Origin of the sequence: Nonomuraea sp. NPDC004580, from assembly GCF_040609855.1 — a bacterium.
In the GTDB taxonomy this organism is placed as follows: Bacteria; Actinomycetota; Actinomycetes; order Streptosporangiales; family Streptosporangiaceae; genus Nonomuraea; species Nonomuraea salmonea.
In genome coordinates, this window is sequence record NZ_JBEXLH010000053.1 from 1 (window position 1) to 50,630 (window position 50,630).

Genomic DNA, 50,630 nt, shown 5'->3' on the forward strand with positions numbered 1-50,630 from the left:
CCAACACGGCCTCCGCCACGGAGGGCGCCGCGGCGGGGCCGCCGAAGGCGTCCAGCGCCAGCGCGCAGCTCGCCGTGGCGTAGTAGGGCGAGGCGTGCCACCGGTCGGTCCAGCTCCCGTTCGGCTCCCTGCGTTCGGCGATCCAGGCCGACAGGTCGGCGATCGTCTCGGCGTAGCGGGGCGCGGCGTCGGGGCGCCGGGCGACGTACTGGCCGAAGGCGTCGAGAACGTGAGCGTTCACACTGACGGACGTGCCCTGCTCACCCGGCCAGGTGGCGAAGTGCGTGCCGGAGCGGAAGCGCCACAGGCAGTCCGGCTCGTACGGCACCCCCGCCAGCGCCAGCGTGTAGAGCGCCACCGAGGTGGTGTCGGCGTCGGGCGGCAGGCCGTACCCGGCGGGCGTTCCCTCGGGCCCGATGGCGGCCCTGATGTCGGCCAGCATCTCGGGCGGCACCTCGACGGGCACCCCGGCGCGTACCAGCCAGCTCAGCACCCAGCTCCGCTCGAACACGGTGATCGGCAGCCCCACGGGCACCGGGCCGCCGTGCAGCCGGACGACGTCCTCCAGGTGCCGTCTGGCGGACTCGCCGTCCGCGCCGGTCCCGGAGCGGCCCAGCCAGGCGGCCGTGGCGGCGGGGGAGGCGCCGACCGTGCCGATCACCGTCGGGCGGATGCCGGGCGCGCCCGCCGCCTCCGCGCCGGCGATCTCCAGCGCGTGCAGCAGCTTCTCCGGCACCTCCGCCCCCGACCTGACCCACTCCCTGACGAGCGTGAGCGTGTCGTAGGTCATGCCCTCGGGCAGCGGCAGCGGAGCGTGACCCGCGCCGAGCGCGCCGAGGTGCTGGTTGATGAGCGCCACCAGCGACGGCACGATGTGCTCGATCGCCGGCATGTCGGGCAGGTCGAGCCGGCCCGCCAACCAGCCGCCGAGCACCGACAGGCCGCGCTCGGCCGTCTCCAGCAGGAGGGCCCGGTCGGTGCCGGGGTCACTCCGGGTGAGCGCGGCCAGGACGCCCTCGGTGGCGCTGAGCGTCGGCACCAGGCCGTAGCCGTCGGGCGCGCCCCAGGAGCCGTCGGGGCGCTGCGTGCGGGCGAGGTAGCCGATGCGCTCGCCGTGGCCGGTCAGCCAGGGGGCGAGGGAGACGAGGCGGCCGGTCTCGTACACCGAGGGCGACACCTGCCCCCAGGGGCGCAGCATGAGGCTGGCGATCAGGTCGTTCGCGACCGCGGTGAGGTCTTCCGGTCCGGTGGTGAGGTCCACGGGGTTCACGCCGCCCGCCGCCGTTCGACGGGGTGCAGGCGCAGCCACAGCTTCTCCTTCGGCCGTACGGACGCGCCCGGCAGCGGGGTGAGCCGCTGCGGGTTGGTCAGCTCCGGCCGGTAGCGGCTGAGCATGTTGGCGATGACCAGCGGCGCCTCGACGTAGAACAGGTGCTGGCCGAGGCACACGTGCGGGCCCGCGCCGAACGGGATGAAGGAGTAGCGGTGCTTGACCACGGCCTTCTCGTCGGCCCACCGGTCGGGGTCGAACACCTCGGGCCGGTCCCAGAACTCCTCGAGCCGGTGCGTCGTGTACGGGCTGACCAGCACCTGCGAACCGGCCTTGATGCGCATGCCGCCGATCTCGGTGTCGTTGACCGCCTGCCGCGGGACGATCCAGGCCGCTGGATAGACCCGCAGCAGCTCCTGGAGCACCATCCGCAGGTACGGCAGCCGGCTCACGTGCTCGGGGCGTACCGGCTCGCCGCCCACGACGTCGTCGATCTCCTGGCGCAGCCGGGCGTTGACGTCGGGGTGGTCGTGCAGCGCCGACCACAGCCAGGTCAGCGACATGGCGGTGGTCTCCGACGCGGCGCCGTAGATGCTGACCAGGTCGTCGCGCACCTGCTTGATGTCGGCCTTGCCCTCCTGCTCCAGACGGGCCGCCAGCAGCTTGGAGACGACCTCCTTGCTGGCGGTGTCCCCCTCGCGCTGCGCCTGCTCGATGAGCGGGTAGACGATCTCGTCGATCTTCTGCGCCGAGCGCAGGAAGGCCCGGTCGCCGGGCACCTTGATGGAGTACGGGGCGAAGGGGAACAGCAGCCGGAACCCGATCGACGTGGCGCACGTGGCGAACTCCGGCGCCAGCCGCTCGGCGGTGTCGCGCGAGATCCGGCCGCCGAACAGCACCTTGATGACGGCCTGGTTGACGATCGTGGTCATCTGGTGCTCGCCGTCGATGGGGCGTCCCGAGGCGGCGAAGCCGTCCAGCTCGACCATGCACTCGTCGATGTTGTCGGCCATGTCGTCGGCCAGCGACGCGATGTACCGCGGGGTGAAAAGCGGCGCGAGGATCTTCCTGGCGGACGCCCACGCCTCGCCTTCGCCGAGGATGCTCTGGCCGGTCACGCGGTGCAGCGGGCGCCAGAACATGCCCTCGCGGGCGAAGTTCGTCCATTCGGTCTTGAGTACCTGCTCCACGTGCTCCGGATGGGAGACCAGATACGGCCGGAAGGGGCCCAGGTTGACCTGGACGATCCGGCCCGCGGCCCCGGTTCCCATGTTGACCAGTTCCGTCACCGGGTCTTTCACCAGCTTCGGAAGGGCCCGGTAGAAGGGGACGACGTGGGGAGTGGACACGGAGGTTTCCGTGGGGTGCGGCATGGCGGCGATCCCCGATCAGAGAGCGTTATGTAGCTAGAAGTCGGCTATGTGAGGATTTCTCACTCATTGAGTGATTATCGTACGAAAGTGCGTGTATGATCAAGCTTGGGCGAATGGTGAGATGTTGCCCATCTTGTTCATTCACGGAGGAATGATGGTGGTCGGCTCCACTCGTACTCCGGCTTCTGGCTCCCTCACCGGCGTCTTCGACCAGTCGTTTCTCCCGGGTTCGATCGGGTGCGCCACTCCGGGGCCGCCTGTGCCGGCGGTGCTCGGGACGCGGGTCAGCTCTGTGGACATCTGTCTCACATAACGGACATGTAATGACGGATGTCAAATCCACAGTGGAGTATCACATGCTTCTGCATGGATTTTCAAGATCAACCGGAGGTAGGAGCACCCGATGAACGTCAGCCGGCCGGGCGTTCTGCCGCAGGGCGCCGACTCCCTGGCGCGCTACCGGAGCCTGCTCGAACCCGCACTGCGCGAGGCCGTCGGCGCGCTGCACCCATGGGGCGCCAGCATGGCCGCGTTCACGCTGGGCTGGTCGGACGTGGACGGCAGCCCGCGGCAGGGCGGCGTCGGCAAGGGCGTCAGGCCCGCCCTGGTCATGCTCTGCGCCGAGGCGGTCGGCGGCAGCGCCGAGTCCGCGCTGCCCGGCGCCGTCGCGGTGGAGCTGGTGCACGCCTTCTCCCTGGCGCACGACGACATCATCGACCGCGACGAGCTGCGCAGGCACCGGGCCGCGCTGTGGAAGGCGTACGGCGTGGGGCCCGCGCTGCTGACCGGTGACGCGCTGCTGGCGCTGGCCGTGGGCCAGCTCGCCGGACGTCCCGAGGCGATGCCCTACCTGTCGGCGGCCCTGATGGAGCTGGTCCAGGGGCAGACCGCCGACATGGCCTTCGAGAACCGGCCGTGGCGGGGGCCCGGCGAGGTCACCGTGGACGAGTACGCCGAGATGGCGGCGGGCAAGACCGGCGGCCTGCTCGGCGCCGCCGCGGCGGCGGGCGTGGCTCTGGGCGGCGCGCCCGAGCTGGCCGGACGCATGTGGGACATGGGACGCGACCTCGGCGTGGCCTTCCAGATCGCCGACGACATCCTCGGCATCTGGGGCGACCCGCGCCTGACCGGCAAGCCCGTCCACAGCGACCTGCGGCGCGAGAAGAAGACCCTGCCCGTGCTCGCCGCGCTCGCCGGCGGTGGTCCCGCCGCCCGCGAGCTGTCCGACCTGCTCGTCTCCGGCGTGGACGGCGAGGAGGCCGCACGGCACGCCGCCCACCTGGTGGAGGCCGCCGGCGGCCGGGCCGGCGCCGAGGACCTGGCCCAGCGGTACGTCACCGCCGCGCTCGGCGTGCTGGACGAGTGCCTGCCGGACGCCGCGGAGCTGCGCGCCCTGTGCGGCTCCCTGGTGCACCGGGCCAGCTGATCGGCCAGCGGATCGGTCAGCGGATCGGCCGGCGGATCGGCCGCTGACCGGGTCGGGGGCGGGTCGTTCCGCGTGGATGCGGCCTGGCGATAATGGCGGGATGAGATCCATCGGCAATTCCGACCTGTCCGTTTTCCCGATTTCGCTCGGCACGAATGTGTTCGGCTGGACGGCGGACAAGGAGACCTCGTTCGCGGTGCTGGACGCGTACGTCGAGGGTGGCGGCAACTTCCTCGACACCGCCGACGTCTATCCGGCCTGGGAGACGGGGGAGTCCACGTCCGAGATCATCATCGGGGAGTGGCTGGCTGCGCGCGGCAACCGGGAGTCCGTCGTGCTGGCCACCAAGGTCGGCATGCTGGAGGGGCGCAAGGGCCTGGCCGAGGGCACGATCAGGGCGGCGGCCGAGGACTCGCTGCGGCGGCTGCGTACGGACTACATCGACCTCTACTGGGCGCACGTCGACGACCAGGGGACGCCGCTGGCGGAGACCCTGGGCGCCTTCGACGCGCTGGTCCGCGAGGGCAAGGTCCGTTACGTCGGGGCGTCCAACTACGCCGCTCCCCGGCTGGCCGAGGCGCTCAAGATCTCCGACGAGGAGGGCCTGGCCAGGTACGTGGCGCTGCAGCAGCCGTACAACCTGGTCGAGCGCGGCTACGAGGGCGAGCTGCGGGACGTCGTGGCCCGCGAGGGGCTGGCGAGCACCCCGTACGCGGGGCTCGCCCGCGGCTTCCTGACCGGCAAGTACGCGCCGGGGATCACCGTGGACAGCCCCCGCGCACCGAGGGCGGCCGAATATCTGGACACCCCGCGGGGCCCCAGGACGCTGGAGGCACTGACCCAGGTGGCGGAGGGCCGCGGCATGGCGCCCGCGACGATCGCGCTGGCCTGGCTGGCCGCCCAGCCGACGGTGGCGGCGCCGATCGCCAGCGCGCGCACCGTCGAGCAGTTGCAGCCTCTGCTGGCGGCGGCCGGGACGACGCTGACCGCCGAGGAGCTCACGCTCCTGGACGAGGCATCGCGTCCCTGACCGCCCGCCCGCTCAGGACAGGCCGTGCTCCCCGCACCAGGCCTCGACACCGCCGGCCTCGCCCTCGACGACCTGCTTCCAGTGCGGGTCGGCGTTGATCGCCTCGCCGACGGAGGAGTGGGAGGCGAAGACGGCGGTGAGCCCGGTGATGCGGAAGATCTTGGAGATGCGCTCGGTGGTCATCACCAGCGCCAGCGAGCCCTCCAGCGTGCGCAGCCGCTTCAGGCCGCCGACCAGCACGCCGAGGCCGGTCGAGTCGAGGAACTCCACCGTGCTCAGGTCGGCGACGATGTGCACGACGCCCTGGCCCGCGAGGTTGACCACCTGCTCCCGCAGCTTCGGAGCGGTGAACACGTCGACCTCACCGGCGATCTTGAGCACGGCACAGTCGCCGACCGGTCCTACCACCTCGATGCGGATGTCTTGCATGTCGCGCCTCACCATCGGCCGTATCAGTCGGCCTGTCATCGGCAACATTGACGGGGAACTCTGTACATTGACAGTACTGCCGCGATCGCCCCGCCGTCAACGCTTGACTGTCGGTGTCATCGTGCAGAATGACACCTCGAAGGGGTGATCACATTGCGGGTCGAAGAGGCCATCGGCCGCCAGATCGCACGCCTGCGCGCCGAGCGCGGCATGTCACTGACCGAGCTGGGCGAGGCGCTGGGCCGCTACCTCGACCGCCCCTGGAGCCGCCAGGCCGTCCACCAGGCCGAGCGCGGCCAGCGCTCCTTCACCGCCGCCGAGCTGACCGCGCTCGCGCTCGTCCTCGACACCTCCGTCCCGGTCCTGTTCCGCGCCGAGAACGACCGCATCGAGCTGCCCGGCGGCGCCGTCTCACCCGAGGACTACCGCGGCGTCCTGCTCAACCGAGAGCCCGACATGCCGCTCGACGGCGTCGAAGAGCTGATCATCGCCCTTCACGACATCGGCGAGGTCCTCTCCCGCCCCGCCCTCGCCCGCCTTGCCCGCATCGGCCGCGTAGCCGACCAGGTGGCCGCCGACCAGATGGCCGCCGACCAGGTGGCCGGCCCCGACCCCACCCCCGACGGCTCAGTGACCGGCTGACACGTCCAGGTGGCGGGGGGTGAGGAGCCAGACCGCCAGCGTGCCCGCCAGCATCAGCACGGCGCCCGCCGCGCTCGTCACCACCAGGGACGCGGTGAACGCCGCCCGCGCCTGCTCGGCCAGCGCCGCGCCCGCCGCGCCCAGTTCGCCGGCCACGCCGAGCGCCCCGCCCAGCGACTCCCTGGCCGCGGCGCCTGCCCCGCCGAGCGCAGGCGCGTCGAGCCCCGTCCGATAGACGGCCGCCGCGACGCTGCCCAGGACGGCCACCCCGAGCGCGCCGCCCACCTCGTAGCTGGTCTCCTCGATGGCCGCCGCACTGCCCGACTTCGCGGGCGGCGAGCCCGACATGATGGCCGCCGAGGCGATGGCGAGGGAGCCGTTCCCGAGACCGATCAGCACCAGTGCCACCGCGACCGGCCAGTAGCCGAGCGGGCTCGGCGCCGCGTACAGCAGCAGGAAGGCCAGTCCGGTCAGGGCCAGCCCGCCCGTCAGCACGGTACGCGCGCCCACCCGCCTCGCCAGTGAGGGCGCCAGCGGCGAGGCCACGACGGCGGCGAGCGCGGCGGGCAGCAGCCGTACGCCGGTCTCCAGCGGCCCGTACCCCTGCACGAGCTGCATCCACTGGGCGAGCAGCAGCAACACCGACGCCATCGCGATGGACGTGACGAGCGCCGTCACGACACCGGCCGAGAACGGCGCGCTGCGAAACAGCCGCAGCTCAAGCAGCGGGTCAGGCCGCCGCAGGCAGCGCAGAGCGAACCACCCGAGCGTCACCGCGGCGACCGCGCCGGCCGCCAGGGCGGCGGGAGAGGCGAGCCCGTCCTTGCCGAACGTCTTGACCGCGTACACCAGCGCCACCATGCCCGCCATCGACAGCGCCGTGGCCAGCGCGTCCCACCGGCCGGGGGCGGGGTTCACCGACTCGGGCAGCAGGAACACCCCGGCGCCGATCGCGACGGCCATGACCGGCACGTTCACCAGGAACGCGGCCTGCCAGCCGAAGTGCTCGAGCAGCAGCCCGCCGGCGATCGGGCCGAGCGCGGCGCCGGTCGCGGCCATCGCCGCCCACACGCCCAGCGCCTTCGCACGCTCGTCCGGGTCGGTGAACAGATGCCTGATCAGCGAGAGCGTGGACGGCATGATCATCGCGCCGCCGACGCCGAGCAGCGCCCGTACGGCGATCACCTCGGTCGCGCCGCCGGCGACGGTGACCGCCAGCGACGCCAGCCCGAACGCCGCGAACCCGGCCAGCAGCATGCGCTTGCGCCCCCACCGGTCGCCCAGCGCGCTCGCCGTGACGAGCAGCCCGGACAGCACCAGCGAGTACGCGTCCACCATCCACAGGAGCTGCACCGAGTCCGGCCGCAGGTCCTCGGAGATGGCGGGCAGCGCCACGTTGAGCACGGTCATGTCCATGACGACCATCAGCACGGACGCCGACAGCACGACCAGCGCGGCCCACCGCCGTCCCCGGCTCATCCCCGGCCGCCTTCCGCCCGCTCACGCTCGCCCCCGAGGCCGTCCGCGCCGGTGCCGTGCAGGAACGTGGTCTGCAGCAGGCGGTGGACGTCGCGCCGGGCCACGTCGCCGTGGCGCAGGCTCTCGCGTACGGTCACCATCAGCCCGAACACCGTGTTGCTCACCCAGCGCACCGGGAGGTCGGCGCGGAGCACCCCGGCGCGCTGGGCGGCGGCGTAGAACTCCAGCTCGCGCTCCTCCAGCTCGTCGGCGCGCCGCCGCAGCTCGGGCTCGATGACGAGGGTGTAGTCGGTGAGGCCGAAGCCGTACTCGTCGGCGATCTCGACCATGCCGGCGACCAGCGCGTCCAAAGCCTCGGCGAGCGCGCCGGGGTCCTGCGAGCCGGTCGCCGCGACCAGCCCGCAGCGCTCCTGCACGTGCTCCCACTGGTCGTGGGCGCGGTGCGCGAGCGCCAGCATCAGCTCCTCGCGGCTGCTGAAGTGGCGGTGCAGGGTCGCCCTGCTGACACCGACGGCCTCGGCGAGCTGGGCCATGGAGGCGATCGGGTTCTCATTGAGGTGATGGATGGCGGCCTTCATGATCTGGTCGCGCGTCACAGCCATGGTGAAGCACCTAGGTTTCGTATGAGACACTTTTGTCTCATACGCTACACGGCAGGTCCGCGTGCTGCGGATCGAGTGACACGCGCGACACCCCTCTCGTCCCGATGGCATGGCGAGGCACTTCCGCTCCGCATTAGGGTGCTGAGCTGTGGTGATCGGTGACGCCCGCACGCGCATCCTGGACGCGGCGGAGGAACTGTTCGCGGGCCGCGGCTACGAGGCGACCACGACCGCGGTCATAGCGAAACTTGCGAAAGTGCCCAAGCGGCTGATTGCTCAACACTTCCCCGACAAGATCGACCTGCTGGTCGCTCTCGTCAACGAACGCGCCGTCATCGAGGAGGGCCGCGAGGTCGACGCCGTGCCGGGCGACCTGGCCGGCACCCTCGCCCGGCTTGCCCGCGCCCTGCCCCTGCGGGCCTCGCCGGCCATGCGGCGGATCCTGTTCCGCGAGGCCGACACCCACCGTTCCGTCAAGGAACGGCTCGGGCGGCTCAACGGCGAGCTCGTCAGGCGGGCCAGGTTCGCGCTGGAGCTGGCCACGCCCGGGGCGCGCGGCGACGCGGCCAGGCTGGAGGTGGCGGCGGCCATGTTCGCCGCCGCCCTGCTCTACCAGGAGAACCTGTGCCAGCTAACCGGCCACCAGATCGACCCCGACGCCGTCGCGGAACTCATCGCCCACTCGCTGGTGCTGGTCTGACAGCTCGTCCAGCGCCGTGCGCAGGTGGCCGAGCAGGCCCCACACGTCGTCCACCCGCTCGGGGCAGGCGACGATGCCGAAGTCGAGCATGCCGTCGTACGAGAAGCAGGTGATGGTCAGGCCGCCGCTGACGTCGGTCAGCACCGACAGCGGGTAGTACGACAGCACGCGGCCGCCGCACAGGTACAGCGGGAACTGCGGGCCGGGCACGTTGCTGACGATCAGGTTGACCGGCGGGAAGGCCATGCCCGCCAGCCGGAAGACGGCGGGCGTGGCCAGGCTGGTGACCGGGGCGGGCAGCAGCGAGCACAGCTCGCCCGGCCACGTCGCAGGCGCCAGCGCGAACCTGCGCTTGGCCCGGCCCATCACCGCGCCCATGACCCGCAGGCGCTCCTTCGGGTCGGGGACGTTCGTCGGCACGGGCGCGACCATGGCCGAGATCTGGTTGCCGACGAGGTCCTTGCCGCCCGGCCTGCGCACCGCGACGGGCACCGCCACGACCAGCGGCTCGTCGGGCAGCGCGTCCCGCTCCCGAAGCCACGAGCGCAGCGCGGACGCGCACAGCGTCATCACCACGTCGTTGACGCTGATGGCGTTGGCCTTGGCGACCTGCTTGACGTCCTTGAGCGGCAGCGATCCGAACGACAGGTGCCGCCGCGCGCTGATCGGCCCGTTGAACGGCGTCCGCGGCACCACGAGGCTGGGCAACTCCGGCCGATGCCGCCTGTCCCCACTGACGGCCCGCGCCGCCCTGGCGATCAGTCTCGCCCCGGGCAGCCCGGCGGCCAGCGGAATCGCATCAAGGTCCGCCGCCACCCTCATCACGGACCGGGCAGCCCGCAACGGCTGCGTAGCCCCATGCAGTACGGCCGAAGCCAACATCCCCACCGGCCCCGGCTTCGTCCCGCCCCCTACCCCCGCCACAGCGGTGCCCCCCACCCCGGCCTCCGGCCCAGCGTCCGTGACGGGTACGACCTCCACGCCCGTCCCCGCCTTCGCCTTCTGGCGCCGAGCCGTTCGCGGTGTGGGAGAGGGCGAGTGGTGGCCTTGCCCGATGCCGTCCGGGGGGAGGTGGCCGTCTGGGGGGAGGTCGAGGAGGGCGGCAAGGGTTTCGGCGCCGGAGACGCCGTCGATGGCCGCGTGATGCACCTTCGTGTAGACCGCGACCCGCCCGCCCCGCAGGCCCTTGATCAGGTGCATCTCCCACAGCGGTCGCGTGCGGTCGAGCCGGCGGGCGTGGATCTCGGCCACCGCCTCGGCGAGCCGGCGGTCGTCGCCCGGCGCGGGCAGGGTCAGTTCGAAGAGGTGGTGGTCGATGTCGAAGGCGGGGTCGGCGACCCAGTAAGGGTGGTCGAGCCCCAGCGGCACCTCGGCCAGGCGCAGGCTGAGCGCGGGGGAGAGGTGCAGGCGTGCCTGCAGCAGCGCCGCCAGCGAGTCGCGGTCCACGGCCCCGTCCGCCGGGTCGAGCACCGCCAGCCCCGCCACGTGCGCGACGGTGGTGGCCGTCTCCACATGGAGGAACTGCGCGTCGAGCGCGGTCAGCTGACGCATCGGCTCTCCTTTTCCCTGGGATGCGGGCAGCATCACATGACGGGATTTCTGGAAGGTTTCCCGCCGAGTCCTCCAGATGAATTCGGCCGCGCCGGACCCGGCCTTTCCCGTAATCAAGGACGAGGCCGGGGATTGTTGCCTTTTCCTAGTCGAGAACGACGTGCACGGGATGGCGCACGACCGCGTCGAAGTGGTAGCCGAAGGGATGGCGAGGCCGGGTGAGCGGCTGCGTGGCGCCGGTCTCGTCGGTGGCGCGGGCCATCAGCAGGCGGGTCCCGGTGCGCCGGGGCGTCCACTCCACGTGCCACGGCAGCCAGGCTTTCGCCAGGTGGTGACCATGGTGCTCGGCCATGCGCCAGGTGAGCCCGCCGTCCGTGCTCACCTCGACGCGGACGATCCTGCCCTGCCCCGACCATGACCGCCCGCGCAGGATCCGCGTCCTCGACAACGGCACCCGCGCATTCCACGCCAGCTCGAAAGCACTCTTCACCGGCTGCGTGGTGACGTCCGGGTAAAAGACGGTGTTCCATGGAGTGAAGAGCGGAACGGTGGAGACTTCCAGCTCCCCGAGCCATTTGATGGACGCGATTCCCACCCATCCCGGCACCACCAGCCGCACCGGAAATCCGTGGTCGGGAGGGAGCGGCACGCCGTTCATTTCGTACGCCACGAGCACGTCGTCCATGGCCTTGTCGATGGGCAGCGGCCGGCGTACGTGGCCGTGCTCCTCGAACGGCGCGTCGAGCCCGATCGCCAGCACGTCCACCGCTTCGGGCAGCACTTCGACCTCCTTGAGCAGCTGCTTCAGCGGCACCCCGCGCCAGCGCGCCACCCCGATACCGCCGAGGCCCCACTGGGTGCCGGGTGCGCCGTCGTGCTGCTGCGTCCGGTAGAAGCGCCGCCCGTTGCCGGCGCACTCCAGCGCCACGTCGTACGTACGGGACGGCATGGCCCGCAGCTCGTCATGAGTGAACGCCCGTGGCCGCCGCACCCCCGGGCCGTGCACCTGCAGCCGCCAGGTGGTGACGTCGATGAGCGGGGTGGAGGTGTGGTTGCGGACGAAGAACCGGTCGTTCGGCGTGTGGTAGCCCAGCCCGGCCATGGCCTCCCACCGCATCTCGGCGCTGTTGCCGTGCACCCGGAACAGGTGGTCGGGCAGCGGCTTGATGATCGGCGCCGTGGCTTGCCTCATGCAGCATCACCTCGTTGTGACTATTTCCTACCTGGAAACCATTTAATCTCCTGCGGCTGACTCCGCGCGCCCTTCCTTGACGAAATCTGCCTCACCTGCTCCGGAACGTTCCACACCCGGACACCTACCCGCCCCCTCATCCCCCCACCAACCCTCACTAACAGGAACTCTCCCCTGATGCGCCGCCGATACGAAACGACTGCACCGTAAGGGGCGGCCGTGTCGCCGGCCGCAGGGTGAGGAACCCTCGTCTGATGTGCCGTTGGTGCGTGCCGGCTGGAGCGTGATGGGTGGCCGTGTTGCCGGCCGGAGGGTGAGGGGCTCTCGTTTGATGTGCCGTCGATGCGTGAGGCTGCCTGTGAAGGATGGCCGTGTCATCGAGGGGGAGGTGAGGAATTCTCGCCTGAGTTGCCGTCGATGTGCGGCGGCTGCACCGTAAGGGGGGCCGGGTCGGTGAGCGGAGGGTGTTGAGCGGGCGTGAGCGAGGCGTGCGTGGACAGGCTCCTTGGACAGGCCCCGTGGACAGGCCCCGTGGACAGGCTCCGTGGACGGGCCCCGTGGACAGGCTCCTTGGACAGGCTCCTTGGACGGGCCCCGTGGACGGGCCCCGTGGACGGGCCCCGTGGACGGCGGCAGCTCCGCCCGCTTGTCGTGCTTCGTGCCGGGCCTCGTACGGACGGGAGCCGCCCGGGCGAACCGGCCGTGCGTCACCGGCCCAGGAAGGCGAGCAGCCGATCGAGGGGCCAGGTGTTGATGACGTCGTCCGTGGTCAGCCAGGCCCGCTGTGCGATGCCGACCCCGAACCGCTGGTGGGCCAGGTGCGGGATGGCATGGGAGTCGCTGTCGATGGAGAACTTCACCCCGTGGTGCCGCGCCAGCCGCACGAGGTCGGACGGCAGGTCGGAGCGGTCGGGATAGGAGTCGATCTCCATGGCGGTGCCGGTGCGCGCGGCGGCGCGGAAGACGGCGTCCCAGTCGGCGTCGACGGCGGGCCGCTTGCCGATCTTGCGCGTGGTGGGGTGGCCGATGATGTCGACATAGGGGTTTTCGCAGGCCGCGATGAACCGCCGGGTCATCTCGTCGCGCGACATCGTGAAGTGGGAGTGCACCGAGGCCACGCACACGTCGAACTCCCGCAAAATCTCCCCGGGCCAGTCGACCGAGCCGTCGGGCGCGATGTTGAGCTCGGTGCCGTGGAGCAGCCGCATGTCCGGATAGCGCGCCTGCAGCTCGGCCACCCGCCCCCGCTGCTCCAGCGCCTTGTCCAGGGTCATGCGCTGCATCGCGAGGTCGGGCGCGTGGTCGGTGACCGCGTAGTAGGAGTAGCCGCGCACGTGACCGGCGGCCACCATGTCCTCAAGGCTCGCGATGCCGTCGGTGAGGTCGGTGTGGGTGTGCAGGTCGCCCTTGAGGTCGCCCAGCTCGACCAGCACCGGCAGCTCGCCCGCCAGCGCCGCCTTGACCTCGCCGCCGTCCTCGCGCAGCGGCGGTGGCACGTAGTGCATGCCCAGGGCGTGGTAGATGTCCTCCTCGGACTCGGCGGCGATCACCCGGTCGCCCTCGAACAGCCCGTATTCGGACAGCTTCCAGCCCTTCTTCACCGCCATCTCACGGATGGCGACGTTGTGCTCCTTGGAGCCGGTGAAGTATTGCAGCGCCGCGCCCCACGACCCGGCCGGCACCACCCGCAGGTCGACCTGGATGCCGGCGGTGGTGCGGATGGAGGTCTTCTTGTCGCCGGCGGCGATGACCTCGGCGACATAGGGCTGGGCGCGGAAGTCGTCCATGATCGACTCGGGCGCGACGGCGAGGATGTCGATGTCGCCGATGGTGTCCTTCATGCGCCGCAGCGACCCGGCGTAGGCGATGCGCTCGGCCTTGAGCGACCCCATGACCTGCTCGGCCAGGGCCATCGCGATGCCGATGTGCACCCGGCGGCCCGACTGCTCGAGCTGCTCGACGCCCTTGAGCAGGTTGGCCAGGGTCTTGGGGCCGAGGCCCTTGACGCCGTCGAGGCGGCCCGAGGTGATGGCCTCGCTCAGGGCCACCGTGGAGTCGATGCCGAAGTCCTCGTACAGCATGATCGCGGTCTTGGGGCCGAGCGAGGGCACCTTGGTCAGCCGCCGCACGCCGTCGGGGACGCGCCCGCGCAGGTCGTCGAGCTGGCGAAAGCTCCCGCGCTGCAGGAACTCCTCCATCTTCTTCGCGATCGCCTCGCCGACCCCGGGGACCGAGCGCACGTCGACGATCGAGATGTCCTCAGGGAAGCCCGCGATGGCCTTGGCCGCCTTCTGGTAACTGCGCACCCTGAAGGCGTCGCCGCCGGTGAGCGCGAACAGCTCCGCGTATTCCTGCAGCGCCGCCGCAGCCTCCTCGTTTGCCCGCATGCCCATACCTTAGGACCTCGCTCCGACAATCTTGCGCGCCCGCGAGCGAGGCCCCAGGGCAGGTGTCAGAAGCGGACCTCGCGCGGCCGGTACGGCTGCTCCAGGAAGGCCGCCTCGTCGTCCGACAGCGTCACCGAGACGGCGGCCAGCGCGTCGTCAACGTGCCGTTCCTTCGTGGCGCCGACGATGGGCGCGGTGATCTCGGAGCGCCGCAGCATGGCGGTCTCGGCCGACGAGCCCGCCCTGGCCAGCACGCCGCGCGCGCCAGCGGGCTCCACGGGATGACGCCCACGCCCTGGTCGGCGCAGAGCGGCAGCATCTCGCGCTCCTCCTCGCGGTAGAGGAGGTTATAGCTCTGCATTTCATGCATGATGTGCTCCAAGAGCCCGACAGCATCCCCCGTTCCGGTCGTCTCCTACGCTCGCATCTCAGCGGACGGCAAGGGCGACGAACACGGAGTACGCGACCACCACAAGGTCAACGGTGAGACCGCCATGAGGTACGGATGGACGGTCGTCCACGAGTTCACCGACAACGACAAGTCGGCGGCGAAGGCCGACGTCGTGCGCGACGGTTTCGAAGCCATGCTGAAGGCGCTGAAGGCGGGCAAGCTGCCTGACGGTAGGACGGTCTCAGGCGTCGTGGTGCTGGCCGACGATCGGCTGACCCGCCGTCCAGGCGATTACGAACGGTTCGTGGAGGCGTTCACATACCGGGCCGGTCGCGTGTTCGCCGACGCGCGGGGCACCAAGGACCTGTACAGCGAGGACGTGGAGAGCATGGGCCTGTTCGGGGCCGTCATCTCCAAGATGGAGGTCCGCAAGATGCAGCGCCGCATGCGCCGCTCACACCGGGCTCGAGCGGAAGAGGGCAGGCCCTCAGGCGGGCCGCGTCCGTTCGGCTGGAAGTCCGACCGGTTGACCCTCGACAAGGTGGAGGCCGATCTTCTGCGGCGGGCGGCTGCCGACTTCCTCACCGGGCGCTCTCTGCACTCGATCGTCATGGAGTGGCAGGGCATGGGCATCAAGACCTCGCTCGGGAACGACTGGAGCGTGCGGTCCTTGAAGGTGGCGTTGCTGAGCCCTCGTATCTGCGGCTGGCGCGAACTGGATGGGGAACTGGTTCGGGACGCGAGCGGCGAACCCGTGCAGGGCAAATGGGCTCCGATCATCACGGGCGACGAGTGGAACGCGATCCGAGCCGTGTTCGGCGCACGCAAGGGACACTTCATAGGGAGGGACGGGAAGATCGGGAAGCGGCATCCCACCGACTACCGGGACCCCACATACCTGCTGTCAGGCATCCTGCGCTGCGGCAACACACTGCCAGACGGCAACCTCTGCAACACGCCTCTGCGGGTCAACCGGGGCAAGGACGCGCTCCACCACGTGTACACGTGCCTGAGCAAGGCCGAAGGAGGTTGCGGGGGCGTTTCCAGGCGCGGTGATCTGGTGGACCTCTTCGTCTCCGAGGCGGTCCTGGCGAAGCTCGAAGAGGGCACGCTGGTCGATGCGTCGGACGATGGGGGGTGGGACAAGGAAGAGCTGTTGAAGGACTCGGTCAGCCGCTTGGAGGAACTGACCAGGCAGTGGCAGGCGAAGGCGATTGGCAACGAACTGTTCTTCTCGCTCGCACCCGGCTTGGAGAAGGAGATCGCCGACTACCGCGCCGAGAAGAACAAGCGCGACGCCTCTGCCAAGCTCCGGCAGTCACGAACGGTGACCGACTTCGAGAAGATCCGGAAGCGGTGGTACCTGCCCGAGGACGAGGGCGGCCTGCCGATCTCGACCAAGCGGACGTACATTCGGGAGGCGTTGCACGCAGTGATCATGTATCCGGCAGGCAAGGGAAACAAGAAGTTCGACCCCGACAAGCTCGACCCTATTTGGCGGGAAAACTGATTCGGGACGTCCGAGACGTCTTCCTGCTCAGGGGAGGGGCCGTCCCTTGCTTTTCAGGGAATGGTCCTCGGCCAGGTCTTCCAGGGCTACACCGTGGCGGAGCATCGCTGTGCCCTGGTGTCGGTGTGGGTCGGCCTCGTCGTGTGGTGCGACTGCGAACGGTTCTGGTGGCGTACGGGCTGGGACGAGGGCAGGAAGCGCGCCGTCTATGCCTGGCATCCCATTCTGGAGCCAGCCAGAGCCGCCCGCCGAGTTGCCCGCCGTTATGCCGACGTTCGCCGATCCCAGCCCTGGTCTGGAGAGATCTTCTCTGTGGCCGCCGAATCTGCTCAAAGGTCGAGCACGGCGTGACCGGGCAAAGCTTGTGGCGGCTGTCTGGATGCCGCGTCCGGATCTCCAGCATGGAGCACAGTCCGACGACGACACGAGTGTTCGGATCGCTGATGACTGGTCACAGCGGGGTGGGTGATCTCCGTCATGCGTAATAGCCGCCTTGCGTTCGTTCAGCTCGATGGGCCAGCGGGTGATCTGCCGCAGGGCATACGACGCTGGATGGTGCACTGGGATGATCTCACCGAGCTGCCTCGACAGTTCGGCATGCCTGGACTGAGGAAACGGAGCCTTGAAGGTTGATTTCGCCATCCCGGTGCGCCCTAATCCCAAAAGAGGGCGTCCCTAACAATTCTTGCACTCGCTGTACAGTAAGGTGTCTGTCTCCATGGAGATGGACCTTACTTGCCCCTTTTGGTTCCGTCGGAAAAAGGTCTGAGATGCCATTTAGCCTCGCTTCATGGTTTCCGTCCGGCGCCACTTGCGGCGTCTCAGGAGCGGCAAGATCGTTTGGGTTAGAGCCCACAAGAGACGCGGCCCCTCCGCTTCCGCTCCCGCGCCTGTGCCCAGCTCCGATGCTGGTGGGCCTGGCGCTTTCTGGTTCGTGTTGGCCGCCCTGATCGTTATCGGGCTTCTGTCGGGCGGCGTCGCGACCTATGTGAATTCGACACCGGTCGCTTCCGAGACGAACGAGGCGTCACGGTCGGCGACTCCTCGTCCGGCCAGCCTTCCGCCGGGTCCTGAAGGGAGGCTGGCCGCGCAACTTCGTGACGCGAGAAAGAACGCGGGACTGTCGCAGAAAGAGGTCAGCGTGCGGACCGGAATCGCCCAATCGACGATCAACGATTTTGAGCGCGCACTGGCCGTCCCAAGTGCTGAGAGCATGCAGGCGCTCTATTCCGTCTATGAGCCCTCGTACGACGAGTGGACTGCGCTCGTAGTCACCCGATCCGAGATTCGCTAGCAGGTCGGCCGGATGATGCGATGGGCCAGGGCTGAGGAACGAAGCCCTGGACCGTCGATCGCCCCCAGCCCCGAACGCCGATCAACCCGGCTCTGGCGATCGTGGGGAGACCTTCAGGCCTGTGTTACCAAGTCGCACATAGTCCATGAATCTCACCCTATGTCGGGCTTAGCGGGGGCATGTCTACCGGCATGAGACCTCGAGTGCGGCCGCTGCCACCCGACGAGTGGGACGACTTCACGAAGGCGAACCCGTACAACGTGTTCGCCACCCTCGCCCGCCACCCCGGCCTCTATCGCGCCTGGTTACGCTTCGGCGGCGCGCTGCTGGACGGCGCGCTCCCCGCCCGCGACCGCGAGCTGGCCATCCTGCGCACCGCCCACCACTGCCACAGCGCCTACGAGTGGGTCCAGCACGTCCGCATGGCCCGCCAGGCGGGGCTCACCGACCAGGAGATCGACTCCGTGCGCCGTCCCGACGCGCTCTGGCCGGTCGAGGACCTGCTCGTGCTGCAGGTGGCCGACGACCTGCACTACGCGGGCGACCTGACCGACGCGACCTGGGCGGCGCTGTGCGACCGCTATGACGAGCCGGCCAGGATCGAGCTGGTCATGCTGGTCGCCCACTACCGCATGCTGGCGCTGGTGCTCAGGACCTTCAGGGTGCAGATCGAGGAGTGATCATCGTGACGCCCGGCACCGAGCCCATCGAGGCCAGCGCCTTGCCGGCGTCGGCGAGCCCGATCGTGCGGGTGACGAGCTGGTCGGGGTGCAGGACGCCGGCCCTGATCATCTCCAGCATCGGCGGATAGGCGTGGGCGGCCATGCCGTGGCTGCCGAGCAGCCGCAGCTCGTGGGCGATCACCCGGCCCATGGGGATCGGCGTCGGCCCGCCGGGCAGCAGCCCGACCTGGACGTGGCGGCCGCGGCGGCGCAGGCTCTCGACGGAGGCCGCGCAGGTCTGGGGGCTGCCCAGCGCGTCGAGCGAGACGTGCGCCCCGCCCCTGGTCAGCTCCCTCACCTGGGCGGCGGCGTCGCCGTCCGAGCCGTTGACGAAGTGGGTGGCGCCGGCCAGCTCGGCCAGGTGCAGCGCGTCGGTGCTGATGTCGACCGCGACGACCCTGGCGCCGGCCGCCGTGGCGATCATGATGGCGGACAGGCCGACGCCGCCGCAGCCGTGCACCGCCACCCACTCGCCGGGCCGCACCTCGCCGACCTGGGCCACGGCGCGGAACGCGGTGGCGAACCTGCAGCCCAGCCCGGCCGCGGTGGCGTAGGCCATGTCCTCGGGTACGGCGACCAGATTGACGTCGGCGTGGTCGATGGCGACGTACTCGGCGAAGGAGCCCCAATGCGTGAAGCCCGGCTGCGTCTGCCGCTCGCAGACCTGCTGGTCGCCGGTCGCGCAGGCGGCGCAGGAGCCGCAGGCGCAGATGAACGGCACCGTGACCCGCGCCCCCTGCCGCCAGCCGCGCACGTCGGAACCGACCGCCTCGACCACGCCGGCCAGCTCGTGGCCTGGCACGTGGGGCAGGACCTTGATGTCGGGGTCGTGTCCCTGCCAGCCGTGCCAGTCGGACCGGCACAGGCCCGTCGCCTCGACTCTGATCACCGCTCCGTGCGGGGCGGGGGAAGGGTCGGGCAGCTCACGTACGTCGAGCTCACCACCGAAGATGTCAAAGGCAACCGCGCGCATCTCATGAGCTTAGAGCGCGTCGCCGCAGGTCGCGCAAGGCCCAGGGGGGGCAGAGGACGGATCCGTACAGGATCGCAGATCCTGCCCTTGACCTGGAGGTTCACCGGAAAACGTGTTAACGGCGGCCTCCTGGACAGAAGACGGCGATGGGAAAGGATCTCGACAAGGAACGATTTACCGAGGCGGAGTTCACCCGCTTCGGCGAGCGTTGCGAGCAGCAGCTCGGTGTCCTGCGCGAGCTGCTCGCCACCCCCGGCTTCGGCGAGGGCCCGATCACGATCGGGGCCGAGCTGGAGCTCTTCCTGATCGACGAGGAAGGACGGCCGCTGCCGCGCAACAGCCAGGTGCGCGACGCTCTCGACGACCCCCGCGTGGTGCTGGAGCTGGGCCGCTACAACATAGAGGTCAACCTGACCCCGACGCCGCTGGCGGGCCGGCCGTTCGAGGCCATGGGCGCGGAGGTGCAGGAGGCGATCACCAAGGTCGACGGCGCGGTGACCGGCGGCGGCGCGCTGCCCATCGGCATCCTGCCGACGCTCGACACCGAGGACTTCACGCTGGGCGCGATGAGCGACCAGAACCGCTACCGCGCCATGAGCAGGGGGCTGCGGCGGCTGCGGCTCGAGCCGTTCCTGGTCAAGATCGACGACCTGGAGCTCTCCGTCGAGGACGTGATCCTGGAGAGCGCCAACACCTCCTGGCAGGTGCACATCCGCACCCCTCCGGAGCGCTTCGCCCGGTTGTTCAACGCGGCGCAGCTCGCGATCGGGCCGGTGCTCGCGGCGTGCGGCAACTCGCCGTTCTTCCTGGGCCGCGAGCTGTGGGAGGAGACGCGGATCGCGCTCATGGAGGAGGCCGCTGACGACCGCGACGTGCAGCGGCCCGAGCGCAGGGACGGGCGGGTGACGTTCGGCTCCGACTGGGTGCGCGAGGGCGCGCACGAACTGTTCGAGCGGTACGTACGCGACTACGACCCCATCGTGCCCGACCTCACCGAGGGCGCGGACCCGCACGAGGTGCCCGAGCTGCGGCTGCACCAGGGCACGATCTGGCAGTGGAACCGCCCCGTCTACGACCCCGCCGACGGCGGTCACCTGCGCATCGAGATGCGCGCCCTGCCCGCCGGGCCCTCCTGCGCTGACATGGCCGCCAACACGGCGTTCCTGCTGGGGCTGACGCTGTCGCAGGCCGAGCGGGACCTGACCGGCTACCGCTTCGCGCAGGCGTACCAGAACTTCTACCGCGCGGCCATGGACGGGCTGGACGCCAAGCTGTCCTGGCCCGGCACGGAGGGCGAGCACGAGGCCGCGGAGCTGGTGCTGTCGCTGCTGCCCGAGGCGCGGGAGGGGCTGCTGAAGGCGGGGGTGACGCCGTCCGACGCGGATCGGTCCCTGGACGTGATCGCGCAGCGCACCCGGCTGCGGCGGACCGGGTCGGTGTGGCAGCGGGAGGCGCTCGCGCGCTTCGGCGGCGACCGGCGGCGCATGGTGCGGCGTTATCGCGAGCTGGCTCTGTCGGGGATGCCCGTGCATTTGTGGAAGTGACGGCAAACCATATTTCTCGCTCATCCGTCAAACTGGTCAAGAGACGGAAAAGGTGAGGAAGTTATGGCGGCATCGGGGATGGTATCCACCGATACAGCGCCTTATGTGCTGAATCGGGCTACGGGCGATCTGGCGGAAGGAGCGGACAAACTCGCCGGAGAAATCGGCAGCACCGCCGTGGAGGCGGTGCTCGCCAACGCCAACAGGACGGGGAGGAACAAGGGCGCGGCGGCCGCGATGGGCTCGATGAAGCCCAGGCCGGACGTCTGGTACGCCTTCGACGACAAGGACCAGGACACCGCCGACTGGTACCCCCAGGGGCTGACCGGCAGCGACGACTCGGGGAACATCGGCGTCCCGGCCTTCATGATCAGCTGGTATTTCCGGCCGACGGCCGGCGAACGGGGCATCAGGGTGTCGTTCCTCAGCCCCCAGACGCTCACATATCAGCACGCGCTGCTGGTGCTGGCCAAGCCCGACGGGTCGTACGGGCCGATCAACATCCACGCGGGCGGCGTCGCCTGCTTCGGCGACCTGCTCTATGTCGCCGACACCACGCGCGGCCTGCGCGTCTTCGACCTCAACAAGGTGCTCGACCTGCGCACGGCGCAGAAGGACCTCGGCGACGGCGACCGCATCGGGCGGCACGGCGGCAAGCTGCACGCCTTCGGCTACCGCTACGTCATCCCCCAGACCGACTTCTGGCGGGTCGCCACGGCCGGGCCGCGCTTCTCGTACGTCGCGATCGACCGCAGCGGCGACACCCCCAGGCTCGTCACCGGCGAGTACCGCGACCCCGGCACGGACGGGTGGGTCGCGCGGTGGCCGCTCGACCTGGAGGGCGGGGCGCCAGAGGACGCCTACGTCACGGGGCACGCCAAGATCCAGGGCGCGGTGTCGTACGACGGGAAGTGGTACCTCAGCCAGGCCGTCAACTCCACCACCAACGGCAGGCTGCGGGTCTTCGACGGCGACACGGCGACGACCAGGCCGTTCCCCATCGGGCCCGAGGACCTCACCGTGCAGGACGGCAAGCTGTGGAGTGTCACCGAGTTCCGGGGCAAGCGCACGGTCTTCGGCGTGCCCCTATAGCCGCAGGTGCTCCTGCAGGATCTCCCGGTAGCGGCGGTCGAAGCCGTCGTAGCGGGCCCGCAGCCCGGCGCCCGGCCAGCCGGCCGGCAGCAGCTCGTCCGGCAGCAGCGGATCGGCCAGCAGATGGCGCAGCACCGCGGCCGAGACCAGGAAGCCATCGGCCAGGTCGCCGGTGTCCAGCGCCCGGTCGAGAGCGCGCTCCAGCCGCGCCGCCTCCGCGGCCCAGCCGTCGAGGTCCCACAGCAGGGGAGTGGGGTCGTCGTGCGGGCGGCCGTCGATGAGCGTGCACTGCGCGGTGACGGTCTCGGGCCAGTCGCGCACCAGGTTCGCCGGACGCAGCCAGGTGCCCTCGCGCAGCTCCGCCAGGCGCAGCGCGGTCATCGTGTGACGGAACGCGGCCCGGTCGGCGGGCGCGCGGCGCTCGGCGGTGACCACGACCACCTCCCACGTGCCGTCCCACGGCTTGACGTGCGGGTCACGGCTCTCGTCCTGCCTGGCCTGGCGCTCGACCAGGCGCTGCGACAGCGCGTACGCGCCGCCCTCCTGCACCAGATCGCCCGCCGCGACCATGCGCGACAGGGCAACCCTGACGGTGCCCTCCGCGATGCCGAACAGCGCCCCGATGCGCACCAGGTGACGGGCCGGCAGGCGCGGCGGGTGGCTGCCGAGCAGTGCGCTCAGCACCGCCGACCGGGCGCTCAACGTTCCGTTACGCTCTTCCATCGCGTGTCGATTATATGTAACACTCGCGGGTATGGGCCGGTATCTCGTCGAGCCGTTCGACCACAGCGACCGTTACGCCACCGAGCGCTACCAGGGCGCGGAAGGCCGCAACTGGTGGCGCTGCGACCCCACGCTGCACCTGCTCATGCGCCGCCGGCTGGGTGACGGCTACGCCTGGGCCGAGCCGCACCTCGACCGGCTGGGCGCGCTGATGGGCGGGCTCGTCGCGCGCTCCGCCGAGGAGACCGATCGCAACCCGCCGCGGCTGGAGAAGTACGACAAGTGGGGCAGGGACGTCAGCCAGGTCGTCATGCCGCCGTCCTTCCACGCCGCCCGCGACGCGCTCATGGCCGACAACTTCACCTCGCCCGCGTTCGCCGAGCAGGCCAGGGTCCATGGGGCCGACCCTGCCGCGCTGGGGGCCGCGTGGACGTACCTGCTCGATCAGGCCGACATCGGGATGGGCTGCGCGCTCGGCACCGGCGGGGACATGGTGGTCTCGCTCGCCGAGAAGCACGCGCCCGCGGACGTACGCGACCGGGTCAGGGAGATCTTCGCCAACGGCTTCTACTCCGGCGAGGCCGCTCAGATGTTCACCGAGCGGACCGGCGGCTCCGACCTCGCCGCGCTGGAGAGCGCCGCCACGCCCGCCGGGGACGCGTGGCTGCTGACCGGGCTGAAGTGGTTCGCCTCCAACGCCAACGGCTCCGCCTTCGTCGTGCTCGCCCGGCTGCCCGAGGGGGCGGTGGCGCCGTTCCTGGTGCTGTGGGAGCGGCGGGACGGCAGCCGCAACGGCGTACGGATCCGGCGGCTCAAGGACAAGCTCGGCACCCGGTCGGTGGCGTCGGCCGAGGTCGAGTTCACCGGTGCGGAAGCCTTCCTCCTCGCCGGCCCCGGCCCCGGCTCCGGCTCCGGATCGGGGCTCGGCACGATGATGAAGCTCACGAACGCCTCCCGCCTCGGTGTCGCCATGATGGGCGTCGGTGTGGCCAGGCGGGCGCTCGTCGAGTCGATCTGCTACGCCGCCGCCCGCGAGGCGTTCGGCCGGCCGCTCATCGAGCAGCCCCTGATGCGCCGCAAGCTGGGCGAGCTCATCGTCGAGGTCGAGGCCGCGCAGGCCATGGTCTTCGACGGCCACACCGGGCCCCGGCTGCGGCTCGGGCCCGCCCTCATCAAGCTGCGCGCCTCCCGGCTCGGCGTCACCGCCGCCGGCGACGCGATCGAGGTGCACGGCGGCAACGGCTACATCGAGCAGTGGCCCGTCGCCCGGCTGCTGCGCGACGCCCAGGTCAACCCGATCTGGGAGGGCGGCGACAACATCCTCTGCCTCGACGTGCGCAGGGCCATGGAGAAGGAGCAGGCCCACCTGCCCTTCCTCGCCCACCTGCGGACGCTCGCCACCTCCGACCTCGTCCGCACCCGCATCGAGGACCTCGCCAAGGCGATCGAAGCCTGGTCGTCCCTCGAACGCGCCACCGCCGAGGCGAGGTTGTACCCCCTGGCTCAATTCATGGCCGACGTCTACGCCGCCGCCCTCCTGGAGGACCAGGCCACCTGGGGCCTGGACGACGACCGCAAGGCCCTGGTCGCGCGCCTCTACGCGGAGACGCACCTCACCGACCCCGGCCCCCTGCGCGGCCTCGACCGCCCCGCCGCCGACCCTTTCGACACGCTGCTGGCAGGCGCCGTCACCCTCTGAACACCTCATCGAGGACCGGAATGGCCAGCACCCGGGTCAGCCAGGCGTGGAGTTGTAGGGGATCGGTGCAGGCGGAGATGCGGGCGCGGAGATCGTCGGGGAGGTCGATGTGCCGGGCGTCCAGCGCCGTCATGAGCGCCGCCGCCAACCCCGCGGCCCTCCCCTCCGTAAGGCCCGCCGTCCTCCCTCGTGCGCGGCCTTCGGCGAAGCCGCGGTCGTAGTGTTCCTGGGCGAAATGAGCGAGTGTCGCCGTGTCAGGCGCCATGATCTCCTCCGAGTCGAGCCGACGGCTGCCCTGTCATCGTGAACAGGTCGTCGATGGTCGCGGCGGTCGGGACGCGGGTCAGCCAGGTGTGGAGTTGTGCGGGGTCGGTGCAGGCGGAGATGCGGGCGCGGAGATCGTCGGGGACGTCGATGCGACGGGCGTCCAGCGCCGTCATGAGCGCCGCCGCCAACCCCGCGGCCCTGCCCTCCTCCCTGCCTTCGGCTAGGCCGGTCGCGAAGCCTTCTGCGAATCCGCGGGCGAAATATTCTCTCGCGAAAGGACTGTAGACCGGCCAATCGGCGGACAAAAGAGAAATGTGGTCATTGGTCGTTTCGGTGGAGGTATCCCGCCCGGTCGTGTCCACGGGCGAGCCTGTGAGCTGCGGCATGGCGTCCATCCTTGCATCAAGGAAAGGCAAAGCGATGGGTTTTCGCGTTTGTTCGCCGGGGGCTGAGGGTTGCACTCTAAAGGCGTTCGTCTAAATTGCGCCGATATATGGATGCAAAGTCGTGTGGCTGGTCGGGGGCGGGGCGTCGGCGTACGCTCGGGGCGTTCTCCGAGGAGTTCGCACGCTTGCCCGAGGAGGGTCGCATGACCGTACGCGTGGAGCGCCAGGGCGCGGTCACTACCGTGGTGATCAGCCGGCCGGAGGCGCGTAACGCCGTCGATCGCAAGACCGCCGACGCGCTGGCCGAGGCGTTCAGGGACTTCGAGGCCAGTGACGCCGACGTGGCCGTGCTGTGGGGCGAGGGCGGGACGTTCTGCGCCGGAGCCGATCTCAAAGCCCTCGACAACCACGTCGGCGAGGAGGGCGACGGCCCCATGGGGCCGACCAGGATGCGGCTCGGCAAGCCGGTCATCGCGGCCGTCGCAGGGCACGCCGTCGCGGGCGGGCTGGAGCTCGCGCTCTGGTGCGACCTGCGGGTGGCCGAGGAGGACGCCGTGTTCGGGGTGTTCTGCCGCCGGTGGGGGGTGCCGCTCATCGACGGCGGCACCGTACGGCTGCCGCGCCTCATCGGCACGTCCAGGGCCATGGACCTGATACTCACCGGGCGGCGGGTCGGCGGGCGGGAGGCGTACGAGATGGGGCTGGCCAACCGGCTCGTCCCCACCGGCACCGCCAGGCGGCACGCCGAGGAGCTGGCCGCGCGCATCGCCCGCTTCCCGCAGGCGTGCTTGCGCGGCGACCGGATGTCGGTGCTGGAGCAGGACGGGCTGGACGAGGCGGACGCGATGCGCAACGAGCTGCGCCACGGCCTGGTGTCGCTCCCCGACGCCTCCGACGGCGCCGCCCGCTTCGCCTCCGGCGCCGGCCGCCACGGCGCCTTCCCGGCTTGAGCTTCGCGCCGTTCCGGCCGATAACCGGATCCGCGCCTTCCCGCTCTCCCGCGCGCCGCTCTCCCGCGCGCCGCTCTCCCGCGCGCCGCTCTCCCGCGCGCCGTCCTCCCGGGCCGTCCTCGGGCGCCGCCCTCCCAGGGCGCGGTGCTTTTCGGGTCCCGGAGGTTGTCGGTGGTGGCGCGTATCGTGATCGTATGGCTGACATCGAGGTCGCCGGGCGTGAGGTCCGCATCACCAGCCCCGACAAGGTGGTCTTTCCGCGGTCCGGGCACACCAAGCTCGACCTGGTCCGCTACTACCAGACGGTGGGTGAGGCGGCGTTGCGGGGCGTCCACGGGCGGCCGATGGTGCTCAAGCGGTTCGTGCACGGCATCGAGGAGGAGGCGTTCTTCCAGAAGCGGGCCCCGGCCAAGCGGCCCGGCTGGATCGAGGTGGCCGAGCTCAAATACCGCTCGGGGCTGAGCGCCGAGGAGGTCGTCTGCACCGACCTCGCGCAGCTCCTGTGGGTGATCAACCTGGGCTGCGTCGACCTCAACCCCCATCCCGTACGCTCCGACGACCTGTCGCGGCCCGACGAGCTGCGCATCGACCTCGACCCCGTGCCGGGCGTTCCGTGGGCAGACGTGCTGGCCACGGCGCAGGTGGCGCGGGAGGTGCTGGCCGACCACGGCCTGGTCGCCTGGCCCAAGACGTCGGGGTCGCGCGGCTTCCACGTCTATGCCCGGATCGAGCGGCGGTGGCCGTTCTCGAAGGTGCGCAAGGCTGCCGAGACGGTGGCCCGCGAGGTTGAGCGGCGCGCCCCCGACCTGGCGACCAGCCGGTGGTGGAAGGAGGAGCGCCACGGGGTGTTCGTCGACTTCAACCAGAACGCCTATGACCGTACGGTGGCCTCCGCCTACTCCGTGCGCGCGGTCGAGGACGCCCGGGTGTCCACGCCGCTGACCTGGGACGAGGTGCCTGACTGCCATCCTGAGGCGTACACGATCGAGACCGTCCCCGCGCGGCTGGCCGAGCGCGGCGACCCGTGGGAGGACATCGACCTGCATCCCGGCTCCCTCGACGGCCTGCTTGAGCTGGCCGAGGAGCTGGGCCCCGCGCCCAAGCCGCCCAAGGGCACCGGGCGCAGGCGCCAGACCAAGCCGCTGATCGAGATCGCCAGGGCCGAGCACAAGGACGAGGCGATGGCCGGGTTCGAGCGGTGGAAGGCCCGCCATCCCGAGGTCGCGGCCCGGCTCGAGCCCGCCGACGTGCTGGTCGACGGCATGCGGGGGCGCAGCAGCGTGTGGTACCGCATCCGGGTCAACCTGCAGCACGTCCCCGAGGACGAGCGGCCCCCGCAGGAGCCGCTCGAGGTCGACTACGACCCCTGGCACCCCTCAAGCTCGTCGGGCTCGTCGGACTGACGGGCTTGCGGGCTTGCGGGCCGGCGGGCCGAGGCGGTGAGGCTCGTCAGCGGCCTGAGATCAGGTTGGCGAGGTGGGCGTAGGCCGAGGTGCGGGTGCCGCGCTCGTTCTCGTGCCGGTCGGCCGCCCTGAACAACGCGTAGATGAGCTGCACGCCCACCCACCGCAGCGGCTCCGGCTCCCACTGCCGCACCTGCCGCCCCACCCACGGCAGCCCCGTCAGCGGGGTGTCGCGGCGCAGCACCAGGTCGCGCAGGGTGCGTCCGGCCAGGTTGGTGGTGGTGACGCCGCTGCCGACGTAGCCGCCGGCCCAGCCGAGCCCGCTGGCGTGGTCGAGGTGCACGGTCGAACACCAGTCGCGCGGCACGCCGAGCACACCGCACCACGCGTGCGCCACCGGCACGTCCACGGCGGCGGGGAAGAGCTTGACCAGCATCCGCCACAGCAGCGCGACGGTCTGCGCCTGGGTGGCCCCCCGCCGGTCGGTACGCGAGCCGAACCGGTACGGCACTCCCCGCCCCCCGATGGCGATGCGGTCGTCGGCGGTGCGCTGGGCGTAGATGTAGGCGTGGGCCTCGTCCTCCAGCAGCTCGCCGCCCTGCCAGCCGATGTGCTTCCACACGTCGGGCGGCAGCGGCTCTGTGACGATCATGGAGCTGTTCATCGGCAGCCACTGCCGGTGCTGCCCGGTCAGGCTGGCGGTGAAGCCTTCGGTGGCGCGGATGACGTAGTCGGCGGTGACGGTGCCGCGGGTGGTGACGGCCGCCGCCCTGCCCCCGCTGCCACCGCCCTGCCGGGGCAGGATCTCGGTGACGGTGGTGTCCTCGTAGATGTCCACGCCGAGCCGGTCCACGGTGGCGGCCAGCCCGACGGCCAGCTTGGCGGGCTGGATGCGGGCGCAGTGCGGCGAGTACGCGGCCTCCAGCGCGCCCGCCACCTGGACGCGTTCGCGCTGTTCGGCATGTTCCAGCAGCCGTATGTCACCCTCGCCGTAGCCCCATGTGCGCAGATCGGCGACCTCGGCGCGCAGCCGCCGCCGCTGGGCCGGGTTGGTGGCGACGTGGATCAGCCCGCTCTTGTGCACGTCGGCGTCGATGCCCTCGGTCCTGGCGACGTCGATGATCTCGTCGACCGAGGCGAACATGGCCCGCTGCAGCTCGATCATGGCCTGCCGGCCGCGCGCCTCGGCGTGCCGCTTGCGCGAGCCCGCGAACTCGGCCGACAACCACCCGCCGTTGCGCCCCGACGCGCCGAACCCGGCGAACTCCTTCTCCAGGATCGCGATGCGCAGGCCGGGTTCGGCCCGCTTGAGGTAGTACGCGGTCCACAGGCCGGTGTAGCCGCCGCCGACGATGGCGACGTCGTAGTCTCGGGAGCCGGGCAGCGCGGGCCGCCGCGCGGGCAGGCCGATCTGCCGGTACCAGAAGGAGACGTCGCCGTTGGCGAAGTCTCTGGTCAGCGGGATGCCTTTCATCACCGGACACATTGTCTAGTACGTCGCGCCAGACCAACAAGTCGGCGAAGTGTAACGAAACCGGACAAACCACTAGCTTCGTGTCGGACGTTCGTACCCGTCGTCGCCTCCGTATACGCGCAGGTCAGGGTCCAGTTCCGGCTGAGTCGCCGGGCTCGTGGGGGAGGCGGTGTGTTCGGTGGCGAAGTCGTCGGACAAGATCGGCTCGGGCGGCAGCAGATAGTCGTGCCAGCTGATCTCACCCTTGGGCGCGGCGTCCGTGAGCAGGTGGCCGGCGCGCTGGGCGGCGTACAGACGGCCCGGATACCGTACGGGGACGCACGACCGGCGCAGCCCCGAGGCCCGCAACCACACCCTGACCAGCTCCTCTGTGGTGATCACCTGCGGCCCGCCGAACTCGATCTCCCGCTCGGCCGGCGCCGCGCTCAGCAGCGCGGCGGCCCGTGCGGCGACCTCGCCGGTGTGCACCGGCTGCCAGGGCAGCGAGCGGTCCACGGGCAGCACCGGCAGCGAGGCCAGGTCGCTCAGCCTGCGGTGCAACCACTGGTGGAACGGGGTGAGGCGGAGGATCGTCCAGCCGAGGCCGCTCTCCATGACCAGCCGCTCGGCCTCCAGCTTGTGCCGCAGGTGCCCGTGCGCGGCCCTGTCGGCCCCGACCATCGAGGTGAACAGCACGTGCGGCACCCCCGCCGCGCGCGCCAGGATCAGCAGCGTCCTGGTGCCCGGCACGTCCACCGCGCCGCGCCCCTTGCGGCCGCTTGTGGCGAGGTGGGCGATGGCGTCCACGTCGCGTACGGCCTCCTCGACCCCGTTGCCGGAGATCAGGTCGCCCCAGATCCAGTCGACGTTGCCGCGGTCCTCCCGCTTGGTCCGGCTCAGCGCACGCACCTCGTGCCCCGCCTTGAGCAGGGCGGGCACCAGCGCCCCTCCGAGCGTGCCGGTGGCTCCCGTGACCAGAATCCGCATACCGGCCCCCTACCCGTCCACATGCAGAAATGTCCACTCGTCTGCGTGCCTGTCCGGGGCGGAGCGGGGTAGGGCGGGTCCCATGGCTCGAATAGCAGCGGAATCCTTGATCGACCGGCTCGCCGCGTGGGGCGTCGACACCGTCTTCGGGCTCCCGGGGGACGGCATCAACGGCATCATGGAGGGGCTACGCCGCCACCGCGACCGGGTGCGCTTCGTCCTCGTCCACCACGAGGAGGCCGCCGCCTTCATGGCCACCGGCTACGCCAAGGCCACCGGCCGCATCGGCGTCTGCCTCGCCACCTCAGGTCCCGGCGGCATCCACCTGCTCAACGGCCTGTACGACGCCAAACTCGACCACGTCCCCGTGCTGGCCATCACCGGCATGCAGGAGACGTCCGTGCTCGGCACCGGCTACCAGCAGGAGGTCCACCTGGACAAGCTGTTCGCCGACGTGGCCGAGTACAACATGATGATCAGCAACCCGGCGCAGCTCCCGTCCCTCGTGGACCTCGCCATCAGGACCTCCTACGCCCGGCGCGGTGTCTCCCACCTGACGCTGCCCAACGACATCCAGGTGGCGGAGGAGGGCGCGGACCCGTACAGGAAGGTCGCGCCCGCCCGAGCGCCCGAGACCGCGCCCATCTACCTGCAGCCGTCAGGCCTGCCCCGGCAGGAGGACCTGGAGTGGGCGGCCGAGGTGCTCAACCGGGCCGAGCGCCCGGCCATGCTGGTCGGGCAGGGCGCGCTGCACGCCAGGCAGGAGGTGCTCGAAGTGGCCGAGGCGCTGGGGGCGCCCGTCGTCAAGACGCTGCCCGGCAAGGCCGTCGTGCCCGACGACTCGCCGTACACGACGGGCGGGCTCGGGCTGCTCGGCACCCGGCCCAGCGAGGAGCTGATGGACGACGCCGACGTGCTGTTCATGGTCGGCACGAACTTCCCGTACTCCACCTTCCTGCCCGAGGTGCACGACACCAGGGTGGTGCAGTTCGAGGCCGACCCGACCAGGGCGGGCGCGCGCATCGCGACAGACGTGCCGGTGGTCTGCGACGCCAAGGAGGGGCTGCGCGCCCTGCTGCCGCTGCTGCGCCGCAGGGAGAGCGACGGCCACCTGGCGAAGTACCAGAAGATGATGGCGAAGTGGCGCGCCGACATGGAGTCGCTGGAGAACCCCGACCGCGACCCCATCGCCCCGCAGTACGTCGTGTCCATCGTGGACGAGCTCGCCACCGACGACGCCATCATGACCTGCGACAGCGGCACGATCGCCACCTGGGCGGCGCGCCACTGGACGATTCGGGGCGAGCGCGAGTTCTACCTGTCGGGCACGCTCGCCTCCATGGCGAACGGCCTGCCGTACGCCATCGCCATGCAGCACGCCTTCCCCGGCCGGCAGATCATCGCCTACGTCGGCGACGGGGGCTTCTCGATGCTCATGGCCGAGTTCCTCACCGCCGTGCAGCACGGGCTGCCGGTCAAAGTGATCATCAACAACAACAACTCGCTCGGCCAGATCCTGTGGGAGCAGATGGTGCTGGGCTACCCCGAGCACGGCGTGCGCTACGCCGCCCCCGAAGCCGACTTCTCGGCCTGGGCCAGGTCGTGCGGCGGGTTCGGCGCCAAGGTGACCAAGGCCGAGGACGTCGCCCACGCCGTCGGCCAGGCGCTCTCGCACGACGGCCCCGCGCTGGTGGACGTGGACGTCAACCCGAACGAGCCGCCCATGCCGGGCAAGGTCTCCTACGAGCAGGCCAAGAGCTTCGCGCAGGCGTTCCTCAAGGGGCAGCCGCACCGGGCGTCCATCGCGACCACGCTGTTCAAGGACCGCATCCAGAAGTTCTGAACGGCTCAGGCCATCGCCCTGGCGATCCCGGCGGCGGCGCCGCGCAGCGGCTCCACCAGCCGGGGCAGCTCGCGGGCCCGCCGCGAGGACAGCACGATGCCGAGTGCCGCCACCGCCCGCCCGTCCACCAGCACCGGCGCCGCCGCCGAGCACGAGCCGAGCGTCATCTCCTCGTACGTCAGCGCGTGTCCCTGGACGCGCACCGCCGCCAGCTCCCTGGCCAGCCGGCCGGGCTCGGTGACGGTGTGGGCGGTGGGGCGTTCGAGCTTGCGGGCCAGGTAGGACTTGACGAACCAGTCCGGCTCGTACGCCAGCAGCGCCTTGCCCACGCCCGTCGGATGCATCGGCAGCCTGGCCCCGATCCGCGACACGATGGGCACCGCGCGCCTGCCGTACACCTTGTCCACGTACAGGACCTCGAGCCCGTCCCTGACCGCGAGGTGCACGTTCTCGCCCGTCGAGGCGAACAGCTCCTGCAGCCACGGATGCGCCACCTCCTGCAGCCGGTTCGGGGCGAGCTGGCCCAGCTCCCACAGCCGCGGGCCCACCCGCAGCCGCCCGTCCGGCCCGCGCCCCAGCGCCTGCCACGCCTCCAGCTCGCCGACCAGCCGGTGCGCGGTGCTCAGCGGCAGCCCGCTGCGGCGCGCCACCTCCGTCAGCGTGAGCTGGGGATGGGCCGCGTCGAACGCGCCCAGGATGGCCAGCACCTTGGACGTCACCGAACGCCCCGCCTCGCGGGAGCCGCCTGACATGAGGACGATCCTGCACCAGCTTTCCACTCAGCGGAAGACCGCTCTCGGCCTGATCCGCTAGAACCACCATGCTTTCCCTCATGCGAACTCAGGTCGGGATCATCGGGGCAGGCCCCGCTGGACTGCTGCTGTCTCATCTGCTCCACCTGCGCGGCATCTCCTCCGTGGTGCTGGAGAAGCGCAGCCGCGACTACGCCGAGCGCCGGGTGCGGGCCGGCGTCCTGGAGCAGGGCACGGTGGACACGCTGGTCGAGGCCGGCGTCGGCGAGCGCATGCTGCGCGAGGGACTGCCGCATCACGGGATCGAGCTCAGGTACGGCGGCGCGGGCCACCGCATCGCCTTCGAGAAGCTGGTGCCCGGCAGGGCCATCACCGTGTACGGGCAGCAGGAGGTCGTCAAGGACCTCATCGCGGCCCGGCTCGCGGCGGGTGGCGACGTGCGGTTCGAGGTCGAGGACGTGGCCGTGCACGGGCTCGACTCGGAGCCCTATGTGACGTTCGGGGACGAGCGGCTCGACTGCGACGTCATCGCCGGCTGCGACGGCTTCCACGGCGTGTCCAGGCCGTCGATCCCCGAGGGCGTGCTGAGCGTCTTCGAGCGCGATTACCCCTTCGCCTGGCTCGGCATCCTCGCCCGCGTCGCGCCCTCGTCCGATGAGCTGATCTACACCAGGACCGAGCGCGGCTTCGCCCTGCACAGCATGCGCTCGCCCACCATCAGCCGCTTCTACCTCCAGGTGCCGCCGGACGCGCGCATGGAGGACTGGCCGGAGGAGCGCATCTGGGCCGAGCTGAAGGCCCGCCTGGAGACCGTGCCCGGCTTCTCGCTGGCCACCGGCGAGATCCTGGAGAGCGGCATCACGCCCATGCGGTCGTTCGTGGTCGAGCCGATGCAGTACGGGCGGCTCTACCTGGCCGGCGACGCCGCCCACATCGTCCCGCCCACGGGCGCCAAGGGCCTCAACCTGGCCGTGGCCGACGTGCGGGTGCTCACGGAGGCGCTCGCGGCGTACTTCAAGGACGGCACGACCGACCTGCTCGACGGGTACTCGCAGGCGTGTCTCAAGCGGGTGTGGCGCGCCCAGCACTTCTCGTACTGGATGACGACCCTGCTGCACACCTTCGAGGAGGACGACGCCTACGCCCGCCGCCTGCAACTGTCGTACCTGGACTACGTCACCTCCTCAGAAGCCGCCGCCACCACCCTCGCCGAAAACTACGTCGGCCTGCCGTTCTGACGAGACACCCGCCGACTGCCCAGCTGACCCGTGGGGTTGGCTCTCTCCAGAGGGACGGTCGCCACGAGGGTGGGGGAGGGCCGGTGTCGGGTTGGCCTACGGGGTCGGCCGTCTCTCTCCAGAGGGACGGTCGCCGCGACGGTGGGTGAGGGCCGGGGGTGAGATGCCCGGTCAGGGGGTTGACCTTGGGGAATGCTTTAAAGTGTCCAGGTGGTCTTCGAGGATGGATGGGCGGTTTCGCCCCTGCGCTGGCTGATGAACGCACTGGGCGACGCCCAGCTCTCCCGCATGGGCCGTGACCCCGCGCTGGTGGCCGCGGTGGACCAGCACGCGGCGGACCTACGCGACGCCATCCCGCTCGACCGGGAGACACTGGGCGACTACCTGCTGGGCTTCCTCGACGAGCTGCGCCACCGCGGCTGGTCCTTCACCGGCGAGCCCGACGCCCCGTCCCTGCGGCTGACGGCGGTCTGCTACCTGACCCGCGAACTGGGCCTCCTGGAAGACGGCCATCCCGCCTGAGCGGGCTCGCCCGGGTGAACCGGCGCGGGCCCCAGGCGGTTCGCCCGGGGCTCGTGCCGATCGTGCCGGTGGCGCTCGCGTGGCGGGCGCCCCCAGGTCAGCCAGGAGGCATGTCGGAGCGGGTGGCACCGCCGCCGCGCGTGCTGCGCATCGGGGCCGTCTCCTCGCTCATCGACCGGGCATCCTCCCGCCCGCGCTGATACGCCTCCGCATGCGCCCTGGCCTGCGGGGCCTCCTCCTCGATGCGGCCCAGCCAGCGCTCCCAGCGCTGCTGCATCGGCCGGATGAGCCCGCCGCCGATGCCGATCGCCGCGATCGCGCCGATGGTGGCCAGCACCGTGACCAGCACCGGCGTGGTGACGGTCGTGGCCACGCCGATCTGGTTGAGCGCCGCGATGATGCCGAGCGCCCAGATGAACACCGCCGCCGCCGTCGCGATCCAGCGACCGTACGACAGGCCGCCGAGCGCGCCGGACAGGATGTCCCTGACGGCCCTGGCCACGGCGCCCGCCACCACGATGATCACGATGGCCACGATCGCCAGCGGCAGCCAGCCCACCACCGCGGCAAGCAGCGCCGAGACCGGGTTGGGCCCGAAGACGTTGAACGCTATCTGCAGGGTGACCAGCAGGATCGCATAAAAGACGATCTTGGCGATCAGGCTGCTGGCATCGTACTTGCTGCGCGCCAGCCAGCGCCGCATCCCGCTGCGCTCGACCGCCCGGTCGAAACCGACCCGTTCGAGCACCTTGTCGACGATCTTCTCCAGGGCCTTGGCCACGATCCACCCGATGATGAGAATCACGAGGAACGCGACCAGCTTCGGAACGAACGCCGCTATTGACCGCCAGGCGTCAGCTATGCCTTGGCCGAAATTGATGTCCACGGTTTCCTCCTCTGAGGAGCCAATGCCTCGGCGCTACCCGGACAGAAACCGCCTATACACAGAGAGCCACCAAATACTTCACATTATGGCCAAAACTTCCTATATCACGTAAAGGCGCCTCCCGGCTCGATCTCGGTTCCCACTTCAGTGAGCGGGACGGGTCAGGCGGAGGTGGCGGCTTTCAGGTGGGCGGCGGCGGACTGTTCCAGGTGGTTGAGGTCGCCGGCGACGGTGGCGAAGGTGAAGCCCTCCGCCAGCCGGCGCGCCGCCTGCTCGCCGCTCGGATTGTGGATGCCGGCCGCGATGCCGGCGTCGGCCGCCGCCGTACGGATGCGCTCAAGTGCCGCCTCGAAGACGTCGGCGACCTCGGGATCGTTCGGGAACCGGCCGCCCACGGCCAGGCACAGGTCGGACGGCCCGACGTACACGCCGTCCAGCCCCGGCGTGGCGCAGATCTCCTCGATGCCGGCCAGCCCCTCCGGCGTCTCGATCATCGCCAGGACGAGCACGGTCGCGTCCGCCTCCGCGGGCGTGGGGCCGATGCGCAGCATCGAGCGCATGGGCCCGTACGAGCGGCGCCCCGCACCGGGGTAGCGCGCGGCGGAGACGGCACGGGCGGCGTCGGCGGCGCTGTCCACGAGCGGCACGATGACGCCCGCCGCACCGAAGTCGAGCGCCCGGCCGATCACCGCCGGATCGCCCGACTCCACCCTGACCAGCCCGGCGGACCGGCCGCCCGCGTCGATGGCCATGAGGTTGGCGAGCAGCCCCGACGTGCCGATGAAGCCGTGCTGGCCGTCGAGGGCCACGTAGTCGTACCCGAGCCGGGCCAGCCGCTCGGTGGCGACGGGCGCGTCCAGGACCACCCAGTAGCCGACGGCTCGTTCCCGATGACGGATCTTCCTGGCGAACTCGGCTGCGGTCACGGGCCTCTCCTGACTCCTCGTGTACGCCCTTTCGCTCACTCTGGCACTATCTGCGCGTTTCGTGCAATGCTGATTGCGTGATTCGCGCACAGGCGGATGCGGTGCTCGTGCTCGCCGACGATCTGACCGGGGCGGCGGAGACGGCCGCCGTGCTGATGCCCGCCGCCGGCGCCGTGCTGATCGCGCTGTCCGGGCCGCCCTACGACTCCGCGCCGCCGGTGCTGGTCGCCGACCTCGGCAGCCGGTATCACCCCGACGCGAATGCCCTGGTACGAGCGGCACTCGCGCACGCGGGCGACCGCAGGGTCCTCGTCAAGATCGACTCCCTGCTGCGCGGGAACGTCGCCGCCACCATCGCCGCCGCCTGCCTCGACGCGCCCGTGGTGCTGGCCCCCGCGCTGCCGTCCGCCGGTCGTACGGTCGTGGGCGGAGTCCCGTACGTCGAAGGCGTCCCGCTGCGCGAAACGCGCACCTGGCACATCGAGCCCCGCCCCGCACCCGCCACGGTGGCCGGAGCACTCGACGGCCGCCCCGCCACCCTCATCCCCCTGGCCACCGTCCGCGCGGGGCACCCCGCGTTGACGCTGGCGCTCAACGGGACAGAGGGGGTGGCGATCTGCGACGCGGAGACGGACGGCGATCTCGACGCGATCGTGGCCGCCGCGCTCGCCGCCGACCCGCGTACCCGGCTGGCCGGCGCGGGCGGCCTCGCCGCGGCCCTCGCCCGCGCCCGCACCCGCGCCCGCACCCTGGGCGGGACCGTCGCCGACGCGCCCCGTCCCGCGGGGCCGGCCCGGGACGCGCCCCTCCTGGTGATCGTCGGCACCGCGCACCCGGGCGTGTCCGCCCAGGTCGAGCTGCTGCTCCAGCACGGCGTCCAGCAGATCGCACTGAGCGCGGACGAGCCGCGGGACACCGCGGCACCGCGCCTGCGACGAGCCCTGGACACCGGACCTGCCGTCCTCACCACCTCGGGCCCTTTGACGGGCGCTCTGGAGGACATCGTCACGGGCGCCCTCGCGGGCCGTCCCGCGAACCTCGTCCTGACCGGCGGCGGGACGGCGAGACGGGTGCTCGACGCGCTCGGCGTCCGCGAGCTGACCCCCGTCGGACAGGTGCACCACGGCGCCGTCCACAGCCGCACGCCCCAGGGCCACGCGGTCGTCACCAGACCTGGCAGCTTCGGCGGCCGCGACAGCCTGCTGCGCATGGCCGCCCACCTCGCGCCTCACCACTTCGAAAGGCTGACATGAGCACACCTCTGATCGCCCTCACCATGGGGGACGGCTCCGGAGTCGGTCCGGAGGTCATCGTCGGCGCCCTGCTGGCTCCCGAGCCGGCCGGGTTCTGCCGCCCCGTCGTCATCGGTGACGCGGGACGCCTGCGCCAGGCCGCCGCCGTCCTCGGCGTGCCCGCCAGGATCGAGACGGTCGGCGGGGTGGCGGACGCGGTGTTCGAGCCGGGCCGGATCAACGTCATCGACCCCGGCCTGCTGCCCGCCGACCTCCCGTGGGGCGAGGTGTCGGCGGTGGCGGGGAACGCGGCGTACGAGTACGTCCGGCTGGCCGGCTCGCTGGCGATGTCCGGGAAGGTGCAGGCGATCTGCACGGCCCCGCTCAACAAGGAGGCCCTGCACGCCGCCGGCCACGTCTTCCCCGGCCACACCGAGCTGCTCGCCCACCTGACCGGCACCGAGGAGGTGTCGATGATGCTCTCGACCGCCAAGGTCAAGGTCATCCACGTCACCACCCACATCGGCCTCATCGACGCGGTCGCCCGCATCGAGCCCGGCCTGGTCGAGCGGACGATCCGGCGGGGCGCGGCGGCGATGCGCGGCTCCGGGCTGGAGCGTCCCAAGATCGGCGTGTGCGGGATCAACCCGCACGCGGGGGAGAACGGCCTGTTCGGGTACGGCGAGGAGGAGGAGAAGATCGTGCCCGCCCTCGATCGGCTGCGCGCCGAGGGCATGGACGTGCACGGCCCGCTTCCCGCCGACACCGCCTTCTTCCTGGCCGGACGCGGCGACTACGACCTCATCGTGGCCATGTACCACGACCAGGGCCACGGCCCCGTCAAGATCCTCGGCCTGGAGGCCGGCGTCAACATCACCGTCGGCCTCCCCGTCATCCGGACCTCGGTGGACCACGGCACGGCCTTCGACATCGCCGGCAAGGGCCTCGCCGACCCCGGCAGCATGCTCGAAGCCCTCCGCCAGGCCGCCGAACTGTCCCAGGCCCGTACCTCATGACGCCGCCATCACCACGCCTGGGGAAGGACGAGCGGCCCCCGAGGGCACAGGGCGCGGGGGAGCGGGCGGCGGACGTGCGGCGGGAGGAGATCGTGCGGCTGGCCACCGAGACCGGCCTGGCCAGCGTCGGGGAACTGGCGGCGCGGTTCGGCGTCACGCAGTCCACGATCCGGCGCGACCTGGCTCATCTGAAGGCGGCCGGGCTGCTGGCCCGCACGTACGGCGGCGCGATGGCGGTCGTGACGCACCCGGAGGCGTCGCTGCGGCAGCGGATCGGGGAGGCGTTCGAGGCCAAGCGGGCCATCGCGAGCTGGGCGGCGGCGCAGGTACGGCCGGGCGAGACGATCCTGCTGGACTCGGGCTCGACCACGGGCGCCCTGGCCCACGAGCTACGGGACGCGGCCGACCTGACCGTGGCGACCACGGGGCTGACCGCGCTGCAGGAACTGGTGGGGACCGGCGTGCACGTCGAATGCCTGGGCGGCACGCTGCGGCACGTCAGCCAGGGCTTCGTGGGCCCGCTGGCGGAGGCGGCGCTGAGCCGGATGACGTTCGACCGGGCGTTCCTGGGCGCGGACGGGGTGACGGCGGAGGACGGGATCTGCGAGGCCGGCCTCCAGCAGACCCGCCTCAAGGAGCTGATGATGGCCCGCTCCGGCCACGTCTACGTCCTGGTCCACGCCGCCAAGCTGGGCCGCCGCCCGTTCCACGCCTGGGCCCGCATGCCCGACCACTGGACGCTGGTCACGGACACCTCCGCCACGGACGACCTCCTGGAGCCCTTCACGGCGAGAGGCGTGGAGACGGTGATCGCCATCTGACGTCCCCGGCGAGACGGCCCGGCGCGGTAAGCAAGGCAGGGGGTGGCGTCACGGACAGTCCGGGCCGGGCGTTCCGGACGGCGAAAAGCCCCAGACCACGAAACCGTGGGCTGGGGCCAGAAAGGGGTGGACGATACTGGGATTGAACCAGTGACCTCTTCCGTGTCAGGGAAGCGCTCTCCCGCTGAGCTAATCGTCCGTATTGAGTTGTCACTCAGAGCGGAAGACGGGATTCGAACCCGCGACCCTCACCTTGGCAAGGTGATGCTCTACCACTGAGCCACTTCCGCATGGCGCTGTCTTTACTTTAGCGGATCCAGGAGGGTCCGTCGGCCGCCGAGGTGGAGACGGGATTTGAACCCGTGTAGACGGCTTTGCAGGCCGCTGCCTCGCCTCTCGGCCACTCCACCAGGAGTCTTGCTCCGAGCGGAAGACGGGATTCGAACCCGCGACCCTCACCTTGGCAAGGTGATGCTCTACCACTGAGCCACTTCCGCGTGTCTGCCCCCGGCGGCGATGCGCCGGGTCCACGGGAAAACCATATCGTCTTCGCGGAGTGCCCGTGCGCATCGCAGGGGTTCATGGTCGAAACAAGAGCCGGGTTCAGGCGGACGGATGCACCAGCCGTACGTCCGACGCCATCACGAACATCACCCGGTGACCGAGCTGGATCTGGTGGTAGCGGGTCTTGCCGGTGGTGGTGACGTGCTCGGAGGGGCGGTAGGCGTTCGCGGAGTAGTGGGTGCCGGTGATCGTGTCGCCCACCGCGTACGTCTGCCCCGGCGGGATCGTGTACTTGAGCGGCGTCAGCGGCTGCGCCGACGCCTTCGAGTAGGCGGACTTCTCGGGATAGGCCCGCCCGTACACCTTGACCGCTCCCGAGACGGGCGTCGCCAGCGGGCCCTTGGCGGGGACGGCGGTCGGGTTCGCGGCCGGGTTGTGGAACCACGCCTTCTGTCCCAGGTACCAGATGGCCGTCCAGTCGCCCTTGCGCTCGGCGACGGCGTACCGCTGGCCGGTGGAGGCGCGGGCGCTGTGGTCGTACACGCTGTACGTGCTCGCCTTCCCCGGATGCTTGCCGATGTCGTCGACCAGGGGAGCGCTGTGGCTCGGCGACTTGTGCAGCCACACCGTAGAGGCCCCGTGCGGCGGGCACTTCTTGTCGGGCTTGGTGGTCTCGCAGCCGGTGAAGCGCGGCCGGTGCGTGGCGTAGTCGGGACGGATGATGATGGAATCGCCGTTCTTGGCCGCCTTGAACGGTTTCTTCATCAGCTCGAAGTAGTGCGCCCAGTCCCAGTAGGGTCCGGGATCCTCGTGCATGCCGGCCACGGTCGCGGGCGTCGTCCCTGGGACGTTGTCGTGGCCGAGGATGTGCGCCCGGTTGAGCGGGATGCGGTACTTGGCGGCGAGATGGCGCACCAGGCGGGCCGACGACCGGTACATCGCCTCGGTGTACCAGGTGCCGCCCTTGGCCAGGTAACCCTCGTGCTCGATGCCGATCGAGCGGGTGTTGACGTCCCAGTTGCCGGCGTGCCAGGCGATGTCGTTGGTGGCGACGTGCTGGGCGACGTGCCCGTCGCGAGAGCGGATGGTGTAGTGCCAGCTCACGTACTTGGGGTTGCGGATGAGGGAGGGGATGCCCTGGTAGCCGCCCTCGGTGTCGTGGATGACGATGTAGTCGACCGAGCGCTTGCGCGACAGGCGGTCGTGGTTGCCGTAGTCGCGGTCCTTCTTCTTGCCGAAGCGCTTGAACGCGGCGGGCATCCACTCGCAGTGCAGCGAGGCGGGGCACTCGGCCTTGCCGTCCCCGGTGCCGCCGGCCGTGTGGCCCTTGGGCGTGCTCGGCTGCCCCTGCTCGTCGGTCTCGGGGACGTCGTCGTCCCAGGCGAAGTCGCCGGGGTCGTCGGGGTCGCCGAGGTGGGGGAACGTGTCAGGGTCCCAGGTCCGCAGGTCGGGCACGGGGTCGAGCTCCACCAGGTGCCCGTCGTCGGTACGCCGCCGCGCCCCCTCCCGCATCACGGAGAACACCTCGTCGGCGAACGCGCCGGCCGCCTTCGGGTCGTCGGTGCCGGCGTACCTGGCGACGGCGCCGTGCCAGTCTGCGGGATCGGAGCTGGGCTCGTCCTGGTAGGAGGCGAGCAGGGCGGCGCCTGCGCGGATGTTGGCGGCCGGGTCGTCGCGCAGCAGTTCGGGCGGCAGCCCGGCGAGCCGGCCCGCCTCGGGCAGCGTGGTCTGCTGCTGCGCGCCGGAGACCCGCAGCGCCGCGTGCCCGTGAACGGGCGTCATCGGTCTGGTCTCGTCGCCGCGCGGGTCGCCGTGGGCGTCGCCGAGGTGCTCGTGAACGCCGGCGGGGAACGCGTCCACCAGGTGCATCGGCCCGTACCCGCCGGCGGTGCTGGGCCGGCCGCCGTTGGCGTCCCACCGCGACTCCAGGTACGACACCGCCAGCAGCACGCTCTCCGGTACCCCGTACTCGCGGGCGGCCGCGGCGAAGTCGGCCTGCCGTCCCCCAGGTGCAGTGGGGGCCGAGGCGGCGGGCGCGGACATGAGGGGGACGGTGGCCGGCGCGGTGAGGACGCCGGCGGCGAGGGCGGCGGCGAGCCAGAGCTGCATGAACATCTCCCCAGGAACGTCACGATATGACTACTCACCGTAACCATTCCCAGAAAGGGATGGGTCAGGCGGGTCGGATGTTACGCAAGTGATCGGCCTCGAACGTGGCATGTCGATCAGCGATGCGGCGCTCTTGAGCGCATTTCCTGCCCGATATCGGGCAGGATGTTGGCGTGTCTCGCTCCAGAGCCGTAGGGTCCTCGTCTGTGTCCACGGCACGGCATCCGTACGAAGACCTCATCGCGCACCTCACGCGGACGAGTCCGCTCGGTCCAGGTGAGGCGGCCCGCGTGGTCGCCGACGTGCTCGCCTACTTCTCCGAGTCCGCCGAGGAGTTCGTCAGGCGGCGGCACGGCGAGCTCAAGGCGCGCGGCCTGACCAATGACGAGATCTTCCCCCGGATCGCCTCCGAGTTACGGAGCCGCAGGGTCGCGGCTCCGGAGCTGTCGCTCAGGCAGCTCCGCAGGATCGTCTACGGATGAGATGAAGAGGAGACCTCGATGTGCGGAATCGTGGCCTATGTCGGCCCCAAGGACGCCGCGCCCATCCTGCTGGAGGGGCTGCAGCGGCTGGAATACCGGGGCTACGACTCGGCCGGGGTCGTGGTGTCCAACAAGGGACTGAAGGTACGCAAGGTCAAGGGCCGGGTCGCCGACCTGGCGAAGGTGGTGCCGGCGCGGTTCAAGGGCGGCCTCGGCATCGGCCACACCCGCTGGGCCACCCACGGCGTGCCGAGTGACGTCAACGCCCACCCCCACCTGTCGGCCGACGAGCGCATCGCCGTCGTCCACAACGGCATCATCGAGAACGCCGCTGAGCTGCGCGCCAAGCTGGAGGCCGACGGGGTGGTGTTCGCGTCGGAGACCGACACCGAGGTGCTGGCCCACCTGATCGCCCACGCCGCGGACGAGAACGACACGCTGGAAGAAGCCGTCAGGAAGACGCTCAAGAGCGTCGTCGGCACGTACGGCATCGCGGTGATCGACGCCGAGCGGCCCGGCGAGGTGGTCGTGGCCCGCAACGGCAGCCCGATCGTGCTCGGCATCGGCGAGAAGGAGATGTTCGCCGCCTCCGACGTCGCCGCGCTGGTCCGTTACACCCGCCAGGTCGTGCACCTGGAGGACGGCGAGCTGGCCGTGCTCAAGGCCGACGGCTTCCACACCTTCTCCAGTGACGCGCGGGAGACCGCGAAGGAGCCGCTGACCGTCGACTGGGACGCCGGCCACTACGACACCGGCGGCTACGAGCACTACCTGCTCAAGGAGATCTCCGAGCAGCCCGAGACGATCACCCGCACGATGAGCGGCCGGCTCGACGAGCGCTTCCACGTGGCCCACCTGGGCGGGCTCAACATGGACGCCCGCGAGACGCGCGGCTTCCGCCGGGTGAAGATCATCGGGTGCGGATCGGCGTACTACTCGGGGCAGATCGGGGCGCAGCTCATCGAGGAGCTGGCGCGCATCCCGTCCGACGCCGAGCCGGCCAGCGAGTTCCGCTACCGCAACCCCGTGGTCGACCCCGACACCCTCTATGTCGCGATCAGCCAGTCGGGCGAGACCTACGACACGCTCGCCGCCGTGCAGGAGCTCAAGCGCAAGGGCGGCCGGGTCATCGGCATCGTCAACGCCGTCGGCAGCGCCATCGCCCGCGAGGTGGACGGCGGCATCTACCTGCACGCGGGGCCCGAGGTCTCGGTGGCATCGACGAAGGCGTTCACCTCGACGTGCCTGGCCTTCGCGCTGCTCGCGCTGCACCTCGGCCGGGTGCGTGACCTGTCGCCCGCCGACGGCCGCCGCATCGTCGAGGGCCTGCGCCGGCTGCCCGGCCAGATCGAGCAGATCCTCGGGCAGAGCGACCGCATCGCCGAGCTGGCCAAGAAGTACGCGCCGCACCCGAGCATGATGTTCGTCGGGCGCGTGCGCGGCTACCCGGTGGCCCGCGAGGGCGCGCAGAAGCTCAAGGAGATCTCGTACGTGCACGCCGAGGCGTACCCGGCCAGCGAGCTCAAGCACGGGCCGCTCGCGCTGATCGGCCCCGACATGCCGACGGTCGCGATCGTCCCCGACGACGAGCTGCTCGACAAGAACCTCACCACGCTCGGTGAGATCCGCGCCCGCGGCGGTCAGGTGCTCATGGTCGGCCACCGCGAGCCTGACGCCAAGCTGGCCGACGACGTGATCGTGATCCCGAAGAACGAGATCGAGCTCGACCCGATCCTGCTGACGATCCCGCTGCAGCTCCTGGCCTACTACGCGGCCGTGGCGCTGGGCCGCGACGTCGACAAGCCACGCAATCTCGCCAAGAGCGTTACGGTTGAGTAGCTAATCCAAATTTGCCCAGACTATCGTTATCTCGGCGCGGACGGCATAAATTCAAAGGGTGCGGCAGTTCGACCATCGCAGGCCCCATCCCGCACGCATGTATGACTACATGCTCGGCGGGAAGGACAACTTCGCGGTCGATCGCCAGGCCCTCGATCAGCTCGCCGAGCTGATCCCGGAGGCGGTCCCGCTGGCCCGCGCGAACCGGGCCTTCCTTCAGCGTGCCGTACGCTATGTCGCCCGCGCCGGGGTCGATCAGTTCCTCGACCTCGGCAGTGGCCTGCCCACGCAGGGCAGCGCGCACGAGGTGGCCCCGGACGCCAAGGTCGTCTACGTCGACAGCGATCCGGTGGTGGGGGCGCACGCGGCGGTCCTGCTCAGGCGCACTCCCGGCCGGGCCAGGTTCGCCCAGGCGGACCTGCTCGACACCGAGAACGTGCTGGCCGGCGCGGGGGAGTTCCTCGACTTCGAGCGGCCGGTCGGCGTGCTGCTGGTGTCGATCCTGCACTTCCTGCCCGACTCCGACGACCCGCAGGGTGCGGTGGCGGCGCTGCGCGAGCGGCTGGCGCCGGGAAGTTTCCTGGTCATCTCGCACGCCACGACCTCCCGCGGCGAGGACGACGAGCCGCCGCCGGGCCGCGCGGGCAGCGGGACGGATCGCTCGCCGGCGCGCATCAGGGCGTTCTTCGGGGACTTCCCGATGGAACCGCCGGGGCTGGTGCAGGCGACGGACTGGCGGCCGGACCGGCCCAAGCTGGTGGGTGACTGGTCGCTCCCTTCGTCCCTTATGGCCGGAGTCGCCCGTAAAGCTTAATAAGCCCGAAAATCAAGAAAAAGCGCAACATATATCGATTTTGAATAGCGACCATGACCCCGGTGTATAGCCTGCCGTAATGGGTTAATAACCTAGAGTAATGGGGGGTTCGGGGGAGAAGCATATGCGCCGGCGGCGCTTTCTGGCCTGCGGGCTGGGAGTGGCCGCCGCCATCGCGGGCTGCGGCACGGAGCGGGCCGGCGGGCACGTGCCGATCACCGGGTTCACCCTCAAGCCGGACGGGCGGCGCTGGGAGCGGGTCGGGCAGGCGTTCGCGGGAGCGGCCCTCGCCGTCGGGTACGAGCCGGGCGGCGGCGTCGACCTGGCCCTGAGCGGCCTGCCCGCGCTGGCCGCGGCGGAGCTGAACAACGGCCAGAGCATCATCGACACCGCCACCCCGCTCGCCAGGCTCAGCGGGGAGGCGCTGGTCGTGGTCGTCCCCGACGCCTCTCCGCTGAAGGACTTCGGCGACTTCGGCGCCAGACTGCTGGCCGATCCAGGCCACACGATGCTGGCGGGCGGGTCGCAGGGCGAGCCCGACCACCTGCTGTTCGGCCTGATCGCGCGGGCGCTCGGCGCCGACACCCGGCAGGTCGACTACACCGGCTACCCCAGCGGCCCCGAGGCCGTGGCCGCGCTGCTGTCCGGCAGGGCCGTGGCCGCCGCAGGGCCGCTGTCCGACTGGCGGCCCGGGCTCAAGCGCGGGCGGATCAGGCCGCTCGCGGTCTCCTCGGCCGTCCGCGTGCCGGAGCTGGACGCGCCGACCCTGCTGGAGTGCGGCGTGCGGGTCGACTTCGCCGAGTGGGTGGGCGCGTTCGGGCCCGAGGACATGGACGGGGAGAGCCGCGAGGCGGCCGTGCGCCTGTGCGAGGAGGTGCTCGGCTCCGCCGCGTGGGAGGCCGCCTGCCGGGCCGCGGGCTGGCTGCCGATCCCGCTCACGGGCGACGACTTCGCCCACTGGCTGGACACCGAGCTGGCCCGCACCCGCGCCGTGCTGCGGGATCTCGGCATGGTCGACACGACCAAAGCCACAACATGCTGGGGTAGTTGCGGGAACGGCCACTAGATGTAGGATCTCGGTCGTCGCTGGTTCGCCTCCTCGGGGGCGGAGCAAAAGGGAACCCGGTGCGATTCCGGGGCTGCCCCGCAGCGGTGAGCGGGAACGACCGCCGTCATAGAGCACTGGAGAGATCCGGGAAGCGACGGCCAGTAGGAGCTCCACGGAGGTGGAGCGGGCCCGCGAGCCCGAAGACCTGCCAGCGGTGTGCAGTGTTCATGGCCTCGAGGGCGGGTCTGGCACACGCGGTCCGGCGCGCCCCGCGCCGCGCTCCGCCGTGCTCTCGCCTGCCCTCATGGGGAAGCTCGCGAGGAGAGAGAGCACGTGACCCAGATCGTTGAGGTTGACCGCCGCCTGGCCATCGAGGAGGCCGCCGCCCGGGTGATCGCCGATCCGGCCAACTCCCGGGTCGCCGCCCGGCTGCTGGCCGAGGAGATCGCCGACGAGGCGGCCGGGCACGGCGTGCGGACGTTCTCCGAGTCGATCGCCGCCACCCACGCGGCCGGGCTCGTCCAGGACCGCCTCGCCGCGTTCGTCGCCGCGCACGCCGCCGAGCTGGACGCGCTGGTCTCGGACGCGGCGGACGACCGCTTCGAGTACTTCGGGCTGCGCACGGTCTATGACCGCTACCTGCTGCGCCACCCCGAGACGCGCGCCGTGCTGGAGCGGCCCCAGCACTTCTTCCTGCGGGTGGCCTGCGGGCTGTCGGAGACCGTGGCCGAGGCGGCCGAGCTGTACGCGCTCATGTCCACGCTGTCGTACCTGCCCAGCTCGCCCACGCTGTTCAACTCCGGCTCGCGCCGCCCGCAGCTGTCGTCCTGCTTCCTGCTCGACTCGCCCCGCGACGAGCTGGAGGCCATCTACGACCGCTACGGCCAGGTGGCGCGGCTGTCGAAGTACGCCGGCGGCATCGGGATCGCGTGGACCAGGGTGCGTTCGCGGGGCTCGCTGATCAGGGGCACCAACGGCCACTCCAACGGCATCGTGCCGTGGCTGCGCACGCTCGACTCCTCGGTGGCCGCGGTCAACCAGGGTGGGCGGCGCAAGGGCGCGGCCTGCGTCTACCTGGAGACCTGGCACGCCGACATCGAGGAGTTCCTGGAGCTGCGTGACAACACCGGTGAGGACGCCCGCCGCACCCACAACCTCAACCTGGCCAACTGGGTGCCCGACGAGTTCATGCGCCGGGTGGAGGCGGACGAGATGTGGTCGCTGTTCGACCCGAAGGAGGTGCCCGACCTCACCGACCTGTACGGATCGGCGTTCGAGGCGAGATATCGCGCTTACGAGGCCGCCGGGCGATATGTCCGGCAGATTCCGGCCCGCACCCTGTACGGCCGCATGATGCGCACCCTCGCCCAGACCGGCAACGGCTGGATGACGTTCAAGGACGCCGCCAACCGCACCTCCAACCAGACCGCCCGCCCCGAGAACGTCATCCACCTGTCCAACCTGTGCACCGAGATCCTGGAGGTCACCAGCGACGCCGAGACCGCGGTGTGCAACCTCGGCTCGGTCAACCTGGCCGCCCACCTCGCGGGCGGTGACATGAGCGGGGATCTGGACTGGGAGCGGCTGCGCCGCACCGTGCGGACCGCCGTGCGCTTCCTCGACCGCACCATCGACCTCGGCTTCTACCCGACGCCGCAGGCCGAGGCGGCCAACAAGCGGTGGCGGCCGATCGGGCTCGGCGTGATGGGCCTGGCCGACGTGTTCTTCACGCTGCGGCTGCCGTTCGACTCGCCGAAGGCGCTGGAGCTGTCCACCCGGATCGCCGAGGAGATCGCGCTGGCCGCGTACGACACCTCGGCCGACCTCGCGGCCGAGCGCGGCAGGCACCCGTCGTACGACGAGACCAGGGCGGCCGGGGGAGTGCTGCACCCCGACCACTACGGCGCCGCCACCGGACCACGCTGGGACGCGCTGCGCGCGAAGATCGCCACGACCGGCCTGCGCAACTCGCTCATGGTCGCCATCGCCCCGACCGCCACCATCGCCTCGATCGCCGGCTGCTACGAGTGCATCGAGCCGCAGGTGTCCAACGTGTTCAAGCGCGAGACCCTGTCGGGCGAGTTCCTTCAGGTCAACCGCTACCTGGTGGCCGATCTGCAGGCGCGCGGGCTGTGGACGGCGGCGCTGCGCGACGACCTCAAGCGGGCCGACGGCTCGGTGCAGCAGGTGCCGGGCGTGCCCGACGACCTCAAGCTGCTCTACCGCACGGCCTGGGAGCTGCCGCAGAAGGCGCTCATCGACCTGGCCGCCGCGCGGCAGCCGTACATCGACCAGTCGCAGTCGCTCAACCTGTTCATGGCCAGCCCGACCATCGGCAAGCTCTCCTCGATGTACGCCTACGCCTGGAAGAAGGGCCTGAAGACCACCTATTACCTGCGCTCGCGGCCCGCGACGCGCATCGCGCAGACCACGGTCGCCGCGCCTGCGGCGCAGGCGGTGGCCTGCTCGCTGGAGAACCCGGAAACCTGCGAAGCCTGCCAGTAAGGAGCCCCCTCGACATGCTGCTCGACCCCGGCATGGACCTCACCCTGCGGCCCATGCGCTACCCCGACTTCTACGAGCGCTACCGCGCCGCGATCCGCAACACCTGGACGGTCGAGGAGGTGGAGCTGCACTCCGACCTCGCCGACCTGGCGAGGATGACGCCGCAGGAGCGGCACCTCATCAACCGGCTGGTCGCCTTCTTCGCCACCGGCGACTCGATCGTGGCCAACAACCTCGTGCTCAACCTCTACCAGCACGTCAACGCCCCCGAGGCGCGCCTGTACCTGAGCAGGCAGCTCTTCGAGGAGGCCGTGCACGTGCAGTTCTACCTGACGCTGCTCGACACCTACCTGCCCGACCCCGATGAGCGGGTCAAGGCGTTCGCCGCGATCGAGCACATCCCGTCGATCCGCGACAAGGCGGAGTTCTGCTTCAAGTGGATCGACTCGATCGGCGGGATGCAGCGGCTGGAGACGGCCGCCGAGCGCCGCCAGTTCCTGCTGAACCTCATCTGCTTCGCCGCGTGCATCGAGGGCCTGTTCTTCTACGGCGCCTTCGCCTACGTCTACTGGTTCCGCTCGCGCGGGCTGCTCGGCGGTCTCGCCACCGGGACGAACTGGGTGTTCAGGGACGAGTCCATGCACATGGAGTTCGCCTTCAGCGTGGTGGACACCGTACGGGCCGAGGAGCCCGAGCTGTTCGACGACGAGCTGGGCAAGCAGGTCACCGAGATGCTGGAGGAGGCCGTGGCCGCCGAGCTGGCCTTCGCCGCCGACCTGTGCGGCGACGGCATGCCGGGCATGAGCGTGGGCCAGATGCGCCAATATCTTGAGTACGTCGCCGACCAGCGGCTCGCCCGGCTCGGCCTGCCCCGCAGGTACGGCTCGGCCAACCCCTTCGCGTTCATGGAGCTGCAGGACGTGCAGGAGCTGGCCAACTTTTTCGAACGGCGTGTCTCTGCGTACCAGGTGGCGGTTGAGGGCAATGTGAGCTTTGACGAGACGTTCTAAGACATAGGGGGCAACAAACGTGCAGTCTCCAGCGGACTGGCCGATCCTTTTGATCTCGGTGGTCGGCTCGATCCTCCTGGTGGAAGTGGCCCGGCGCCTGCTCAACAGAGCCGGCCGCAAGTGGGCACTGGCCCAGCACCTCGTGGAGCACTGCACGTGGCCCGCCTTCCTGACGGCCGCGATCGTCGCGTTCAACCTCGTGTTCGGGCCCGGCATGTTCGGCGACTCGCCCTCCGAGCGGGCCCTCGGCGCGACCGTGCAGCAGGCGCTCGGCCTCGTCACCATCGCCGTGGTCACCTGGCTCATCGTGCAGGCCGCGTACGCGCTGACCGACGTCATCCTCGACCGGCTCGTGCAGGTCGAGGGCGAGCGCAACCGGCGGGCCCGGCGCATCATGACGCAGATCGGGCTGGTGCGCCGCATCGCCGCCGCCGTCGTCATCGTCATCGCCCTGGGCGCGATGCTCTTCTCCTTCCCCCAGGTGCGGGCGCTCGGCGCCGGGCTGCTCGCCTCGGCCGGCATCGCGGGCGCCGTCGTCGGCATCGCCGCCCAGTCCACGATCGGCAACGTGCTGGCCGGGCTGCAGCTCGCCTTCAGCGACGCGCTGCGGCTGGACGACGTGGTCGTGGTGCAGAAGGAGTGGGGGCGCATCGAGGAACTGACGCTCACGTACGTCGTGCTCCGGCTCTGGGACGAGCGCCGCCTGGTGCTGCCGGTCTCGTACTTCACCCAGAACCCGTTCGAGAACTGGACCCGCCACGGCAGCCGCGTGCTCGCCGTGGTGTACCTGCGGGTGGACTGGTCGGTGCCGGTGCCCAAGCTGCGTGAGGCCCTCTACGCCTTCCTCCAGGAGAACCCGCTGTGGGACCAGAAGGACTGGACGCTCCAGGTCACCGAGGTGCTGCCGAACGGACTGGTCGAGCTGCGGGCGCTGATGAGCGCCGCCGACTCGCCGTCGTCGTGGGACCTCAAGTGCGACGTTCGCGAGTTCCTCGTCAACTACGTCAGGGAGAACTTCCCCGAGTCGCTGCCGCGCTTTCGCGTGGAGACGCCGGAGAGCCGCGCAGGTGCCGGCAATGACGCCGGTGAATAATCGGTGGCCGGGGCGTCGAACGCCTGCCTATCGTGGAGATCGTCCAGGGTTGATCAGCTGTCTTCGCCCGGACTCGCGACCCTGAAAGAAGAGGGCCGCCGGGCCACGGCCTGGCCGGTGGGAATGGCGCCCCCCGGCCGGACCCCGCCCTCGCCCCGGGCCGGTTGACGCCGGCCGGGCCCGGGGCCCAGCCTCGACGGCGTGCGTCCATGGACGCCGGCGGGGCAGGGGGAACGTCATGAAAGGCAAAGTCCTCCTGAAGACCGCACTCGCACCCCGAAGCTGGCGCTCGCCGAGATCCTCGTGCTCAACGCCTCCAACGCGCTGCTCATCCGCCGGACCTGGCCGGCCGACCGGCGCGCCGCGCTGGCCCTGCTGCCGTACGCGGGATGGACGGTCTTCGCCACCGCGCTCAACACCGCCATCGCCCGCCGCAACCCCTGACTCCCCGCGGTCACGCCGAGCCGGGGATCGATGGCCCCGACCAGCAGGTCGATCAGCGCGTTCATGACGAT

44 protein-coding genes, 4 tRNA genes, 2 pseudogenes and 1 riboswitch are annotated in these 50,630 nt (G+C 70.8%); of the genes and pseudogenes, 26 read left to right on the forward strand and 24 right to left on the reverse strand.

What is annotated here, in order from left to right; all coding sequences use genetic code 11:
- Together ABZW11_RS35710 and ABZW11_RS35715 are read right to left on the reverse strand one after the other, a co-directional pair.
- Positions 1-1,309, reverse strand: a 1,309-nt coding sequence (locus ABZW11_RS35710; RefSeq protein ID WP_355427184.1) for a prenyltransferase/squalene oxidase repeat-containing protein, incomplete at its 3' end; no start/stop codon positions are given.
- Positions 1,267-2,619 (reverse strand): cytochrome P450, encoded by a 1,353-nt coding sequence (locus ABZW11_RS35715; RefSeq protein ID WP_355427187.1) that lies wholly within the window; start codon positions 2,617-2,619, stop codon positions 1,267-1,269. The genes ABZW11_RS35710 and ABZW11_RS35715, both read right to left, overlap by 43 nt.
- 427 nt (positions 2,620-3,046) lie before the next feature.
- Here ABZW11_RS35715 and ABZW11_RS35720 point away from each other — a divergent pair, with 427 nt between their 5' ends.
- The gene (locus ABZW11_RS35720; protein WP_355427190.1) at positions 3,047-4,069 is read left to right on the forward strand and encodes a polyprenyl synthetase family protein; all 1,023 of its coding nucleotides are present in this window, start codon (positions 3,047-3,049) and stop codon (positions 4,067-4,069) included.
- Positions 4,070-4,169: 100 nt separating this feature from the next.
- Positions 4,170-5,099, forward strand: coding sequence for an aldo/keto reductase (locus ABZW11_RS35725; protein WP_355427192.1), 930 nt, complete (start codon positions 4,170-4,172; stop codon positions 5,097-5,099).
- A 90-nt stretch (positions 5,100-5,189) separates the two neighbouring features.
- Here the strand turns inward: ABZW11_RS35725 and ABZW11_RS35730 are convergent.
- Positions 5,190-5,528 (reverse strand): annotated as a pseudogene (locus ABZW11_RS35730) (STAS domain-containing protein); the annotation flags it as partial.
- A gap of 144 nt (positions 5,529-5,672) precedes the next feature.
- On the opposite strand from ABZW11_RS35730, the gene ABZW11_RS35735 reads away from it, so the two are divergent.
- Positions 5,673-6,170 carry a helix-turn-helix transcriptional regulator gene (locus ABZW11_RS35735; RefSeq protein WP_355427195.1) on the forward strand — a complete coding sequence of 166 codons (498 nt, stop codon included), beginning with the start codon at positions 5,673-5,675 and terminating at the stop codon, positions 6,168-6,170.
- Here the strand turns inward: ABZW11_RS35735 and ABZW11_RS35740 are convergent.
- Both ABZW11_RS35740 and ABZW11_RS35745 read right to left on the reverse strand, forming a co-directional pair.
- Positions 6,156-7,649 carry an MFS transporter gene (locus ABZW11_RS35740; protein ID WP_355427198.1) on the reverse strand — a complete coding sequence of 498 codons (1,494 nt, stop codon included), beginning with the start codon at positions 7,647-7,649 and terminating at the stop codon, positions 6,156-6,158. The genes ABZW11_RS35735 and ABZW11_RS35740 overlap by 15 nt on opposite strands.
- Complete coding sequence (locus tag ABZW11_RS35745; RefSeq protein ID WP_355427201.1) at positions 7,646-8,251, reverse strand: TetR/AcrR family transcriptional regulator; 606 nt, start codon at positions 8,249-8,251, stop codon at positions 7,646-7,648. The genes ABZW11_RS35740 and ABZW11_RS35745 overlap by 4 nt, the downstream gene beginning before the upstream one ends.
- Positions 8,252-8,399: 148 nt before the next feature.
- Between ABZW11_RS35745 and ABZW11_RS35750 the strand changes: the two genes are divergently transcribed.
- Positions 8,400-8,951, forward strand: a complete 552-nt coding sequence (locus ABZW11_RS35750) for a helix-turn-helix domain-containing protein (protein WP_355427203.1) — start codon at positions 8,400-8,402, stop codon at positions 8,949-8,951.
- Here the strand turns inward: ABZW11_RS35750 and ABZW11_RS35755 are convergent.
- From ABZW11_RS35755 to ABZW11_RS35775, 5 genes and pseudogenes are all read right to left on the reverse strand, one after another.
- The gene (locus tag ABZW11_RS35755) at positions 8,883-10,502 is read right to left on the reverse strand and encodes a wax ester/triacylglycerol synthase domain-containing protein (protein WP_355427206.1); all 1,620 of its coding nucleotides are present in this window, start codon (positions 10,500-10,502) and stop codon (positions 8,883-8,885) included. The genes ABZW11_RS35750 and ABZW11_RS35755 overlap by 69 nt on opposite strands.
- Positions 10,503-10,647: 145 nt before the next feature.
- Positions 10,648-11,694, reverse strand: a complete 1,047-nt coding sequence (locus ABZW11_RS35760) for a sulfite oxidase (RefSeq protein WP_355427209.1) — start codon at positions 11,692-11,694, stop codon at positions 10,648-10,650.
- 707 nt (positions 11,695-12,401) lie between these two features.
- Positions 12,402-14,081, reverse strand: coding sequence for a DNA polymerase/3'-5' exonuclease PolX (polX, locus tag ABZW11_RS35765; RefSeq protein WP_355427212.1), 1,680 nt, complete (start codon positions 14,079-14,081; stop codon positions 12,402-12,404).
- A gap of 65 nt (positions 14,082-14,146) precedes the next feature.
- Entirely contained in the window at positions 14,147-14,359 is a 213-nt protein-coding gene (locus ABZW11_RS35770; protein ID WP_355427342.1) for a hypothetical protein, read from the reverse strand.
- Positions 14,360-14,382: 23 nt separating this feature from the next.
- A pseudogene (locus tag ABZW11_RS35775) lies at positions 14,383-14,451 on the reverse strand (hypothetical protein); the annotation flags it as partial.
- A 1-nt stretch (position 14,452) separates the two neighbouring features.
- Here ABZW11_RS35775 and ABZW11_RS35780 point away from each other — a divergent pair.
- From ABZW11_RS35780 to ABZW11_RS35790, 3 genes are all read left to right on the forward strand, one after another.
- Positions 14,453-15,982: a recombinase family protein gene (locus ABZW11_RS35780; protein ID WP_355427336.1), complete on the forward strand. Its 1,530-nt coding sequence runs from the start codon at positions 14,453-14,455 to the stop codon at positions 15,980-15,982.
- Positions 15,983-16,916: 934 nt separating this feature from the next.
- The gene (locus tag ABZW11_RS35785) at positions 16,917-17,276 is read left to right on the forward strand and encodes a helix-turn-helix transcriptional regulator (protein WP_355427215.1); all 360 of its coding nucleotides are present in this window, start codon (positions 16,917-16,919) and stop codon (positions 17,274-17,276) included.
- Positions 17,277-17,467: 191 nt separating this feature from the next.
- Positions 17,468-17,956, forward strand: a complete 489-nt coding sequence (locus ABZW11_RS35790) for a carboxymuconolactone decarboxylase family protein (RefSeq protein ID WP_355427218.1) — start codon at positions 17,468-17,470, stop codon at positions 17,954-17,956.
- Here ABZW11_RS35790 and ABZW11_RS35795 read toward each other — a convergent pair.
- Positions 17,934-18,971, reverse strand: coding sequence for a zinc-dependent alcohol dehydrogenase family protein (locus tag ABZW11_RS35795; protein WP_355427221.1), 1,038 nt, complete (start codon positions 18,969-18,971; stop codon positions 17,934-17,936). The two genes, ABZW11_RS35790 and ABZW11_RS35795, sit on opposite strands and share 23 nt — an antisense overlap.
- Before the next feature lie 146 nt (positions 18,972-19,117).
- Here ABZW11_RS35795 and ABZW11_RS35800 point away from each other — a divergent pair, with 146 nt between their 5' ends.
- Both ABZW11_RS35800 and ABZW11_RS35805 read left to right on the forward strand, forming a co-directional pair.
- The gene (locus ABZW11_RS35800) at positions 19,118-20,515 is read left to right on the forward strand and encodes a glutamate--cysteine ligase (RefSeq protein WP_355427224.1); all 1,398 of its coding nucleotides are present in this window, start codon (positions 19,118-19,120) and stop codon (positions 20,513-20,515) included.
- Positions 20,516-20,620: 105 nt separating this feature from the next.
- Positions 20,621-21,607 (forward strand): hypothetical protein, encoded by a 987-nt coding sequence (locus ABZW11_RS35805; protein WP_355427227.1) that lies wholly within the window; start codon positions 20,621-20,623, stop codon positions 21,605-21,607.
- Here the strand turns inward: ABZW11_RS35805 and ABZW11_RS35810 are convergent.
- On the reverse strand, positions 21,602-22,330 hold the full coding sequence (locus ABZW11_RS35810) for a PaaX family transcriptional regulator C-terminal domain-containing protein (protein ID WP_355427230.1): 729 nt from the start codon (positions 22,328-22,330) through the stop codon (positions 21,602-21,604). The two genes, ABZW11_RS35805 and ABZW11_RS35810, sit on opposite strands and share 6 nt — an antisense overlap.
- 31 nt (positions 22,331-22,361) lie before the next feature.
- On the opposite strand from ABZW11_RS35810, the gene ABZW11_RS35815 reads away from it, so the two are divergent.
- Positions 22,362-24,029: an acyl-CoA dehydrogenase family protein gene (locus ABZW11_RS35815; protein WP_355427232.1), complete on the forward strand. Its 1,668-nt coding sequence runs from the start codon at positions 22,362-22,364 to the stop codon at positions 24,027-24,029.
- Here ABZW11_RS35815 and ABZW11_RS35820 read toward each other — a convergent pair.
- Both ABZW11_RS35820 and ABZW11_RS35825 read right to left on the reverse strand, forming a co-directional pair.
- Positions 24,019-24,294, reverse strand: coding sequence for a hypothetical protein (locus tag ABZW11_RS35820; protein WP_355427235.1), 276 nt, complete (start codon positions 24,292-24,294; stop codon positions 24,019-24,021). The two genes, ABZW11_RS35815 and ABZW11_RS35820, sit on opposite strands and share 11 nt — an antisense overlap.
- Positions 24,284-24,682 (reverse strand): hypothetical protein, encoded by a 399-nt coding sequence (locus ABZW11_RS35825; protein ID WP_355427238.1) that lies wholly within the window; start codon positions 24,680-24,682, stop codon positions 24,284-24,286. Before ABZW11_RS35825 ends, ABZW11_RS35820 begins: the two co-directional genes overlap by 11 nt.
- Positions 24,683-24,885: 203 nt before the next feature.
- Here ABZW11_RS35825 and ABZW11_RS35830 point away from each other — a divergent pair, with 203 nt between their 5' ends.
- Both ABZW11_RS35830 and ligD read left to right on the forward strand, forming a co-directional pair.
- On the forward strand, positions 24,886-25,632 hold the full coding sequence (locus ABZW11_RS35830; RefSeq protein WP_355427241.1) for a crotonase/enoyl-CoA hydratase family protein: 747 nt from the start codon (positions 24,886-24,888) through the stop codon (positions 25,630-25,632).
- Positions 25,633-25,826: 194 nt separating this feature from the next.
- Positions 25,827-27,035: a non-homologous end-joining DNA ligase gene (gene ligD, locus ABZW11_RS35835; protein WP_355427244.1), complete on the forward strand. Its 1,209-nt coding sequence runs from the start codon at positions 25,827-25,829 to the stop codon at positions 27,033-27,035.
- A 46-nt stretch (positions 27,036-27,081) separates the two neighbouring features.
- On the opposite strand, the gene ABZW11_RS35840 is transcribed toward ligD, so the two are convergent.
- Positions 27,082-28,509: an FAD-dependent oxidoreductase gene (locus tag ABZW11_RS35840; protein WP_355427339.1), complete on the reverse strand. Its 1,428-nt coding sequence runs from the start codon at positions 28,507-28,509 to the stop codon at positions 27,082-27,084.
- A 72-nt stretch (positions 28,510-28,581) separates the two neighbouring features.
- The gene (locus ABZW11_RS35845) at positions 28,582-29,475 is read right to left on the reverse strand and encodes an NAD(P)H-binding protein (RefSeq protein ID WP_355427247.1); all 894 of its coding nucleotides are present in this window, start codon (positions 29,473-29,475) and stop codon (positions 28,582-28,584) included.
- A gap of 82 nt (positions 29,476-29,557) precedes the next feature.
- Between ABZW11_RS35845 and ABZW11_RS35850 the strand changes: the two genes are divergently transcribed.
- Positions 29,558-31,318, forward strand: coding sequence for a thiamine pyrophosphate-dependent enzyme (locus ABZW11_RS35850; protein ID WP_355427250.1), 1,761 nt, complete (start codon positions 29,558-29,560; stop codon positions 31,316-31,318).
- 5 nt (positions 31,319-31,323) lie between these two features.
- On the opposite strand, the gene ABZW11_RS35855 is transcribed toward ABZW11_RS35850, so the two are convergent.
- Complete coding sequence (locus ABZW11_RS35855) at positions 31,324-32,070, reverse strand: IclR family transcriptional regulator (protein WP_355427252.1); 747 nt, start codon at positions 32,068-32,070, stop codon at positions 31,324-31,326.
- A gap of 80 nt (positions 32,071-32,150) precedes the next feature.
- On the opposite strand from ABZW11_RS35855, the gene ABZW11_RS35860 reads away from it, so the two are divergent.
- Together ABZW11_RS35860 and ABZW11_RS35865 are read left to right on the forward strand one after the other, a co-directional pair.
- On the forward strand, positions 32,151-33,308 hold the full coding sequence (locus ABZW11_RS35860) for a 4-hydroxybenzoate 3-monooxygenase (protein WP_355427255.1): 1,158 nt from the start codon (positions 32,151-32,153) through the stop codon (positions 33,306-33,308).
- Between the two features lie 210 nt (positions 33,309-33,518).
- Positions 33,519-33,830: a DUF6401 family natural product biosynthesis protein gene (locus tag ABZW11_RS35865; protein ID WP_355427258.1), complete on the forward strand. Its 312-nt coding sequence runs from the start codon at positions 33,519-33,521 to the stop codon at positions 33,828-33,830.
- Positions 33,831-33,927: 97 nt separating this feature from the next.
- On the opposite strand, the gene ABZW11_RS35870 is transcribed toward ABZW11_RS35865, so the two are convergent.
- Together ABZW11_RS35870 and ABZW11_RS35875 are read right to left on the reverse strand one after the other, a co-directional pair.
- Positions 33,928-34,716 carry a hypothetical protein gene (locus ABZW11_RS35870; protein WP_355427261.1) on the reverse strand — a complete coding sequence of 263 codons (789 nt, stop codon included), beginning with the start codon at positions 34,714-34,716 and terminating at the stop codon, positions 33,928-33,930.
- Between the two features lie 161 nt (positions 34,717-34,877).
- Positions 34,878-35,642 carry an aldolase/citrate lyase family protein gene (locus tag ABZW11_RS35875; RefSeq protein ID WP_355427264.1) on the reverse strand — a complete coding sequence of 255 codons (765 nt, stop codon included), beginning with the start codon at positions 35,640-35,642 and terminating at the stop codon, positions 34,878-34,880.
- A 77-nt stretch (positions 35,643-35,719) separates the two neighbouring features.
- Between ABZW11_RS35875 and ABZW11_RS35880 the strand changes: the two genes are divergently transcribed.
- The 3 genes from ABZW11_RS35880 to ABZW11_RS35890 are packed head-to-tail and all read left to right on the forward strand — an operon-like array spanning position 35,720 to position 38,711.
- Entirely contained in the window at positions 35,720-36,895 is a 1,176-nt protein-coding gene (locus ABZW11_RS35880) for a four-carbon acid sugar kinase family protein (protein WP_355427267.1), read from the forward strand.
- Entirely contained in the window at positions 36,892-37,890 is a 999-nt protein-coding gene (gene pdxA / locus ABZW11_RS35885; RefSeq protein WP_355427269.1) for a 4-hydroxythreonine-4-phosphate dehydrogenase PdxA, read from the forward strand. Before ABZW11_RS35880 ends, pdxA begins: the two co-directional genes overlap by 4 nt.
- Positions 37,887-38,711 (forward strand): DeoR/GlpR family DNA-binding transcription regulator, encoded by an 825-nt coding sequence (locus ABZW11_RS35890; RefSeq protein ID WP_355427272.1) that lies wholly within the window; start codon positions 37,887-37,889, stop codon positions 38,709-38,711. Before pdxA ends, ABZW11_RS35890 begins: the two co-directional genes overlap by 4 nt.
- A 127-nt stretch (positions 38,712-38,838) precedes the next feature.
- Here ABZW11_RS35890 and ABZW11_RS35895 read toward each other — a convergent pair.
- The 5 genes from ABZW11_RS35895 to ABZW11_RS35915 all read right to left on the reverse strand — a co-directional run bounded on the left by ABZW11_RS35895 (position 38,839) and on the right by ABZW11_RS35915 (position 41,324).
- Positions 38,839-38,910, reverse strand: a tRNA-Val gene (locus ABZW11_RS35895).
- Between the two features lie 19 nt (positions 38,911-38,929).
- Positions 38,930-39,001: transfer RNA gene (locus tag ABZW11_RS35900), tRNA-Gly, on the reverse strand.
- A 49-nt stretch (positions 39,002-39,050) separates the two neighbouring features.
- Positions 39,051-39,121: transfer RNA gene (locus tag ABZW11_RS35905), tRNA-Cys, on the reverse strand.
- Between the two features lie 15 nt (positions 39,122-39,136).
- Positions 39,137-39,208 (reverse strand) — tRNA-Gly (locus ABZW11_RS35910).
- Positions 39,209-39,314: 106 nt separating this feature from the next.
- Positions 39,315-41,324, reverse strand: a complete 2,010-nt coding sequence (locus ABZW11_RS35915) for an N-acetylmuramoyl-L-alanine amidase (RefSeq protein ID WP_355427274.1) — start codon at positions 41,322-41,324, stop codon at positions 39,315-39,317.
- A gap of 206 nt (positions 41,325-41,530) precedes the next feature.
- Between ABZW11_RS35915 and ABZW11_RS35920 the strand changes: the two genes are divergently transcribed.
- The 8 genes from ABZW11_RS35920 (at position 41,531) to ABZW11_RS35955 (ending at position 50,559) form a co-directional block, all read left to right on the forward strand.
- On the forward strand, positions 41,531-41,806 hold the full coding sequence (locus tag ABZW11_RS35920; RefSeq protein ID WP_355427277.1) for a hypothetical protein: 276 nt from the start codon (positions 41,531-41,533) through the stop codon (positions 41,804-41,806).
- 18 nt (positions 41,807-41,824) lie between these two features.
- Positions 41,825-43,645, forward strand: coding sequence for a glutamine--fructose-6-phosphate transaminase (isomerizing) (glmS, locus tag ABZW11_RS35925; protein WP_355427280.1), 1,821 nt, complete (start codon positions 41,825-41,827; stop codon positions 43,643-43,645).
- A 58-nt stretch (positions 43,646-43,703) separates the two neighbouring features.
- Positions 43,704-44,459 carry an SAM-dependent methyltransferase gene (locus ABZW11_RS35930; RefSeq protein ID WP_355427283.1) on the forward strand — a complete coding sequence of 252 codons (756 nt, stop codon included), beginning with the start codon at positions 43,704-43,706 and terminating at the stop codon, positions 44,457-44,459.
- Positions 44,460-44,583: 124 nt separating this feature from the next.
- Entirely contained in the window at positions 44,584-45,525 is a 942-nt protein-coding gene (locus tag ABZW11_RS35935) for a tripartite tricarboxylate transporter substrate-binding protein (RefSeq protein WP_355427286.1), read from the forward strand.
- A 4-nt stretch (positions 45,526-45,529) separates the two neighbouring features.
- Positions 45,530-45,735: riboswitch (cobalamin riboswitch) on the forward strand.
- 105 nt (positions 45,736-45,840) lie between these two features.
- Positions 45,841-48,012, forward strand: a complete 2,172-nt coding sequence (locus tag ABZW11_RS35940; protein WP_355427289.1) for a ribonucleoside-diphosphate reductase subunit alpha — start codon at positions 45,841-45,843, stop codon at positions 48,010-48,012.
- Positions 48,013-48,026: 14 nt separating this feature from the next.
- Positions 48,027-49,022, forward strand: a complete 996-nt coding sequence (locus ABZW11_RS35945) for a ribonucleotide-diphosphate reductase subunit beta (RefSeq protein WP_355427292.1) — start codon at positions 48,027-48,029, stop codon at positions 49,020-49,022.
- A 19-nt stretch (positions 49,023-49,041) separates the two neighbouring features.
- The gene (locus ABZW11_RS35950; RefSeq protein ID WP_355427295.1) at positions 49,042-50,115 is read left to right on the forward strand and encodes a mechanosensitive ion channel domain-containing protein; all 1,074 of its coding nucleotides are present in this window, start codon (positions 49,042-49,044) and stop codon (positions 50,113-50,115) included.
- 201 nt (positions 50,116-50,316) lie between these two features.
- Positions 50,317-50,559, forward strand: a complete 243-nt coding sequence (locus ABZW11_RS35955; protein ID WP_355427298.1) for a TspO/MBR family protein — start codon at positions 50,317-50,319, stop codon at positions 50,557-50,559.
- Positions 50,560-50,630: the final 71 nt, after the last annotated feature.

Coding starts and splice junctions, on each gene's coding strand:
- ABZW11_RS35720 (WP_355427190.1), top strand. CDS start 3,047: ATGAACGTCAGCCGGCCGGGCGTTCTGCCGCAGGGCGCCGACTCCCTG.
- ABZW11_RS35725 (WP_355427192.1), top strand. CDS start 4,170: ATGAGATCCATCGGCAATTCCGACCTGTCCGTTTTCCCGATTTCGCTC.
- ABZW11_RS35740 (WP_355427198.1), bottom strand. CDS start 7,649: ATGAGCCGGGGACGGCGGTGGGCCGCGCTGGTCGTGCTGTCGGCGTCC.
- ABZW11_RS35745 (WP_355427201.1), bottom strand. CDS start 8,251: ATGGCTGTGACGCGCGACCAGATCATGAAGGCCGCCATCCATCACCTC.
- ABZW11_RS35755 (WP_355427206.1), bottom strand. CDS start 10,502: ATGCGTCAGCTGACCGCGCTCGACGCGCAGTTCCTCCATGTGGAGACG.
- ABZW11_RS35760 (WP_355427209.1), bottom strand. CDS start 11,694: ATGAGGCAAGCCACGGCGCCGATCATCAAGCCGCTGCCCGACCACCTG.
- polX (WP_355427212.1), bottom strand. CDS start 14,081: ATGCGGGCAAACGAGGAGGCTGCGGCGGCGCTGCAGGAATACGCGGAG.
- ABZW11_RS35780 (WP_355427336.1), top strand. CDS start 14,453: ATGTGCTCCAAGAGCCCGACAGCATCCCCCGTTCCGGTCGTCTCCTAC.
- ABZW11_RS35790 (WP_355427218.1), top strand. CDS start 17,468: ATGAGACCTCGAGTGCGGCCGCTGCCACCCGACGAGTGGGACGACTTC.
- ABZW11_RS35795 (WP_355427221.1), bottom strand. CDS start 18,971: ATGCGCGCGGTTGCCTTTGACATCTTCGGTGGTGAGCTCGACGTACGT.
- ABZW11_RS35800 (WP_355427224.1), top strand. CDS start 19,118: ATGGGAAAGGATCTCGACAAGGAACGATTTACCGAGGCGGAGTTCACC.
- ABZW11_RS35810 (WP_355427230.1), bottom strand. CDS start 22,330: ATGGAAGAGCGTAACGGAACGTTGAGCGCCCGGTCGGCGGTGCTGAGC.
- ABZW11_RS35815 (WP_355427232.1), top strand. CDS start 22,362: ATGGGCCGGTATCTCGTCGAGCCGTTCGACCACAGCGACCGTTACGCC.
- ABZW11_RS35820 (WP_355427235.1), bottom strand. CDS start 24,294: ATGGCGCCTGACACGGCGACACTCGCTCATTTCGCCCAGGAACACTAC.
- ABZW11_RS35825 (WP_355427238.1), bottom strand. CDS start 24,682: ATGCCGCAGCTCACAGGCTCGCCCGTGGACACGACCGGGCGGGATACC.
- ABZW11_RS35830 (WP_355427241.1), top strand. CDS start 24,886: ATGACCGTACGCGTGGAGCGCCAGGGCGCGGTCACTACCGTGGTGATC.
- ligD (WP_355427244.1), top strand. CDS start 25,827: ATGGCTGACATCGAGGTCGCCGGGCGTGAGGTCCGCATCACCAGCCCC.
- ABZW11_RS35840 (WP_355427339.1), bottom strand. CDS start 28,509: ATGAAAGGCATCCCGCTGACCAGAGACTTCGCCAACGGCGACGTCTCC.
- ABZW11_RS35845 (WP_355427247.1), bottom strand. CDS start 29,475: ATGCGGATTCTGGTCACGGGAGCCACCGGCACGCTCGGAGGGGCGCTG.
- ABZW11_RS35850 (WP_355427250.1), top strand. CDS start 29,558: ATGGCTCGAATAGCAGCGGAATCCTTGATCGACCGGCTCGCCGCGTGG.
- ABZW11_RS35855 (WP_355427252.1), bottom strand. CDS start 32,070: ATGTCAGGCGGCTCCCGCGAGGCGGGGCGTTCGGTGACGTCCAAGGTG.
- ABZW11_RS35860 (WP_355427255.1), top strand. CDS start 32,151: ATGCGAACTCAGGTCGGGATCATCGGGGCAGGCCCCGCTGGACTGCTG.
- pdxA (WP_355427269.1), top strand. CDS start 36,892: ATGAGCACACCTCTGATCGCCCTCACCATGGGGGACGGCTCCGGAGTC.
- ABZW11_RS35890 (WP_355427272.1), top strand. CDS start 37,887: ATGACGCCGCCATCACCACGCCTGGGGAAGGACGAGCGGCCCCCGAGG.
- ABZW11_RS35915 (WP_355427274.1), bottom strand. CDS start 41,324: ATGCAGCTCTGGCTCGCCGCCGCCCTCGCCGCCGGCGTCCTCACCGCG.
- glmS (WP_355427280.1), top strand. CDS start 41,825: ATGTGCGGAATCGTGGCCTATGTCGGCCCCAAGGACGCCGCGCCCATC.
- ABZW11_RS35935 (WP_355427286.1), top strand. CDS start 44,584: ATGCGCCGGCGGCGCTTTCTGGCCTGCGGGCTGGGAGTGGCCGCCGCC.
- ABZW11_RS35945 (WP_355427292.1), top strand. CDS start 48,027: ATGCTGCTCGACCCCGGCATGGACCTCACCCTGCGGCCCATGCGCTAC.